Genomic DNA, 57,671 nt, shown 5'->3' on the forward strand with positions numbered 1-57,671 from the left:
TCTTCATAACTCAATTTCATAATAAAACACCCCAAAAGTTAGATTTTTTCTGTCTAACTTTTGGGGTGCAGTTCAATTTTCAGCTCTTTTGAGTTGTCTTCGTTGACATTTTATTTCAATAGTGTATAATTGATGTAATTAATAAAGTTACAACAAACAAAAGGAGACACCCTATGACTTATGCATACCAAAGCCACATTTACCTAGCAGAGGCTGTTTTAAATGTCAAGGATTTAACGAGTCAAACGGCTTTTTATCACCAGATTATTGGCTTGGAGATTTTATCCCAAACAGAGACAGAAGCGATTTTGGGACTTGGTCGAAAAGCCTTGGTTCACTTGATTCAGGCTGAAAAGTCTGGCGAAGTAAGGGAACATTATGGGCTCTACCATTTGGCGATTTTGTTGCCAACACGAAAAGCCTTGGCAGATGTCTTGAAACACCTAAGTGACTTGCGGATTCCTCTGGTTGGAGGTGCAGATCATGGATACAGTGAGGCCATTTATCTAGAGGATTTGGAAGGAAATGGCATTGAACTCTACCGTGATAAGCCAGTTTCTTCATGGGATATTCGAGAAGACGGTCGCATTATCGGTGTGACCGAAGCCCTTGCGGCACAGGACATCTATGAGTTAGGAGAAAAGGTGGATCCCTTTATCCTAGCTGAAGGGACGAGAATGGGGCATATCCATCTATCGGTGAAGGATAGCCACGCGGCGAGTCAGTTTTATCAAAAGGCGTTAGGGCTAGAGGATAAATTCAGTATTCCTAGTGCTAGTTGGATAGCGGCTGGTCAGTACCATCACCACCTGGCTGTCAACGAATGGGCTGGAAAAGGGCTAGCTCCGCGTGAGCAAGGCTTGCCAGGCTTGGCCTACTATGTCCTTGAGGTCGAAAGCAAGGAAGAACTCTTGGACATCGTTCAGCAAGCACAAGAGCTAGAGGCACCAATCAAGTGGCTAAATTCGAGTAAGTTGGATCTTGTAGACCCAGATGGGATTGTGACCCGCATTCGCTTGGCACGATGAGATGTGAAAAACACATCATATACATAGAAAAAGGCGGACAAGCTCGCATTCTGTTTTTAGAATGCGAACTTGTTTGCTTTTTTATGAAATGACGAAAGCTTTCTTGGCTCTGGCAAAGATATCTGCCGGGGATATTTTCCCTTTTCTGGGGGTTCATGCTATAATACTAATAAACTTTTCTTTCTCTGGGAAGGCAAATGCCAAAAATCAGCTAGAATACTGACAATCGTTGTCACGATGCTTTTAAGAGAAAGTAGGACTCTGTTTGAACATCCGTATTGAGTTTAGGAAATGGGAATAAGATGGACACAAGTGTAAAAAATTTAATCAGTATGGGCCTTCTGGAGGACTCTTTTATCTATTATGATTTGGGGAATCAAGTATTCTACAGTGCAAAACAAGGCATGAATTATTCAGCCATTGCAGCCCCTATTGCAATCTATTCCTTGCAACGGCTGTCAAAGTTGCTCAACCAAATCTTTGGAGATGTCTCATCCCTTTTAAATCTGATTTTCTTTATCCTGATGTCTCTGTTTTTGGTTTTCGGGACCATTCTCCTTGCCAAATCTACCCGACGCAACATGAAGACAGATAGATTTAGAAAAGTCCGGCTGACAAAAGCCAATATCAAAACACTTAGGAGAAAATCTAGGGCGTTGACAGTAGTTGGCTACATTTTTGTTTTAATAACGATTTTTTCAGCCTATCGTTATCTGACTGTTTCTGATTTTCAATTTTTACTTATGTACATGTTAGGGATTGGTATTCTTACATATATAGTCTATGATTTTCGGATGAAAACGCGCAAACGACTGTTCAAGGAGCTGATGGAGACATTACAGGACGGTAGCCGAGGGAAAGAGGGAGACATGTAAGATGAGAAAAATAATCTTTATTGGACAGAGCGGTGATAAGGCCGTTTACTATAACACGCGAACGAGAGAAGCTCTTGTAGCAGATAAGAGTGTCCTCTTAAATACAGAAGGTGCAAGGAAGTCTAATAGGGCCATTATTCCTTTGATGTTTGCTTTTGTTTTTTTGGGTATTATCGGAGGATTAGTAGCTATACCTGCATTTTCAGATTTTCGATACAACAGCGGAATGACAAAGTTTTTCATTACTGGATTAATGTTTGTGTTTTTTGGTAGCATGTGGATGTTAGAGATTGCTCTATATAAAAACGTTAAATATGTTCGAGGAGCCACTAAACAACAATTTGTAGAGGCAGTAGATTCGAACTTGTTTTGGGAAAAATTTCGACGTCAAAAAGGCTTCGATAGGAAAGTTTTTGGCCTTTTTAGCTGTTATTCTGTTATTGCTTTTTGCAACGGTAATAACATTCATTGCTTTTATTCCAGGTATTATTGATTCATTTGAAAGGAAAGCTCCATTTGAATTGCAGATAATAACTTCGCCCTTAATAGGAATACTACCAGCAGTTTTTTATCTTTTCTTATTCCAAAACAACCCTATCCGCTGGCTCTTAGCTGTGCGGAAGTATGAGCAGGGGAAAGTGATATTTAAGGAAGAAGAGGAGAAACAATAGGTTTCATACTTATGCTATTGAGACCTTATTTGGTGTATGGGTAGGAACAGTGGTTGGTGATGTTTTATCAACAACCTATGATAAAATTGAAGTTTCTGATTATAGTGATTAGTGGAAACTGTGGTGATTTTATATGAGAAAAATAATTTTTATTGGACAGAGCGGTAATAAGGCCGTTTACTATAATACGCGAACGAGAGAAGCTCTTGTAGCAGATAAGAGCGCCTTGTTAAATACAGAAGGGGCTAGGAAGACCAATAGTGCTATCATTCCTTTGATGTTTGCTTTTGTTTTTTTGGGTATTATCGGAGGATTAGTAGCTATACCTGCATTTTCAGATTTTCGATACAGCAGCTGGATGGTTCCGCCTTATATCGTTGCCCAATTCTTTGTCTGCTTTGGCTTTATATGGATGATGGAAGAGGCCTTGTATAAAGAGGTGAAACAGGTTCAAGGGGCAAGTTCTCAACAGTTTGAGAAAGCCGTTTATTCAAATCTGCTTTGGGAAAATTTCAGTAAGAAAAAAGCGACGTTTGGGAAAATGATAGTTTTTCTAATAATACAGTTAGTAATTCTATTTATAGCATTTATAGGAATCGCTACCATACTAAATATTATAAATTCATTTATAAATCAGGAGAAATTTGACGCACAAATTCTATTTTCATTATTGATAGGTCTCTTTCCTGCCTTGTTGTACCTTTTCTTATTCCAAAACAATCCAATACGCTGGCTCTTAGCTGTGAGGAAGTATGAGCAGGGGAAAGTGATATTTAAGGAAGAAAAGTGAGAGGAGGATAGGATGAGAGATAGATACTTATCTTTCTGCTTCTTCCGGCCCTAATGGTATTAGGAGATATAATGCAATGATTTGATCAAAGAAGGAGCAAACTAATATGAAAAAAACTATTCTAAGTCTCTTCGCCCTCCTTGTAGCAGTTCTCAGTGTCTTTGGTTTTCTAAGATATCGAGAATATGACTCACTAAAAAACCCAATTGATGAAGTCTATTATGCGAGTGTTCATTATAAAAATATTCTGGGCTTGCCAGATATGAGTAGGATTATAAGAAGTAATACGGCATATGTAGGTGAGCCAGCCTGGATTAATTATCATCGGGAAAAACCTAGACTAGCTAATGGAGAAAAGTTACGATTATATGTTAATTCCGATGGCCTGCTTGCTGTTCTATATAGTAAAAAGTTATCAGGAGATACTTATCTCAACATTGACTATGTATATGAGAACGGTTTCGTTAAACAAAATGTTTCCATTGCTTTCTCCAAAGTTTCAGATTTTACTGTTCAAGCATTAATTGATCAGTCTAAAAAAATGGGATATGATGAAACTGCTAGTGAAATATATCGCTTTAATGGAATGGAAGAGCCCCCGCGTAAGAGTCTAGTGTCAAAAGAGGAAATATTGGACTATCTGAAGGATTACGATATTGATCAGGCTTGGTTGGCAGAAAAATCTGATCAAATTCTCTACACCTATTTTCTAGATATTTGGTTTAAAGAGGGAAGTCAGCGTTATTCTAAAGAAAATATGGGAAATTTGAAAGTGAAATACTGGGATACCATAGGGAAAGAGTAAGTATGTCATACAGAATTTAATAAGTTTTTTTCATTAAAAAAATTTATACGTCTTTTCGATTCAAAGGTGAATTATCAAAGAGCGCTGTAACTATTGGAGGATTTCATTATGAAATTGAAATAGAAAGATTATCGCTTTATTTGAAGTCATGGAAGGTATTATATAAATGTTTAAAAAGGCTGAAATGGAGCTTTTAGCTAAAAGAAATCTTCGTTATCGTATATTAAAAACAGAGGGAAAATATTATCTTCTTGATGTAGAACGACCTTTTTTGATTGTCTATTTCTTGCCCTTGTTGATTTACTTTGTGCCTCATAGATGTTATGAGATGAGTGAGGAGGAATATGGGCAATTGTCCCAAGCAGAGGAGAAGAATGCTCGGTTAAAAGAGGCCTTTGAAAAACATGGTCTTGGCTATAGCTTAGGGGCTGGCGTAGGTGCTATGCTTCTATCAAAATTATTTGATATCAACCAATTTTTGAAATTTGATTCAAGTAGAATTAGCAATTTTTTGGCGATCTTAATTGTATTATTGGTCTTTGGTTTGCGTTTATGGCTTACAGCTTCTTATGAAGTTCCTAGTAGATTAAAAAATAGAAGCTATCATAAGATATACGTTTATCCTCGTTTTGTTAAAGAATTGTTTTTTAATATTTTTGCGTATATCATGTCGGTATTATTAACGATAGTACTTATTTCAGCTTTTTTTTCTAATCAAGTGGATAATTATATTGTTCATATAGGATTGTTAATATTTTTGTTATTTTGGTTATTTATAGGGAATATGTTTTTCATGCGGCCGACGAGGAATTACTGGATAAAAATTAAAATTGGCTAAGCAGAATATATGAAACTTCCTGTTCGTTAAATGATTAATTTATTAGATTCTTGCTTTTATATTGGAAGTAATGATTGCAAACGTAATTTATTTTTTATCATCTCGGTTTTTAGTAAAGAAATTAAATTTTTGTCATTATAAAAAAGAACAAGGGAAAGTGATATTTAGGGAAGAGAAGTAAGAAGAGGATAGTATGAAAGAAAAGTATATTGAGTTTTTGAATATGGCAGTCGTGGATACTAGTCCTATAAAGAGTTTTGATTATATAAGGGCTTTTGCAATGGAGGTTGTTTTTACTTTACTAATATTTATAGTATCTATTTTTATAAAAGGTGAGATGCATGATGTGAGTATGATTATCTTTTACATTACTATTTATCATGCAGTAGCTTTATTGTCCATGTTCTTGCTATTCCAAAAATTTTCTAAATCAAAATTCTTGCAATTGATTCCAGCTAGTTCTATTTTGATTTCTCATGTTGAGTTTCTCTTCTGGGGATCTATATTTTTAGGGAAGAACTATTGGTCTGTCTTCACGATTTTAATTGGCCTAAGCCTTATTTTTCAGTTACTAACCTTTGTTTACCAGTTGTTAATTGTCCCTAAAGCTAAGAAATTACCACAGGGTGAGTATAGGAAGAATCTTTTATTTCTTCCTTCTGTTATTTGCATATTGATTTCAGCTATTGTAGTAGTTATAGCACGTTTATTTACGTTGTCAGGAATATATGTAGTTTCTTCCCTCGTCGCAGGGAGTATAGCCTGCCTTCCCTTCTATTGGCTCGAGTATGCACGAGTATTCACAGGTTGGAGAAAGAAAAGCACGAATAACTTTATTTATAGAGGCACAATAAAATAAAATTAATTAGAATAGATATCAGCAATATTGCTTATACAGAGAAAAAAATTCCCATGGATTCTTTTCTAGATTTGATTGAAGGTTGTGAAAAGTTATTATTTGAAACAGGGATCTATAAAAATGGTCCGACAACGATTGAAACATGTTTGAGCACTTTTGGAAAGCCAGGAGAAGCCTCGTTTAAGGTCTATATTCCGACAAATATTCCAATTGAAGGAAATGATGAATTTCAATATCTAGAACATTTTACTATTAAGCAGTGTGTCTCTGATGTAACTCCATTTGATGAACATTTTCTTCCAAAAATTGAAGAAATGAAGAAGTATACTCAAGATGAGGGGTTGGAAATGCAAGGAGATACCGTTTTTCTAGCGATATTGCCAATATTTGGACAGCACTTTGTTGAAATTAATATCCCAATTAAGGAGATTTCAGATGCTATTTAAAAACGTGGGAGAATATCAAGATATACAATATAGAAATGTTATCTCAAGGTATTACACAGTATCTACAGAAGAGATGCCGGACACTTATAACGCTTTTTTAGACGAAGTAAGAAAAGCAGGATATACGCTTCGAGGACCTTTCTTTTATACGATTAATTCCAAGTTAGAAGAAAATCAAGATGTGTTGATGGAACTGTTTATCCCAGTAGAAGAAGAGTGTATTGAAGATGCTTTGCCGAAAGACTTTTTGTATCATAGTCTGTTTCAAGTTTTAAATACTGTTTCAACTAGAATTTTAGAACCAGATGATGAGTTAGTACGAGAAGGAATCGACTTCTTAGCTGGCTATATTCATTTTCGAGATTATAAAGAGTTGACCCCTCCCTTCTTTTTTACCACAATCTCTGATGGGAAAGTCTATACAGATATTAAGGTAGGAGTATTGAAGGAGTAAGTTGAATTCCATCTGATAATCTACTGCTTCCAAAAGTTAGATTTTTGTGTCTAACTTTTGGGGTGCGGTTTAATCTCTCTATCTATCTTCAATCTGAAGTGAGCTTTGCTCACTTTTTTCTTTTTCTCCCGAATAGTATAAAGGAGGGTAACCTCGGAAATTTATATTATTAAGGAGAATGAATGACGTTTTTTAAATCAGGAGTTAAGAAGAGTAGATATACTCAGTTGAGTGTAGGGCTGACTACATTGTTGGTTACGAGTGCTTTTTTGTTTGGTGGTAAATCGGTTCAGGCCGACAGTGTAGCGCGTGGCGATGACTATCCGCTTCACTATAAAAATGGTAGTGTAGAAATCGATCAGTGGCGGATGTACTCTCGCCAGTGTACCTCTTTTGCGGCCTTTCGTTTGAGTAGTGTGAATGGCTTTGAGATTCCGTCTGCTTATGGAAATGCAAATGAATGGGGGCATCGTGCTCGTCGTGAAGGCTACCGTGTGGATACTAAGCCAGAAGTTGGGGCTATTGCTTGGTCGACAGAAGGTTATTATGGGCACGTGGCTTGGGTATCAAATGTGTCAGGGGATACGATTGAGATTGAAGAGTATAACTATGGTGTTAGGGAGAAATACAATCGTCGCAGCGTAAAAGCTAGTTCTATGACAGGCTTTATCCATTTTAAGGACTTGGTAGGGAGTGGTGGTAGAACTGGAAATCCTATCAGGTCAGAGTTGGCGTCTAGTGGGACTCATACGTTTACTCAAAAGTCCGCCATTAGAAACCAGCCGTCAAGTACAGCACAAGTTATTGACTACTACTATCCTGGTGAAAATGTTAGCTACGATCAAATCGTAGAAAAGGACGGCTATAAGTGGCTTAGTTACCTATCCTATAGTGGAACGAGAAGATATGTCCAGTATACGGAAACAGGATCAGTGGAGAATGGTTGGAAGAAGCAAAACGGTATTTGGAATTACCGTGAGAATGGGAAACTCGCAACTGGTTGGAAGAAAATAAATGGCAGTTGGTATCACTTCAAAGAAAATGGAATCATGTCAACAGGCTGGGTGAAGGATGGCTCGCATTGGTACTATCTAAAGGCATCAGGGGAGATGCAGACAGGTTGGCTCAAGGAAAATGGAACATGGTATTATTTGGAGAGTTCAGGGGCTATGAAGTCTAGTCAGTGGTTCCAAGTAGGAGGAAAGTATTACTACGTTAATGCTTCAGGGGCTTTAGCAGTGAATACCACTGTGGATGGCTATCAAGTAGATAGTAACGGAGCTAGAATCTAGAAAGAATATAAAAAAGAGGACTTCATTACCATTTGCCTATTCTTTCCGATGGTATTTTTCCTTTCTTTCCTTTATAATGGGTGTATGGACAAGAAAAAATTATTATTAATTGATGGATCTTCTGTGGCTTTTCGAGCTTTTTTTGCGCTCTATCAGCAGTTGGATCGGTTTAAAAATGCTAATGGCCTTCATACCAATGCAATTTACGGCTTTCAACTTATGTTGAATCATGTCTTAGAGCGGGTTGAGCCCAGTCATGTTTTGGTAGCCTTTGATGCAGGTAAGACGACTTTCCGAACAGAGATGTATGCAGACTACAAGGGTGGCCGTGCTAAAACTCCAGATGAGTTTCGTGAGCAATTTCCCTTCATTCGTGAGTTGTTAGACCATCTTGGGATTCGCCATTATGAGTTGGCCCAGTATGAAGCGGATGATATCATCGGGACTCTAGGTCGCTTGGCTGAGAAGGATTCCTTCGATGTGACTATTGTTAGCGGAGATAAGGATTTGATCCAGTTGACGGACGAGCATACGGTGGTCGAGATTTCCAAAAAAGGTGTGGCTGAGTTTGAGGCCTTTACGCCAGACTACCTCATGGAAAAGATGGGCCTCACACCAGCTCAGTTCATTGATCTTAAGGCCCTCATGGGGGATAAGTCTGATAATATCCCTGGCGTCACTAAGATTGGTGAAAAGACAGGTATCAAACTCTTGCTAGAACACGGTTCGCTAGAGGGTATTTATGAAAATATCGACAGGATGAAGGCTTCTAAGATGAAGGAAAATCTCATCAATGACAAGGAACAAGCCTTTTTATCTAAAACACTAGCGACCATTGAGACTCAGGCACCAATTGAGATTGGCCTTGATGATTTGGTCTATAATGGCCCAGATGTGGAAAATCTCGGGAAATTCTACGATGAGATGGGCTTCAAACAACTCAAACAAGCTTTAAATATTTCGTCAACGGATGCACCTGAGAGCTTGGATTACACTATTGTTGACCACGTCAGTCAAGACATGCTGAGTGCCGACTCTATCTTCCACTTTGAACTCTTTGGGGAAAACTACCATACAGATGATTTGGTTGGTTTTGCCTGGTCCTGTGGGGATAAACTTTACACTACAGATAAACTTGAGCTCTTGCAGGAGCCGTTTTTCAAGGAATTTTTAGAAAAAACACCTCTGAAAGTGTATGACTTTAAAAAAGCGAAGGTTCTTTTAAATCGCTTGGGTTTGAATCTGCAGGCCCCTGCTTTTGACAGCCGTTTGGCAAAATACTTACTCTCAACAGTCGAGAACAATGAAATTTCAACCATTGCGAGTCTCTATGGCCAGACTTATCTGGCTGATGATGAGACTTTCTACGGTAAGGGGGTCAAGAAAGCTATCCCTGAGAGAGAGAAATTCTTGGAGCATTTGGCTCGTAAGGTTGCTGTATTGGTTGAGACTGAGCCGGTTTTACTTGAAAAACTCAGTGAACATGGGCAGTTAGATCTCCTCTATGACATGGAGCAACCTCTGGCTTTTGTCCTTGCTAAGATGGAAATCGCTGGAATTAAAGTTAAAAAAGAGACCCTACTTGAAATGCAGGCTGAAAATGAGGTCGTCATTGAGCAACTCACTCAAGAGATTTACGAACTGGCTGGTGAGGAGTTTAATATCAACTCGCCTAAGCAGTTGGGCGTCCTTCTCTTTGAAAAGCTGGGTCTTCCTCTAGAATACACTAAGAAAACCAAGACAGGTTACTCGACAGCAGTGGATGTGCTGGAGCGTCTGGCTCCTATTGCTCCGATTGTTAAGAAAATCCTCGATTACCGTCAGATTGCCAAGATTCAATCTACCTATGTGATTGGCTTGCAGGATTGGATTTTGGATGATGGCAAGATTCACACGCGCTATGTGCAGGATTTGACTCAGACTGGGCGTTTGTCTAGTGTGGATCCAAACTTGCAAAATATCCCTGTTCGTTTGGAACAAGGTCGCCTCATTCGTAAGGCTTTTGTGCCAGAGTGGGAGGATAGTGTCCTTCTTAGCTCCGACTATTCACAGATTGAGTTGCGCGTTTTGGCGCATATCTCTAAGGATGAGCACTTAATCAAGGCCTTTCAAGAGGGAGCAGATATCCATACTTCAACAGCCATGCGGGTCTTTGGCATTGAACGCCCTGAGGATGTGACTCCAAACGACCGTCGTAATGCCAAGGCAGTTAACTTTGGAGTGGTTTACGGGATTTCAGACTTTGGTTTGTCTAATAATCTGGGCATCAGCCGTAAGGAAGCAAAAGCCTACATTGACACTTACTTTGAACGCTTCCCAGGTATTAAAAACTACATGGACGAGGTGGTGCGTGAGGCGCGTGATAAGGGTTATGTAGAGACTCTCTTCAAGCGTCGTCGTGAGTTACCAGATATTAATTCGCGCAACTTCAACATTCGTGGTTTTGCAGAGCGGACTGCCATTAACTCTCCTATCCAGGGTTCGGCAGCAGATATTCTCAAAATTGCTATGATCCAGCTAGATAAAGCTCTAGTTGAAGGTGGTTATCATACCAAGATGCTGTTGCAAGTGCATGATGAAATCGTCCTTGAGGTTCCAAAGGCAGAACTAGCAGCCGTCAAAGTACTGGTGAAACAAACCATGGAAGAAGCCATCCAACTCAGTGTTCCCCTTATCGCAGATGAAAATGAAGGGGCAACCTGGTACGAGGCTAAATAAGAAAGCTAGGATAGAGTTTGAAGCATTTGACTTCAAACTCTTTTTCATGATTTTCTGTAAGCAGTTTCCTTGACTTTTCCTTGTATTTGCGTTACTATATGTCCATATAAGATATGGGAGTCTGTGTACAGTCTGAGAGGAAGTGTTAAACTTCGACCGCACCTGATCTGGGTAATGCCAGCGTAGGGAACGATACTTAGCCGAATTCTGCACCTTTTCCATATATGGCAAAGGTTTTTCTTTTTGTCAAAGGAAAGCGAGAAGAGGAGGTTTTTATGAAAGCAAACATTGCCTTGCAAGTTTTACCCCTATCACAGGGGATTGATCGAATTGCTATTATCGATCAGGTGATTGCTTATCTGCAAGCTCAGTCCGTGATCATGGTGGTGACACCATTTGAAACGGTTTTGGAAGGGGAGTTTGATGAGCTCATGCGTATTCTCAAAGAAGCGCTTGAAGTGGCTGGGCAGGAGGCAGATAATGTCTTTGCCAATGTCAAAATAAATGTAGGAGAAATTTTAAGTATTGATGAGAAACTTGAAAAGTATACTGAGACGACACATTAGTCTATTGGGTTTTCTAGGAGTCTTGTCAATCTGGCAGTTAGCAGGAATATTCAAACTTTTACCCAAGTTTATTCTGCCAACCCCTTTTGAAATTCTCCAGGCCTTTGCTCGTGACAGAGAATTTCTCTGGCACCATAGCTGGGCGACCTTGAGAGTGGCTTTACTCGGACTAGTCTTAGGAGTCTTGATTGCCTGTCTCATGGCGGTGCTTATGGACAGTCTGACTTGGCTCAATGACTTGATTTACCCTATGATGGTGGTTGTCCAGACCATTCCGACCATTGCTATAGCTCCTATCCTGGTCTTGTGGCTAGGCTATGGAATTTTGCCTAAGATTGTCTTAATAATCCTGACGACAACCTTCCCTATTATCGTCAGTATTTTGGATGGATTTAGGCATTGTGACAAGGATATGCTGACCTTATTTAGTCTGATGCGTGCAAAGCCTTGGCAAATCCTGTGGCATTTTAAAATTCCTGTCAGCCTGCCTTACTTTTATGCAGGTCTGAGGGTCAGTGTCTCCTACGCCTTTATCACAACAGTGGTATCTGAGTGGTTGGGAGGCTTTGAAGGACTAGGTGTCTACATGATTCAGTCCAAGAAACTGTTTCAGTATGATACCATGTTTGCCATTATTATTCTGGTGTCGATTATCAGCCTTTTGGGTATGAAATTGGTCGATATTAGTGAAAAATATGTGATTAAATGGAAACGTTCATAGGACAAGAACGTTTGAGAAAAAGAAAAGAGGAAATGAAAATGAAGAAAACATGGAAAGTGTTTTTAACGCTTGTAACGGCTTTTGTAGCTGTCGTGTTGGTGGCTTGTGGTCAAGGAACTGCTTCTAAGGACAACAAAGAAGCAGAAGTCAAGAAGATTGACTTTATCCTAGACTGGACACCAAATACCAACCACACAGGACTTTATGTGGCTAAGGAAAAAGGCTATTTCAAAGAAGCTGGAGTGGATGTTGACTTGAAATTGCCACCTGAAGAAAGCTCATCTGACTTGGTGATTAATGGCAAGGCACCATTTGCAGTGTATTTCCAAGACTACATGGCTAAGAAATTGGAAAAAGGGGCAGGAATCACTGCCGTTGCCGCTATCGTTGAGCACAATACATCAGGGATCATCTCACGTAAATCTGACAATGTCACCAGTCCAAAAGACTTGGTTGGGAAGAAATACGGTACTTGGAATGACCCGACTGAGCTTGCTATGTTGAAAACCTTGGTAGAATCACAAGGTGGAGACTTTGAGAAGGTCGAAAAAGTACCAAACAATGACTCAAACTCGATCACACCGATTGCCAATGGCGTCTTTGACACTGCTTGGATTTACTACGGTTGGGATGGTATCCTTGCCAAATCGCAAGGCGTAGATGCTAACTTCATGTACTTGAAAGACTATGTCAAGGAGTTTGACTACTACTCACCAGTTATCATCGCTAACAACGACTATCTCAAAGACAACAAAGAAGAAGCTCGCAAAGTCATCCAAGCTATTAAAAAAGGCTACCAATATGCCATGGAACACCCAGAAGAAGCTGCCGATATCCTCATCAAGAATGCACCTGAACTCAAGGAAAAACGTGATTTTGTCATCGAATCTCAAAAATACTTGTCAAAAGAATACGCAAGCGATAAGGAAAAATGGGGACAATTTGACGCTGACCGCTGGAATGCCTTCTACAAATGGGATAAAGAACATGGTATCCTAAAAGAAGACTTGACTGACAAGGGCTTCACTAACGAATTTGTAAAATAATGACAGAAATTAGACTAGAACACGTAAGCTATGCCTATGGCGATGAAAAGATTTTAGAGGATATTAACCTGCAGGTGACTTCGGGTGAAGTGGTTTCTATCCTAGGCCCAAGTGGTGTAGGCAAGACTACCCTCTTTAACCTGATTGCAGGAATTTTAGAAGTCCAGTCGGGAAGAATTGTCCTTGATGGCGAGGAAAATCCTAAGGGGCGCGTGAGTTATATGCTGCAAAAGGATCTCCTCTTGGAGCACAAAACGGTGCTTGGCAATATCATCCTGCCTCTCTTGATTCAAAAGGTGGATAAGGCGGAGGCCATTGCCCGAACGGATGACATCCTTGCGACCTTCCAGCTGACTGCTATACGAGATAAGTATCCCCATGAACTCAGTGGTGGGATGCGCCAGCGTGTAGCCTTGCTTCGTACCTACCTTTTCGGGCACAAGCTCTTTCTCTTGGATGAGGCATTTAGCGCCTTGGATGAGATGACCAAGATGGAACTCCACGCTTGGTATCTGGAGATTCATAAGCAGCTGCAGCTGACGACCCTCATCATCACGCATAGTATCGAAGAGGCCCTCAATCTCAGCGACCGCATCTATATCTTGAAAAATCGTCCTGGGCAAATTGTTTCAGAAATTAAACTAGATTGGTCTGAAGACGAGGACAAGGAAGTCCAAAAAATTGCCTACAAACGTCAAATCTTAGCGGAATTGGGATTAGATAAGTAGAAAAATAGGGAGTTGGTGAAGATTATCCTTTACCAGCGCCCTTTTTCTTTAAAAAAATCAAAAATTTCGGTATAATAGTCAAAGATAGTCAAGGTTCAAAGAAGGAGTTTGATTTACTATGAGATTTAAAAATACATCAGATCATATCGAAGCCTATATCAAGGCGATTTTAGACCAATCTGGTATCGTGGAATTGCAACGGAGCCAGTTGGCAGATACCTTTCAGGTAGTACCGAGTCAGATCAACTATGTCATTAAGACCCGCTTTACTGAAAGCAGAGGTTACTTGGTTGAGAGCAAGCGTGGTGGTGGAGGCTACATTCGCATAGGGCGTATTGAGTTTTCCAGTCATCATGAGATGCTCCGCGATTTGCTTTACTCGATTGGTGAGCGAGTTAGTCAGGAGATTTATGAGGATATTCTCCAACTTTTGGTGGAGCAGGACTTGATGACTAAACAGGAGATGACCTTGCTGACTTCAGTAGCAACAGATCGTGTCCTAGGGGAAGAATCCTCAGTTGTCCGTGCCAATATGCTCCGACAGCTATTACAAGAGGTAGATAGAAAAGAGAAGTAAGATGAACTATTCAAAAGCATTGAATGAATGTATCGAAAGTGCCTACATGGTTGCGAGCCATTTTGGAGCTCGTTATCTAGAGTCTTGGCATTTATTGATTGCCATGTCCAATCACAGTTACAGTGTGGCAGGTGCGACTCTAAATGATTATCCTTATGAAATGGACCGTTTAGAAGAGGTTGCGTTGGAACTGACTGAAACCGACTATAGCGAAGATGAAACCTTTACGGAATTGCCCTTTTCCCATCGTTTAGAAGTTCTCTTTGCAGAAGCAGAGTATGTAGCCTCAGTGGTCCACGCAAAGGTGCTAGGGACAGAACATGTCCTCTATGCGATCTTGCATGACGGCAATGCCTTGGCAACTCGTATCTTGGAGAGAGCGGGCTTTTCTTATGAAGACCAGAAAGATCAGGTTAGAATTGCTGCTCTTCGTCGCAATCTAGAAGAGCGTGCTGGCTGGACTAGAGAAGATCTTAAGGCTTTGCGTCAACGCCATCGCACAGTAACTGACAAGCAAAATTCTATGGCCAATATGATGGGCATGCCTCAAGCTCAAAGTGGTGGTTTAGAGGATTATACTCATGACCTGACGGAGCAAGCGCGTTCTGGCAAGTTAGAGCCAGTTATCGGTCGAGACAAGGAAATCTCACGTATGATTCAAATCTTGAGCCGTAAAACCAAGAACAATCCGGTCTTGGTTGGAGATGCGGGTGTCGGGAAAACAGCTTTAGCACTTGGGCTTGCCCAGCGTATTGCTAGTGGGGACGTACCAGCTGAAATGGCAAAGATGCGCGTTCTAGAGCTTGATTTGATGAATGTCGTTGCGGGGACACGTTTCCGTGGTGACTTTGAAGAGCGTATGAACAACATCATCAAGGATATCGAGGAAGATGGCAAAGTGATCCTCTTTATCGATGAACTCCACACCATCATGGGTTCTGGTAGCGGTATTGACTCGACTCTGGATGCGGCCAATATCTTGAAACCAGCCTTGGCTCGCGGAACTCTGAGAACAGTTGGTGCAACCACTCAGGAAGAATACCAAAAACACATTGAAAAAGACGCAGCTCTTTCTCGTCGTTTTGCAAAAGTGACGATTGAAGAGCCAAGTCTAGCTGACAGTATGATCATTTTGCAAGGTTTGAAGGCTACCTATGAGAAACACCATCGTGTGCAAATCACAGATGAAGCTGTTGAAACAGCTGTTAAGATGGCGCATCGTTACTTGACTAGTCGTCACTTGCCAGACTCTGCTATCGACCTCTTAGATGAAGCAGCAGCAACAGTGCAAAACAAATCCAAGCATGTGAAAGCAGACGAATCTGACTTGAGTCCAGCTGACAAGGCCCTGATGGATGGCAAGTGGAAACAAGCTGCCCAGCTAATCGCAAAGGAGCAGGAAGTCCCTGTCTATAAAGACTTGGTAACAGAATCTGAAATTTTAACCACCTTGAGTCGTTTGTCAGGAATTCCAGTTCAAAAACTGACTCAGACTGATGCCAAGAAATACCTGAACTTGGAAGCGGAGTTGCACAAACGTGTCATCGGTCAAGATAAAGCTGTTTCAAGTATTAGCCGTGCGATTCGTCGCAATCAGTCAGGTATTCGCAGTCACAAGCGTCCAATTGGTTCCTTTATGTTCCTAGGGCCGACAGGAGTCGGTAAGACCGAATTGGCAAAGGCTCTGGCAGAAGTCCTCTTTGATGACGAATCAGCCCTTATCCGCTTTGATATGAGCGAGTATATGGAGAAATTTGCGGCTAGCCGTCTCAATGGAGCTCCTCCGGGCTATGTGGGCTACGAAGAAGGTGGGGAGTTGACTGAGAAGGTTCGCAACAAACCATACTCCGTTCTTCTATTTGACGAGGTAGAAAAGGCCCACCCAGATATCTTTAATGTCCTCTTGCAGGTTCTGGACGACGGTGTCTTGACAGATAGCAAGGGACGCAAGGTGGACTTTTCAAATACCATTATCATCATGACGTCAAACCTTGGTGCGACGGCCCTTCGTGATGATAAGACTGTTGGTTTTGGGGCCAAGGATATTCGTTTTGATCAGGAAAATATGGAAAAACGAATCTTTGAAGAGTTGAAAAAAACTTATCGACCAGAGTTTATCAACCGTATTGATGAAAAGGTGGTCTTCCATAGCTTAGATAGCAAACACATGCAAGAAATCGTTAAGATCATGGTGAAACCATTGATTGCTAGCCTCGCTGAGAAGGGCATCGACTTGAAACTGCAAGCTTCGGCACTGAAGTTGCTAGCTAGTCACGGTTACAATCCAGAAATGGGAGCTCGCCCACTTCGCAGAACACTGCAAACAGAGGTGGAAGACAAGCTAGCTGAGCTCCTCCTCAAGGGAGAACTGGTAGCAGGCAAGACTCTCAAGATTGGTGTCAAAGCTGGTCAATTAAAATTTGATATTGCTTAAAAATGGAGAATCAGGAGCAATCCTGATTCTTTTTTACTACTTTTTTATAAAAAATGATAAAAAACTATTGACAAAACAAAAATATAGTATATAATAAAAACATAGAAAATAAAAATATTAAAAATTATAAAAAGGTAAAATATTTATGAAAAAGAAAACAGCAGTGGTATTTGGGACCTTTGCCCCTCTCCATCAAGGGCATATCGATCTGATACAGCGAGCCAAGCGTCGGTGTGACCAGGTCTGGGTAGTCGTTTCAGGCTACGAGGGAGACCGAGGAGAGCAGGTAGGTTTAAGTCTTCAAAAACGATTTCGCTATATCCGAGAAGCTTTTCGTGATGACGAGTTGACCTCTGTCTGCAAGCTGGATGAGACCAACCTTCCCCGTTACCCTATGGGCTGGCAGGAGTGGTTGGACCAGATGTTAGCGGAGATTTCCTATGATGAAACCCAGCAAGAACTGACTTTTTTTGTGGGAGAAGAAGACTACCAGCAAGAGCTATCTAAGCGTGGATTTGGCACTGTCTTGCAAGAAAGAAAGTTTGGTATCTCAGCGACTATGATTCGAGAAAATCCAAGCAAATATTGGAAATATATCGCTCAGCCCTTCCGTCGTCAGTTTACAAAGAAAGTGTTGATTATGGGAAGTGCAAGTAATGGGAAGACTACTTTAGCAAAAGATTTGGCAAGGTATTATGATGCGCCCGTCAGTCTGGAATACGCGCGTGAGTACCAGATTAAAAACAATGTCCGCGACGATGAATTGACTCCAAAGGATTATTATTATCTCCTTTTAGGGCAGTATGACCAGACCTCCAAGTTAATCGATAGCAATGCCAATAGAGGCCTAGTGATAGCCGATACCAACTCCTTGGTAACCAAGGGTTACTATGACTATTACATGGAGACTGAGGATCAGGGGGACTTATCAGGAGAAACCTTTGACAATCTCTTTGTCTCTATCTTGGCCAAGGAAAAATGGGACTTGATTCTCTTTGTGCAACCTGTTGGCTCCTATGTCAATGACGGATTTAGAGATATGACCATGGCAGAAGACCACATTCGCTACAGTTTTTCCCAGCATTTGGATCAGATGAGAGAGCGATATTTAACGAATATTCCTTTAGTTTATCTAGCGGAGGATTATCTAGGCAATTATGAAGCAGCCAAAGTGGCTATTGATGCCATTTACCAAGCAGATTAGGAGAAAATTATGAAAAAGCTAACTGAAAAAATCACACAATTTATCGAAAACTTTAAAAATGTCCATGCAGAAGCCCGCAAGATCGGTTTTGCAGGAATCATGCGCCTGCTCTGGAAAGATCTCTTTGTCGGCCGTAGCCTTGTCCAGTGGTTGTATTTCATCGCCCTGTCAAGTGTTCCCTTGATCTTGGAATTCACTCAAAATACGGAAAGTCATGACTGGCTGAGCTTGTTTGCATCCTGGACTGGTATTGTCTGTGTTATCTTGGTAGCAGAAGGGCGTGCGAGCAATTATCTCTTTGGGGCCATTAACTCGGCTATCTACTTGATCTTGGCCATGAATGCGACTTTTTATGGCGAAGTTTTGACGACTGTTTACTTCTTTGTCATGCAGCCAATTGGTCTCTATGCTTGGCTGTCCAATCGTATCAATGAACAGGAAAAACCAGAAGAATCCCACTTTGAAGCTAAGAAATTATCTGTTCTTGACTGGCTCAAGTACTTGGCCTTGACTGCCATTATCTGGATTGGTATGGGCTTGGCTTACCAAAGTATCAATAGCGCTCGCCCTTTCCGTGATAGTGTTACCGATGCGACCAATGGTGTTGGTCAGCTCTTGATGACACGTCTCTACCGTGAACAATGGATTTTCTGGATTGCAACAAATCTCTTTAGTATTTATCTCTGGTGGGGTGAAAATATCCACATCCAAGGGATGTACTGGGTATACACGCTCAATAGTCTAGTGGGTTGGTACCAATGGACTAAGGCAGTTCGAAAGGAGGCATAAGATGGCAGACATAAAGATTCCAGCCGGGATGACGGAAAAAGAATATTATGAAATCCATGCCAGTCAGGAGGAGTTTTTAGACTGGTACTACAAGCAGGAACTCCCTCAATATGAAAAACCAAGTGTGACAGTGGATATGGTAGCCTACTGCTTTGTCGAAGGAAAGATCAAGCTCCTGCTGATCCGTCGCAAGGCTCACCCCTATCAGAACTGTTTAGCCTTAGTTGGAGGCTTTATGGACAAGGGAGAAGATGCTGCACATGCCTGTCAACGCGAGGTGAGAGAAGAAGTCAATCTCGATCTTCCTTTGGAGAAAATCGAGCAATTGATGACGGTATCGACCCCCGGGCGTGACCCCCGGGGCTGGACAGTGACCATTGCCCACTTAGTGTACCTACCTAGTCGTGCCTTAGACCTCGTTCAGGCAGGAGATGATGCCAAGGATGTCGTTTTCGTAGATGTCGATTTTCAGACAGGCAAATGTTTCCTAGAGGGAGTCGAGTTGAAGGAGCAAGCCTTCGCCTTTGACCATTATGCCATTATCCAAGAATCCATCAAACGAATCCAAGGTCGTCTTGACTGGAATCCAACCTTCCTCTATCTGCTAGAGGAGGAGTTCACTGTCTATGAAGGGACTGAACTGGTCAATCTCATCAATCCCGGTCGGCCCATCGTCAGCAATAACTTTCTCGTAAAATACGGAGAATATGTAGAAGAAGTCGGACTCAAACGAGTGCCCAAAAAGAAACCAAGAAAAACCTATCGATTGAAATAAAAAGTGAGGTCGGGAACTTTTCCTGACCTCTTTATGTACCATCATGAGATGGCTTTCTGTTACAACTGTATTAGGGGTGGCTATCTTTCTTAGGATTACTCAATATGTGAGTAAAGAAGTCTTTGTATCGATACTTGAGATAGTTCTCATGTAAAAATAACAAAGCGATATAAACAATCATAAAGATTGTAGTCAGATAGAAGACATCAAATGCAGTTCGCGCATAGTAAGTGGCTGATTGATAAGAGCCAATAGCTCCCAAAATCAACCAAGGAAGATACTTGTAATACTTATTTAACATGAGAGTGCACCTCCTATATTCTATTTCAATGTTATTATATTCCTTTATCTAATGCAATGCAAGCGATTACACAAGAGCGATGCAAAAAATAGGACTCTAATCTAAGAAATTTTCTATTTTTTCGTTTCAATTACGAATAGAAATAGTAGAGAGAAATTTTTTAAAATAGTTTCTCTAAATAGTTGACAGATTCAAAACCCAATGTTACAATTATATTACAAAAAGATTTCTTAACATTTCAAAAATGTTACAAAGGAGTAAAAATGAAAAAGAAAACCTATATCAAATTGATGGCGGCGACTGTATTGGCTTCTACCTTGCTACTAGGAGCTTGTGGAAATAAAAACGAAACCACTCAAACCAGCAGCTCTGCCAAGACAAGTCAATCATCAAGTTCTAAAGCAGCTTCTTCTAGCAAAGAAAGCAAGACCCAAAAATCTTCAAGCTCAGCTTCATCTGAAAAGGCTCAGGCATCTTCTGGTCAGTCTTCTACAACGGCAGATCAGTCACAAGCGAAACCAGCACCTGAAACAAGACAAGAACAAGTAGCTCCTAGTCAACAAGCTCCATCTCAGGCACCTTCAACTCAGCAAGGTTCTCAAGCCCAGTCTAACCAGTCAGGCTATGATCCAACAACTGACCGCAAACTTCAAGACAAGCAAGCAGAACACAACAAACGCTACAAGGGTGTTTTAACCATGGTCGATGGTGACTTCTCAGCAGCTGCAGGCAACTGGAAGGGAGCGAATGGCGAAACTATTACAGTTTCATCAGGAGGCCAATTTACAGTAGAAACTGCAGATGGAAAGAAAGAAAACTATTCTATCAGAGGCTACTCTTACACCCTTGATGATGGCAAGTATAATGCCAAAATCGGTGGAGGAAAAATCATCCAAATTACAACAGGTGCGGATGGTAAAGTTTCAAGTGTTGCCTTGATTCAATAATAGTATCTAGGATTTCCTAGGATAAAAAAACCGTAAACTCAAGCGAGTTACGGTTTTTTGTGTATTAAGCTTTATCTAATTGCAATAGAGCTTCAATCTCTGCCAGGGTGCTAGCTTGGGAAATGGCTCCACGAAGTTTGGCAGCGCCAGATGTTCCTCGGAGATAGTGAGGAGCGAGGCCGCGGAATTCACGAACGGCTACGTTTTCTCCTTTGAGGTTAATCAAGCGTTTCAAATGTTCGTAGGCGATTTTCATCTTGTCTTCAAATGTCAGGTCAGGGAGAATTTCTCCAGTTTCAAAGTAGTGGTTGATCTGGTTGAAGAGGTAGGGATTTCCCATGGCTGCGCGGCCAATCATAACAGCGTCAGCACCAACTTCTTCGATACGTTGTTTGGCTTCTTGGACAGTGCGGATGTCACCGTTAGCGATGAATGGAATCTTTGTCAGAGCTTGGGCAACCTTGTGAAGGGTCTCAAGGTCCGCATGGCCAGTATACATTTGCTCGCGTGTACGACCGTGCATAGCAAGGGCAGAAACACCTGCAGCCTCAGCAGCGAGGGCATTCTCCACGGCTAGGGATGGATCAGACCAGCCTGTACGCATTTTGACAGTGAGGGGGATATCAAGGACAGATTGGACCTTGTTGATAATAGAGTAGATCTTGTCTGGATCCTTGAGCCACATAGCGCCAGCTTCATTCTTCACGATTTTGTTAACTGGGCAACCCATGTTGATATCGACGATATCAGTCTTGGTGTTTTCTTGGATGAATTCTGCTGCGCGTGCGAGGCTGTCTTCATCGCTACCAAAAAGTTGGATAGAAACAGGGTTCTCTCCTTCATCGATATGAAGCATATGTAGGGTTTTTTCGTTGTTGTATTGGATTCCCTTGTCAGAGACCATTTCCATGACAACGAGTCCAGCTCCGAGCTCTTTTGCGATGGTACGAAAGGCTGAGTTGGTGACACCAGCCATGGGTGCTAAAACAGTACGATTGGGAATCTCAACATTGCCAATCATAAAGGGTGTATTAAGATTTGTCACGAATGAGTTCCTCCAGGTCGTTTTCATCAAAGTTGTAAGTTGTTTGGCAGAATTGGCAAGTGATTTCTGCCCCGTGGTCTTCCTCTTTCATTTCCTCAAGGTCTGAGCGTGGAAGGCTGGCAAGAGCGTTCATAAAACGGTCTTTGCTGCAGTCACATTGGAAACGGATTTCTTCTTCAGATAGACGTTTGTAGGATTCGTCACCATAAATAGCCTTGAGGAGAGCTTCGATATGGTCATCACTTTCCAGAAGGGTTGAGATGGCAGGCATTTCTTGGATGCGTTTTTCAAAGCGGGCAATCTCTTCTTCCTTGGCCTCTGGCAATACTTGGAGAAGGAAGCCACCAGCGACTTTGACCTTGTCGTCTTTATCCAAAAGAACATTGAGGCCGACTGCTGAAGGTGTTTGTTGACTTTCTGTCAGGTAGTAGGCCAAGTCTTCACCGATCTCCCCAGAGATGAGAGGAGTCATGGAGTTGTAAGGATTTCCAGTACCGTAGTCTGTAATAACGAGGAATTGACCGTTTCCAACAAAAGGTCCAACAAGGACTTCACCAGTTGCAGTCTTTTTGATGTCAACGCCAGGATTTTGCACATAGCCTTTGACATTTCCCTTGGTATCTGCGACTGTGATGATGGCACCGAGAGAGCTCGTTCCAAGAACTTTAACCGTTAACTTGGTATTTCCTTTTTCATTGGCTGCGAGAATTTGGCTAGCGATAAGGGTACGGCCAAGTGCAACAGTTGAACTGGCTTGAGTTTGATGTTTTTCTTGAGCAGTGCGGACGGTTTCAGTGCTATCAAGGACAAAAGCACGAAAGGCTCCGCTTTCTGATATAGTTTTAATAATTTTATCCATAGCTACTATTTTAGCATAAAAATGCCCAAAGGGGGAGTCGTGTGTTTGCTGTCAATTTTTAATCGTTTAATGTGTGATAATAGGTGTTAGGATTTCGAGGGAAAGGAATAGATTTTATTCATCTTTTACCTTAGCTTAAAATAAGCTAAAATGAATCTTGAAGTGACGGTAAACAGTTGAAAATTAGGAGGATAAAGTGGTAAAATGTTAGGAAGATAAGATGCTAACAATACATACTGATAGTTAATGGAAATAATATATTAATGGATAGCTTATGAAAAAACAACGAAATTTACATGTGTTTTTAGGCCGGACGGCTCTATATTTTGTAATCTTACTTGGTTTGCTTTATTTTTTTAGTTACCTTGGTCAGAGCCAAGGCACCTTTATTTATAATGAGTTCTAGTTTAAAGGAGAAGAGGAACAGTGTCTAATAAACCGATAAAAGATATGATTGAAACGATTGAGCACTTTGCTCAAACACAACCAACATATCCTGTCTACAATGTTCTAGGTCAAGAACATACTTATGGTGATCTGAAGGCTGATTCGGATAGTTTGGCTGCAGCTATCGACCAACTAGGCTTGCCTGAGAAATCTCCAGTCGTCGTTTTTGGTGGTCAGGAATATGAGATGTTGGCTACCTTTGTAGCGCTAACTAAGTCAGGTCATGCCTACATTCCAATTGACAGCCATTCGGCCTTGGAACGAGTTTCTGCTATCGTAGAAGTTGCAGAGCCAAGCTTGATCATTGCTATCTCGGATTTTCCATTAGAGCAAACTAGCGTACCGATGCTGAATTTAGAGCAAGTCCATGAAGCTTTTGCTCAAGCTTCTAGCTACGAGATGACGCATCCAGTCAAGGGAGATGATAATTACTACATCATCTTTACTTCTGGTACGACTGGTAAGCCAAAGGGAGTGCAGATTTCCCATGACAATCTCCTCAGTTTTACCAACTGGATGATTACAGATAAAGAGTTTGCGACGCCAAGTCGTCCACAAATGCTGGCCCAACCACCTTATTCTTTTGACCTATCTGTCATGTACTGGGCACCAACCTTGGCATTAGGTGGTACGCTTTTCGCTCTTCCATCTGCCATCACACAGGATTTTAAGCAACTCTTTGCGACCATCTTTTCATTGCCAATCGCTATCTGGACCTCAACGCCTTCCTTTGCGGATATGGCCATGTTGTCAGAAGATTTTAATAGTGAGAAAATGCCAGGAATTACGCATTTCTACTTTGATGGTGAAGAATTGACGGTCAAAACAGCTCAAAAACTACGCGAGCGATTCCCAAATGCCCGTATTATCAATGCTTACGGTCCAACAGAAGCAACAGTGGCTCTGTCAGCAGTTGCTGTAACAGACGAGATGTTGGCGACTCTCAAACGCCTGCCAATCGGCTATACCAAGGCCGATTCTCCGACCTTTATCATTGATGAGGAAGGCAATAAGCTGCCAAATGGTGAACAGGGAGAAATCATTGTTTCTGGGCCAGCTGTTTCAAAAGGCTATATGAATAATCCTGAAAAAACGGCAGAAGCTTTCTTTGAATTTGAAGGACTGCCAGCCTATCACACCGGAGATGTGGGAACCATGACGGATGAAGGCTTGCTTCTCTACGGCGGACGCATGGACTTCCAGATTAAGTTTAACGGTTACCGCATTGAGCTAGAAGATGTCTCTCAAAATCTTAACAAGTCTCGCTATATTGAGTCTGCTGTTGCTGTTCCACGTTATAACAAGGATCACAAGGTGCAAAATCTACTGGCCTACGTTATTTTGAAGGACGGTGTTCGTGAGCAGTTTGAACGCGATATCGATATTACCAAGGCTATCAAGGAAGACCTAGCAGATATCATAATGTCTTATATGATGCCATCGAAATTCCTCTATCGAGATAGTTTACCACTAACGCCTAATGGTAAAATTGATATTAAGGGCTTGATTAATGAGGTAAACAGTAGATGATGGAGCTTTACAAACAGCTGCCTCATTTGGAACCTTATGGTGATCTTTATTATTTTTTGTATGTGATTGCTGCGACCCTACCGATATTTATCGGGCTCTTTTTCAAGAAACGTTTTGCCTGGTATGAGGTGCTGGTTAGTCTCTTCTTTATCGTCACCATGTTGGTCGGTGGAAAGACGAATCAAATAAGCGCTCTTATCCTTTATGTTATCTGGCAAGTACTGCTTGTATCTTTCTACAAAAGGTACAGGAAAAAGCAGGATAGTAAATGGATATTTTATCTAGTTAGCTTTTTATCCCTATTGCCTATCGTCTTTGTGAAAGTATCTCCTGCTATTCATGGACCTCAATCTTTGTTTGGCTTTTTAGGGATTTCTTACTTGACCTTTCGTGCAGTTGGGGTTATCGTTGAGTTGAGAGACGGTGTCATCAAGGATTTAAAGATTTGGCAATTCTTACGTTTTCTTCTCTTTATGCCGACTTTCTCAAGTGGTCCTATTGATCGTTTTAAACGTTTCAATGAAAATTACGAGACCATTCCTGAGCGGGATGAGCTGATGGATATGCTAGAAGAGGCTGTCAAATATATCATGCTTGGCTTCCTTTATAAGTTTATCTTGGCTCACATTTTGGGAGAAACATTATTGCCTCCGCTGAAAAATTTGGCCTTGCAGACAGGTGGATTCTTTAACCATTATGCTCTTGCAGTCATGTATACCTTCGGTCTGGAGCTCTTCTTTGACTTTGCGGGCTACTCTATGTTTGCCTTAGCAATTTCAAACTTGATGGGGATTCATAGTCCCATCAATTTTAACAAGCCCTTTTTGTCAAGGGATTTAAAAGAGTTTTGGAATCGCTGGCACATGAGTCTGTCTTTTTGGTTCCGTGACTTTGTCTTTATGCGGATGGTTATGGTGTTGACCAGAAAGAAGGTCTTTAAAAATCGCAATGTGACTTCAAGTGTAGCCTACATTCTCAATATGCTGATTATGGGATTTTGGCATGGTGTGACCTGGTACTACATCGCCTATGGACTTTTTCATGGGATTGGGCTAGTCATCAATGACGCTTGGGTTCGTAAGAAAAAAGCGCTCAATAAAGAACGGAAAAAAGCTGGAAAGGGTTCCTTACCTGAGAATCGCTGGATTCAGTTGCTTGGCATGGTTGTCACCTTCCATGTCGTGATGGTTTCATTCTTAATCTTTTCTGGATTTTTGAATGATTTATGGTTTAAAAAATAAAAGGATATAAAAAATGGATATCAAATCAGAAGTTATTGAAATTATTGATGAGTTGTTTATGGAAGATGTTTCTGACATGATGGATGAAGATCTTTTTGATGCTGGTGTCTTGGATAGCATGGGCACTGTTGAATTGATTGTTGAGATTGAAAACCGTTTTGACATTCGTGTTCCAGTGACGGAGTTCGGTCGTGATGACTGGAATACGGCTAATAAAATCGTGGAAGGTATCACGGAGTTAAAGAATGCTTAAACGCTTGTGGCTGATCTTTGGGCCCATCTTCATTGCTGGATTTTTGGTTCTTCTACTCATCTTTTTTTATCCAAGTACAACAAGCCATAATCTGACGGAGGAGAAGTACTCTGCAGCTTCCATCAGTAGGGAAAGTTTTAAAGAGAGAAGTCAAAAAGTGAGGGCGTTAACGGATCCCAATATGCGTTTTGTCCCTTTTCTAGGGTCAAGTGAATGGATTCGATTTGATAGTGTCCATCCAGCTGTTTTAGCAGAAAAATACAATCGTCCCTATCGCCCGTACTTTATGGGTCAGGCAGGAGCGGCCTCGCTTAATCAATATTTCGGTTTGCAGCAGATTCTGCCAGAAATCGAGGAAAAGCAGGCGGTGTTTGTCATCTCTCCTCAGTGGTTTACAGAGACGGATTACGAGCCAGCGGCGTTTCAGAGATTCTTTAATAGCGACCAGTTGACAGCTTTTTTGGAAAATCAATCTGGGGACATCTCGGCTAAGCATGCTGCGACGCGTTTGTTGAAGCAGAACCCGAGTGTGGCATTGAAAGGCATCCTTCAAAAGCTTTCAAAAGGAGAGGACTTGTCAGATGCTGATCGACTTATCATCAACGTCTTTGCACGATTCAATGAAAAGCAGTCCTCTCTTTTTGGTCAATTTTCCATTCAGGGGAAACTCAAGTACAAAGAACATGTAGAAAACTATTTAAAAGATCTTCCTGATCAGTTTTCCTATGACACTTTAGAAGAAATTGCCCGTAAGGATGCAGAGGCAAATACGACCAATAACGATATGGGGATGGAGAATCATTTCTACACGTATGAGGTCAAAAAAGACTTAAAAAAATGGGAAGGGTATCAAAAAAATTATAACTTCCTAAAGTCCTCTGAATACAATGATTTGCAGCTGGTTCTCAATCAATTTGCCAAATCAAAAGTCAATGTACTCTTTGTTATCCAGCCCGTCAACAAGAAATGGATGGAATACACAGAACTCAGTGAAGAAATGTACCAACATGCAGTGGAGAAAATTCGTTACCAGCTAGAAAGTCAAGGCTTTACCAACATTGCTGACTTTTCAAAAAACGGAGGAGAACCTTACTTTATCAAGGATACTATCCACTTAGGTTGGTTGGGCTGGTTGGCTTTTGATAAGGTTGTGAATCCCTTCTTGACGGATCCAAAACCAGCCCCAGACTACAAGATGAATGACCGTTTCTTTAGTAAGGACTGGGCGACCTATGATGGAAATATCAAAGATTTCCAATAAATCGATTAAAAAAACTTGAACTTTTTTGTTCAGGTTTTTTGGTTAAATAACGAATGTTTTATATAAAAACCAGTCAAAAGTTTTATTTTTTCTAGAAATATCGTATAATATAAAGGAAAAAAGAAAAGAAAAGGATTTCAAAATGAATAAACGTTCTTTGTTACCTGTCTTGTCGACAGCCCTGTTAGCTCCAGCCTTCTTAGCTGGACAAGTATACGCTGAAGAAGCAACAACTCCTGCAGAAAGTTCAGCTGTTATAGCGACTCCAGCTCCTGTTGAGAGCCCTGCGGTACCGGAAACTTCGGCAACTTCAGAAGCAGTTGCACCTGCAGAAGCTCCGTCAGCTCCTGTTGAATCTACTAAAAACGAAGAAAAGGATACCGTTATCTTACACACCAATGATGTCCATGGTCGTATTGTAGAGGAAAAGGGAGTAATTGGAGATGCCAAGTTAGCGACTGTCATTGAGCAGGAGCGTGCGAAATCAAATCAAAATACTCTAGTTGTTGACGCGGGAGACGCTTTCCAAGGTTTACCGATTTCCAACTCTACGAAGGGTGAAGCGCGTGCTGAAATTCTCAATCAGATGCAGTATGATGCCATGGCAGTAGGAAACCATGAGTTTGACTTTGGTCTTGATGAAGTAAAAAAATACAAGGAAATCTTGAAATTCCCATTACTTAGCTCAAATACTTATGTCAATGGAGCTCGTCTTTTTGAGGCTTCTACAATCGTTGATAAAGATAAGACTGTGGAAGGTGATGAGTTTGTTGTAATCGGTGTGACGACACCTGAAACTGCTACAAAAACCCACCCTAAAAACATTAAAGGGGTAACTTTTACAGATCCAATCTCTGAAGTCAATAAGGTCATCGAAGAAGTTCAAGCCAAGGCTCGTGCAGAAGGTAAGGACTACAAACACTATGTTGTGCTCGCTCACTTGGGTGTAGATACCACAACTCCAGTCGAGTGGCGTGGTTCAACCTTGGCGGAAGCTCTCTCTAAAAATCCTCGTCTTAAAGGCAAACGTGTGACAGTTATTGATGGGCATTCTCATACGGTAGCTTCCACAACTTATGGCGACAATGTTACCTATAACCAGACGGGAAGTTACCTTCATAATGTTGGGAAGGTTATCTACAAATCACGTCAGCTTTTGGGGAATCCTACGTTGATTGCAGCTGCTGATGCCAAGAAATTGACTGCCAATCCAAAAGTTGAAAAACTAGTCAAAGACATTAAACAAAAATACGATGCTGAAAATGCGGTTGAGATTGTCTCAAACAGCCCTGTAGAACTAAACGGTGATCGTGAAAATGTTCGGGTCCGTGAAACCAACCTCGGAAACGTCGTGGCAGACTCGCTCTATCAGTATGGTCAAACAGGATTTAGCTATCCGACAGACATCGCTGTGACAAATGGTGGTGGCTTGCGTGAAACCATTGCAAAAGGCAAACCAATCACTAAAGGAAATGTCATTGCCGTTCTTCCATTTGGGAATACTATCTCACAAATTCAAGTGACTGGGCAACAAGTTTTGGATATGTTTGAAAAATCACTCGGATCTATCTTGCAGGTCGATAAGGATGGCAAGAAGGTCTTGGATGAGAACGGGCAACCATTGTTAGAGCCAAGTGGTGGTTTCTTGCAAGTTTCGGGTGTGAAGGTCTACTATGATACCAACCTACCATCAGGCAAACGTGTCTTGGCTATCCAGGTTAAAAACCGTGCAACAGGTCGTTATGAGCTACTGGACCTCGCAAAAACTTACTATCTTGCAACCAATGATTTCTTAGCTGCGGGTGGTGATGGCTATACTATGTTGGGTGGTGCGCGAGAAGAAGGTCCTTCTATGGATGCAGCCTTTGAAGAGTATCTTAAAACCGCTGATTTGACCCAGTATGAAAAGATCAATCCGAACTCACGGACGATTTCTGTGGATTCTACAACTTTTAGTCTGCCGGTAGAAACACCTCAAACGAATGCGGCTGCTAACGATGCGACTACAAATGTACCACTTATTTATGAGGTGGCAGGTCAATTTAGCAAGAAGGCAGTTGTCTCAGAAAAGGCCCTCCCAAATACAGGAAGTGAACAGTCCATCTTCTTGCTCTTGATGGGAATGGTAGCTGGTTTGGCAGGTATCTTATCGAGTCGAAAACCAAAGCAAAAATAGGTTAAATTTTACATCTAGAAGAGTCTAGGGAAACGTTTTTACGCCTTTTTCCCTTGACTCTTTTTTGGTTTATGATATAATTAACCAGTAAAGAATCGGTGGCTATCTATGTTTTTTACGAAAAAGATAGCTAGGGAAGGAGTAACACATGAGACAGCTTGCACAGGAAATCGATAACTTTTTAAACGAGGTGATCTTGAGATCTGAGAACCAGCATGAAATTCTGATCGGGCATTGCACAAGTGACGTAGCCTTGACCAATACTCAGGAACACATCCTCATGCTCTTGTCAGAAGAATCCCTAACCAACTCGGAGTTGGCCCGTCGCCTTAATGTCAGTCAGGCGGCAGTGACCAAGGCTATCAAATCTTTGGTCAAAGAGGGCATGTTAGAGACATCCAGAGATCCAAAAGATGCGCGTGTGATTTTTTACCAACTGACAGAGCTAGCTCGACCAGTGGCAGAGGAACACCACCATCATCATGAACACACGCTCTCAGCCTATGAACAAGTAGCAAGTCAGTTTACTCCAAATGAACAAGAAGTTATCCAGCGGTTTTTAACTGCTTTAGTAGGAGAAATCAAATAATGCGGTATATTACAGTAGAGGACTTGTCTTTCTATTATGACAAGGAACCTGTCCTCGAGCACATCAACTATAGTGTTGATAGTGGGGAGTTTGTCACCCTGACTGGTGAAAATGGAGCTGCCAAGACAACGCTTATCAAGGCGAGCCTAGGCATCTTGCAGCCAAGATTTGGCAAGGTAACCATCTCAAAGACAAATACTCATGGGAAAAAGCTTAGGATCGCTTATCTTCCCCAGCAGATTGCCAGTTTTAATGCTGGTTTTCCGAGTACGGTTTATGAATTTGTCAAGTCGGGTCGCTATCCTCGAAAGGGCTGGTTCCGTCGCTTGAATGCTCATGATGAGGAACATATCAAGGCCAGTCTAGACTCGGTTGGTATGTGGGAACATCGTGACAAACGAATTGGTTCCCTCTCTGGTGGGCAAAAGCAACGGGCGGTTATTGCACGGATGTTTGCTTCTGACCCAGATATCTTTGTCCTAGATGAGCCGACGACAGGGATGGATGCTGGAAGCAAAACTGAATTTTACGAACTCATGCACCATAGTGCCCACCATCATGGCAAGGCCGTTTTGATGATTACCCATGATCCTGAGGAGGTCAAGGACTATGCGGATCGCAATATTCATCTAGTTCGTAACCAAGATTCGCCATGGCGTTGTTTTAACGTTCACGAAAGCGACCAGGAGGTGGATCATGCTTAGTTTGTTATCTTATGATTTCATGCAGCGTGCCTTCTTGGCGGTCATTGCCATGAGTCTCTTTTCACCAGTTCTTGGGACCTTCCTTATCTTACGTCGTCAGAGTCTCATGAGCGATACCCTCAGTCACGTTTCCTTGTCAGGGGTAGCCTTTGGTCTGGTTTTGGGAATTTCTCCAACCATTTCAACCATTGCTATTGTCTTAATCGCTGCGGTCTTTCTAGAATATCTCCGGACAGTCTATAAGAACTTTATGGAAATCGGGACTGCCATCCTCATGTCAACAGGGCTTGCAGTCTCCCTTATCGTGATGAGTAAGGGGAAAAGTTCGAGTTCCATGAGTCTGGATCAATACCTCTTTGGTTCGATTGTTACTATCAGTGAGGAGCAGGTCATTGCCCTCTTTATCATTGCTGCAGTCGTTTTATTCTTGACTTTCTTGTTCTTACGTCCCATGTACATCCTGACCTTTGATGAGGACACGGCTTTTGTAGATGGGCTTCCAGTGCGAACCATGTCTATCCTCTTTAACATGGTGACAGGGGTGGCCATTGCCCTTATGATTCCAGCTGCAGGAGCTTTGTTGGTGTCAACCATTATGGTCTTGCCAGCTAGTATTGCCCTTCGTCTGGGGAAAAACTTTAAATCTGTTATGTTACTGGCTAGTGCGATTGGCTTTTTGGGAATGGTAGCGGGGCTTTACATCTCCTATTATGCGGAGACTCCTGCTAGTGCAAGTATCACCATTATCTTTGTAGTTGTCTTTTTATTAGTCAGTCTACTCAAGCGTTATATCAAATAGGAGACGAAAATGAAAAAACTGACCTTCCTTTTGGCAAGTCTTGTGACAGTATTCTTAGTGGCTTGTTCCAATCAAAAACAAGCAGATGGGAAATTAAATATCGTGACAACCTTTTACCCTGTCTACGAATTTACCAAGCAAGTCGCGGGAGATACCGCAAATGTAGAACTCCTAATCGGTGCTGGGACAGAACCTCACGACTATGAACCATCCGCCAAGGCAGTTGCCAAAATCCAAGATGCAGATACCTTTGTCTATGAAAATGAAAACATGGAGACCTGGGTTCCCAAATTGCTAGAGTCTTTGGATAAGAAAAAAGTCAAGACTATTAAGGCGACAGGCAATATGCTGCTCTTACCAGGAGCTGAGGAAGAAGAGGAAGGTCATGATCACGGTGATGAAGGTCACCATCATGACTACGATCCCCATGTATGGCTCTCACCAGCACGTGCTATCAAACTGGTAGAGCATATTCGTGACAGCTTATCAGCAGATTATCCTGATAAAAAGGATACCTTTGAGAAGAATGCCGCTGCCTATATTGAAAAGTTACAAGCCTTGGACAAGTCCTATACAGATGGCTTGTCTCAAGCCAAACAAAAAAGTTTCGTGACCCAGCACGCAGCCTTCCGATACTTGGCTTTGGACTACGGTCTCAAGCAAGTATCAATCTCAGGTCTTTCACCAGACGCAGAACCATCAGCAGCTCGTTTAGCAGAGTTGACAGAGTATATCAAGAAAAACAAGATTTCCTATATCTACTTTGAAGAGAATGCCTCTCAAGCCCTTGCCAATACCCTCTCAAAAGAAACAGGTGTCAAACTAGATGTGCTTAATCCGCTAGAAAGTCTGACAGAAGAAGCAACCAAGGCTGGTGAGGACTATATCTCTATCATGGAGAAAAACCTCAAGGCTCTCAAGCAGACAACAGATCAAGAAGGACCGGAAATTGAGCCAGAGAAGGAAGAAAACACTAAGACAGTTCATAATGGTTACTTTGAGGACGCAGATGTCAAAGACCGCACCTTGAGTGACTATGCAGGTAACTGGCAATCAGTTTATCCTTTCCTTGAGGATGGGACCTTCGATCAAGTTTTTGATTACAAGGCTAAATTGACTGGCAAGATGACCAAAGACGAGTACAAGGCCTACTATCAAAAAGGTTATCAGACAGATGTGACTAAGATTAATATCACGGACAATACCATGGAGTTTGTTCAAGGTGGACAAAGTAAGAAATTTACGTATAAGTATGTAGGCAAGAAAATCTTGACTTATAAGAAAGGCAATCGTGGGGTGCGCTTCCTCTTTGAAGCGACAGATGCAGATGCTGGACAATTCAAGTATGTTCAGTTTAGCGACCACAATATCGCCCCAGTCAAGGCAGAACATTTCCATATCTTCTTTGGGGGCACCAGTCAAGAAGCCCTCTTTGAGGAGATGGATAACTGGCCAACCTACTATCCAGATAAGCTATCTGGTCAAGAAATCGCCCAAGAAATGTTGGCGCATTGATGTAAGAAAAAATCCCGCAAATCTGCGGGATTTTTTGGTAGAAACGATTATCTGAGTAGGTTGCGGGCGGTATAGTACTACAGCTGTGCTGTTCGCAATGTGATAAAGCTGTCATTCATTACTTAGTAGACTTTGGGTGATTCTAACTAACTGGCGAATGCAAAAGTTACGATTGTACAAATTATAGAATCTTTTCAGGGGATTTAGGAAGGAATCTTAGTCATATTGACGCTGCTATTACTTTTTGTTATAGTCAAGGAGAGGGCAGTCTAGAACAATAGTTTATTCACAAGCTGTGGATAAGTCGGAGGAAGAATGATATACAACTCTGAGTGTTGAAGTATCCTGCTAATAGTCTCCTATACTAGTGACTTTTTAGAAAGGTAGTAGAAACCCTAGCGCAGAGCTATTTAAAAAAGGCATGTCTAGGGTGAAACCTTCCAAGTCCAAGAGTTGGCTTCTGTAAAAGCTAGTTTTTAGGCATGTTTTCCTATCCACAACTTGTGGATAACTTTGTGAACAAGAGAAAGAGATATGAGATGATGACGAACATAAAACCACATGGGCCATTACCAAGTCAGGCGCAGCTGTCTTATTTAGAGGATGAACTAGCTGCCTTTATCCATTTTGGCCCCAATGCCTTTTATGACCAAGAATGGGGGACAGGTCAGGAGGAGCCTGAACGCTTTAATCCGACTCAGTTGGATGCGCGTGAGTGGGTTCGAGTACTCAAAGAAACAGGTTTTAAAAAGCTAATTTTGGTGGTCAAGCACCACGATGGTTTTGTCCTCTATCCGACAGCCTATACAGACTATTCGGTCAAGGCTAGCCCTTGGAGGGAAGGAAAGGGGGACTTGCTCCTTGAAGTTTCCCAAGCTGCAACTGAGTTTGACATGGATATGGGAGTTTATTTATCTCCTTGGGATGCCCATAGTCCCCTCTATCATGTGGATCGAGAAGCGGACTACAATGCTTACTATCTGGCTCAGTTGAAGGAAATCTTATCAAATCCTGACTATGGCAATGCCGGCAAGTTCGCCGAGGTTTGGATGGATGGTGCCAGAGGGGAAGGGGCCCAGCAGGTCAACTATGAGTTTGAGACTTGGTTTGAAACTATTCATGACCTACAAGGGGATTGCTTGATATTCTCAACAGAGGGAACTAGTATTCGTTGGATTGGCAATGAACGGGGCTATGCAGGGGATCCCTTGTGGCAAAAAGTCAAGCCCGACCAGTTGGGGACAGAGGCGGAATTAGATTATCTACAGCACGGAGATCCCTCTGGGACACTGTTTTCAATCGGCGAGGCAGATGTTTCTCTTCGGCCAGGCTGGTTTTACCATGAGGATCAGGATCCCAAGTCTCTCGAGGAGTTGGTCGAAATCTACTTTCACTCAGTGGGGCGGGGAACGCCTCTCCTGCTCAATATTCCGCCAAACCAAGATGGTCTCTTTGATGAAAGAGATATCCGGCGACTTTATGAATTTAGAGCCTACCGTGACGCACTCTATAGCGAAGATTTGGCTCTGGGAGCCAAGGTATCTGGTCCGGCTCTATCAGCAGACTTTGCCTGTCATCATCTGACAGATGGACTGGAGACCAGTTCTTGGGCTAGTGATGCAGAACTGCCAATTCAGTTAGAGATTGATTTAGGAATTCCTAAAACTTTTGATGTGATTGAGTTGAGGGAAGATTTGAAGCTAGGGCAACGCATCGCTGCTTTCCATGTTCAGGTAGAGTTGGATGGTGTCTGGCAGGAGTCTGGTTCGGGTCATACTGTTGGTTACAAACGTCTCTTACGAGGAGCAGCTGTTGAGGTACAGAAGATACGTGTAGTCATTACAGAATCACAGGCTTTGCCTTTGTTGACCAAGATTTCACTCTATAAAACTCCTAAACTCTCAAAAAGAGAAGCTGTTCAGCAACTAGAGTTTTCAGAAAAAAGTCTAGCTGTGACCAAGGGAGAAAATGCCCATTTTACAGTTAAGCGGAGAGAATGTAGTGGTCCTTTAGAAGCTAAGATTTCGATTCAACCAGGGACAGGTGTGCATGGTGTCGCTTATCGGGACGAGATTCAAGTCCTTGCGTTTCAAGTTGGCGAGACTGAAAAAAAGCTAACACTACCAACCTTGTATTTTTCAGGAGATAAAAGCTTAGATTTTTATCTGAATCTGACGGTAGATGGGCAGCTGGTTGACCAGCTTCAGGTCCAAGTTTCATGAAAGAAGAACCTTTGCGCGGTGCAAAGGTTCTTTTGGTTATGAGTGATTTGGTAGCCAGCTGAGGGTGAAGGTCAGTTGCTCAGCTTTCAAGAGGTCTTGGTGTTGGATGCTAGATACAGGGGTCTGGTCCAATCGACATTCCTTGACAAAGTTAAAATGGCTGTGGTTTTGTTCAGCATGGATATCCAACCACTTATTTTCTTTGGCAAGGTAGACACGGAGATGATCAAAGAGGGGAATTCCGAGGTCGTAGCTTGGTTTTCCTGGACAGGTTGGATAGAATCCAAGAGCCGACCAGATGTACCAAGCAGAGAGACTGCCATTATCCTCATCGCCAGGATAGGCTTCCCAGCTTGGGTGAAAGGCTTTTTGACGTATCGTCTTAATGAGAAGAGCCGTGTATTCAGGATAGTTACTGTAACGGAAGAGATAAGGAATGTGGAAGCTCGGTTGATTGGAAATGGCAATTTGCCCAAAAGGAGCTGTAGCCATCTCGCTCATTTCATGAATCTCGTAACCATAGCCAGTCGTTTCAAAGAGAGGAGCCTCCTGACAGGCTTTCAAAAGGTAGCGGCTAAAGGCTTCATTTCCACCCATAAGCTGGATTAAGCCTGGTATGTCGTGGAGGACGCCTAAAGTCGCTTGAATGGCAGAGCATTCGGCGTAGTCGCGTCCCCAACTATAAGGGGAGAAGTCAGGACGGAAGTTTCCTTGGCTGTCTCGGGCTCGCATGTAACCTGTCTCAACGTCAAATAGATACTTGTAATTTTGTGATGCTGTCCGATAAGTCTCGGCGATGTCATTCTGATCAAGTTTTTCGGCACAGCTGGCGATACAAAAGTCACTATAGGCGTAGTCTAGGGTATGGCTAACGCTTTCGTGGTGGTCGGTAGAGAGGTAGCCAAGCTCTTGGTATTGGGCTAGTCCGTGGCGACCATTGATGCCGAGAGGGTCGGACTTGCTGGCTGTTTCAAGCATGGCTTGAAGGAGTTCTTCTTCCAAGTCGGGAGCCATGTCCTTGCAGGCGCTATCTGCGATAATGCCATCTAAAAGGGTACCAGGCATCATACCACGCTCGTCTGGAGCCAGCCACTTTGGAAGGTAACCAGTATCGCGGTAGCTATTGAGAAAGCCTTCTAAAAAGAGACGATAATGTTCCGGTATGACAAGGGCAAAGAGGGGGAAGGTGGTGCGGAAGGTATCCCAGAAACCATTGTTGCTAAAGAGGACGCCAGGTTTGACAGTACCAGTAGAGAAATCCACGTGAATGGCTTGCCCTGATTCATCTACTTCGTAAAAAGTCTGCGGGAAGAGGAAGAGTCTGTAAAGGCAGTGGTCAAAGAAGGTTCGGTCAGCCTCTCCTGTATCCATAATATCAAAACGATGGAGAAGATTTTCCCATTCCGCTTGGGCACTTGTTTTACAGCTGTCAAAGCCCTTTTGAGGTAGATTAAGCAGAGCTTGAGAAGGCGATATGAAAGAAGTTGCTAGTTGGATCTCAGCATAGCTGTTTGCTAAGTCAATTCGCCAGTCTCCGCCTTCTTGATTGACAGCAAGAATATCTATATTCATTTGCAGGGCAGTAAACAGTATCAGAGGATTTTTATTGGTCTCTGTTTTTCCTTCTTGTCGTAGGGAAAGAGTTCGCTTATCTACTTGCTTGACTGTCAGTTCATCTGCTGCGTGAAGATAGAGGGAGAGGGCTTTGCCTTGCTTTTGCTTGAAACGAATAGAAGCGCCGTAGCAATTCGGAGTAAGCTGGGTTTCAATCTGATAGCGCAGGGAGAAAATCTTCAGATAATGAGGTTGGAAAGAGGCCTTATCCCTATCATAGGAAGATTGGCGATGAAAGAGACTGTCTCCACCTAGCTGGCCTATGACAGGTGTCAAAAGTAGCCAAGAATAGTCCCCAATCCAAGGACTGGGCTGGTGGGTTAATCGAATTCCCTGAAAGATGGGCAGATGCGGATCGAAAAACCAAGCACCCTCCTGATCGCTGGTCTGGGGAACAAAATAATTCATCCCGAAAGGGACGCCTGTGTAGGGCAGGGTATTTCCCCGAGAAAAGGCATGCTTGCTAGCAGTCCCAAAGCGGGTATCAATGGTTTCAAGTAGTGGTTTCATAGTCTTTCCTTTAGCTGTTTTTCTACATTATATCAGAAAAATGGGGCCTTTAGATATGGGGTTCGAAAGTAAGCAATTTTGTAGAAAAATGACTATCATTTGTGTATGTATTTTCTGTCTCAAAAACTATATACTGAACATGAAACTTGTTTGAAAGAGGAAATTGCACGATGATTTATTCGAAAGAGATTGTCAGAGAGTGGCTTGATGAAGTAGCAGAGCGTGCCAAGGACCATCCGGAGTGGGTGGATGTCTTTGAGCGTTGCTATACAGACACCTTGGATAATACGGTCGAGATTCTAGAAGATGGCTCAACCTTTGTCTTGACTGGGGATATTCCTGCCATGTGGCTTCGGGACTCGACAGCCCAACTCAGACCTTACCTTCATGTGGCTAAAAGAGATCCTCTCTTGCGCCAGACCATTGCAGGTTTGGTTAAGCGTCAGATGACCTTGATTCTCAAGGATCCTTATGCCAACTCCTTTAACATAGAGGAAAACTGGAAGGGCCACCATGAGACTGACCACACAGAGCTTAATGGCTGGATTTGGGAACGCAAGTATGAGGTGGACTCGCTTTGCTATCCTTTGCAGTTGGCTTATCTCCTTTGGAAAGAGACTGGCGAGACCAGTCAGTTTGATGATACTTTTGTCACAGCAACTAAGGAAATCCTTCATCTTTGGGCAGTGGAACAAGACCACAAGAATTCACCTTATCGTTTTGTCCGTGATACAGACCGCAAGGAAGACACCTTAGTAAATGATGGCTTTGGTCCTGACTTTGCCGTGACAGGAATGACCTGGTCAGCCTTCCGACCAAGTGATGACTGCTGTCAGTATAGCTATTTGATTCCGTCCAATATGTTTGCCGTAGTCGTATTGGGCTATGTGCAAGAAATCTTTGCAGAACTAGACCTAGCTGATAGCCAAAACATCATGGCAGACGCTAAACGTCTCCAAGCAGAGATCCAAGAAGGAATCGAAAACTATGCTTACACCACTAATAGCAAGGGCGAAAAGATTTACGCCTTTGAAGTGGATGGTCTAGGAAATGCTAGCATCATGGATGATCCAAACGTACCAAGTCTACTGGCTGCTCCATATCTTGGTTACTGTGCGATTGACGATGAGGTTTACCAAGCCACACGTCGTACCATTCTAAGCCCTGAAAATCCATATTTCTACCAAGGTGAATATGCTAGTGGTCTCGGAAGCTCCCATACCTTCTATCGATATATCTGGCCGATTGCCCTTTCTATCCAAGGCTTGACAACAAGAGATAAGGCGGAGAAGAAATTCTTGCTCGATCAGCTCGTTGCCTGCGATGGAGGCACAGGTGTCATGCACGAAAGCTTCCACGTAGATGATCCAACGCTCTACTCTCGCGAATGGTTCTCATGGGCCAATATGATGTTCTGTGAGTTGGTCTTGGATTACTTGGATATCCGTTAAGGAGCACGCTTTCGCTCAACCGATTCTTGTCAGAATCACAAATTCACATTTAAAACGTTAAAAATAAAAATTTAAGTTAGAATGAGGTTTTACTTCATGGAAAATGTTGTTGTACATATTATCTCACATAGTCACTGGGACCGTGAGTGGTACTTGCCTTTTGAAAGCCACCGGATGCAGTTGGTGGAGTTATTTGACAATCTTTTTGATCTCTTTGAAAATGACCCTGAGTTCAAGAGTTTCCACTTGGACGGCCAAACCATTGTCCTGGATGACTACTTGGAAATTCGTCCTGAAAATCGCGACAAAGTCCAAGGTTACATCGACCAAGGTAAACTCAAAATTGGTCCTTTTTACATCTTGCAGGATGACTACTTGATTTCAAGTGAAGCAAACGTCCGCAACACCTTGATTGGTCAAGCAGAATGTGCAAAATGGGGCAAATCAACCCAGATTGGTTACTTCCCAGATACCTTTGGAAATATGGGACAAGCTCCTCAAATCCTTCAAAAATCAGGCATTCACGTGGCAGCCTTTGGTCGTGGTGTCAAGCCGATTGGATTTGACAACCAAGTCCTCGAAGATGAGCAGTTCACTTCCCAGTTTTCAGAAATGTACTGGCAAGGCGCTGATGGAAGTCGTGTCCTCGGTATCCTCTTTGCCAACTGGTACAGTAATGGAAATGAAATTCCAGTTGATAAGGATGAAGCCCTGGCCTTTTGGAAACAAAAATTGTCAGACGTGCGTGACTATGCTTCGACCAACCAATGGTTGATGATGAACGGCTGTGATCACCAGCCTGTACAGCGCAATCTGAGCGAAGCCATTCGTGTGGCAAATGAACTCTTCCCAGATGTGACCTTTGTGCATAGTTCATTTGATGACTATGTCCATGCAGTAGAAAGTGCTCTACCAGAGCAACTATCTACCGTTACGGGTGAGTTGACCAGTCAGGAAACAGATGGCTGGTACACACTTGCCAACACTTCTTCATCACGGATTTACCTTAAACAAGCCTTCCAAGAAAATAGCAACCTCCTAGAACAAGTGGTGGAGCCATTGACTGTCATCACTGGTGGGCACAACCATAAGGACCAGTTGACCTATGCTTGGAAAGTCCTTCTACAAAATGCGCCCCATGACAGTATCTGTGGCTGTAGCGTGGACGAAGTTCACCGTGAGATGGAAACACGTTTTGCCAAGGTCAACCAAGTCGGAAACTTTGTTAAGACCAATCTTCTCAACGAGTGGAAGGGTAAAATTGCAACCCACGAAGCCCAAAGCGACCATCTCTTTACGGTCATCAACACAGGCTTGCATGACAAGGTTGACACTGTCAGCACAGTGATTGATGTGGCGACTTGTGATTTCAAAGAATTGCACCCAACAGAAGGCTACAAGAAAATGGCAGCCTTGACCTTGCCAAGCTACCGTGTCGAAGACTTGGAAGGGCATGCTGTAGAAGCGAAAATCGAAGATCTGGGAGCTAATTTTGAGTATGATTTACCAAAAGACAAGTTCCGCCAGGCTCGTATCGCTCGACAAGTGCGCGTGACAGTGCCTGTTCATCTGGCACCACTTTCTTGGACAACCTTCCAATTGCTCGAAGGTGAACAAGAACACCGTGACGGTATTTACCAAAATGGAGTGATTGATACGCCATTTGTAACGGTAAGTATGGATGAAAACATCACGGTCTACGACAAGACAACTCATGAAGCTTATGAAGATGTTATTCGCTTTGAAGACCGTGGTGACATCGGAAATGAGTACATCTACTTCCAACCAAAAGGAACAGAACCTATCTACGCCGAGCTGAAAGGCTATGAGGCCTTGGAAAATACAGCTCGTTTTGCCAAGATCTTGCTCAAGCATGAATTGACAATTCCAGTAAGTGCAGACGAAAAACTGGATGCGGAACAAAGAGGTATCATCGAGTTTATGACGCGTGAAGCTGGACGCTCAGATGAACTGACAAGCATTCTTCTTGAAACAGAGATGACCGTCTTTGTTGACAATCCACAAATCCGCTTTAAGACTCGCTTTACCAACACTGCCAAGGACCACCGTATCCGTCTCTTGGTCAAGACTCATAATATGCGTCCAAGCAATGATTCGGAAAGCATTTATGAGGTGGTGACACGATCAAATAAACCAGCGGCTTCATGGGAAAATCCTGAAAATCCACAACACCAACAAGCCTTTGTCAGTCTGTATGATGATGAAAAAGGGGTGACGGTGGCAAATAAAGGATTGCACGAGTATGAAATCCTTGGAGACGACACTATTGCAGTGACCATTTTGCGTGCCTCAGGTGAGTTAGGTGACTGGGGTTACTTCCCAACACCAGAGGCTCAGTGCTTGCGCGAGTTTGAAGTCGAGTATACACTTGAGTGCCACCAAGCCCAAGAACGCTTCTCAGCCTTCCGTCGTGCCAAAGCCTTCCAAACACCATTTACTAGTCTTCAGCTTGCTAAACAAGAAGGAAGTGTTGCAGCGACTGGCAACCTCTTGAGCCATGCGGCGCTTAGCTTGCCACAAGTCTGCCCAACAGCCTTTAAGGTAGCTGAAAATGAAGAAGGGTATGTACTTCGTTACTACAATATGAGTCAAGAAAATGTGCGTATATCAGAACAGCAACAAACCATTCTTGACTTGCTTGAGCGACCATATCCAGTTCATTCAGGACTCTTAGCACCACAAGAAATTCGCACAGAATTGATCAAAAAAGAAGACATTTAACAGTTTTAAAGTGTTTGATAACTAATACTATGAGATAGAAAGGAGGGGCGAAAGAGTAAGGACTAACTACTGCTTCGCCCCTTTTTATGGGAAGAACAATGACCATTGCAACCATTGATATCGGAGGGACTGGGATTAAGTTTGCCAGTCTGACTCCTGATGGAAAAATACTAGATAAGACAAGTACTCCGACGCCAGAAAACTTGGAGTCTTTACTGGCGTGGCTAGACCAACGCTTGTCAGAGCAAGATTATAGTGGGATCGCCATGAGCGTTCCAGGCGCGGTCAATCAAGAAACAGGTGTGATTGAGGGAATCAGTGCCGTACCTTATATTCACGGCTTTTCTTGGTATGAGGCCCTTGCTCATCATCAACTCCCTGTCCATCTAGAAAATGATGCCAACTGTGTTGGACTTAGTGAACTGCTGGCTCATCCAGAGATTGAAAATGCAGCCTGTGTCGTGATTGGGACAGGAATCGGCGGTGCCATGATTATCAATGGCAAGCTTCACCGAGGTCGACACGGCTTGGGAGGAGAGTTTGGCTACATGACAACTATCGAGCCTGCGGAAAAGCTCAACAACTGGTCGCAACTAGCGTCAACTGGAAATATGGTGCGCTACGTAATTAAGAAGTCTGGTCAGACTGACTGGGACGGACGCAAGATTTACCAAGAGGCCGCAGCTGGCAATGCTCTTTGTCAAGAAGCTATTTTGCGCATGAATCGTAATCTGGCGCAAGGTTTGCTCAATATTCAGTATCTCATCGACCCAGATGTCATTAGTCTGGGAGGCTCCATCAGTCAGAACCCAGACTTTATCCGAGGTGTCAAGAAGGCTGTCGATAACTTTGTCGAGACCTACGAAGAATACACGGTCGCACCTGTTATCCAGGCCTGCACCTATCACGCAGATGCCAATCTCTACGGTGCCCTTGTCAACTGGCTACAGGAGGAAAACCAATGGTAATTTTTACAGGACTTAGTCCCAAACAAACTCAGGCAATCGACTTGCTGACAAAGCATATCTCTTTACCAGATGTGGAAGTGGCAGTCGCTCAGTCTGATCAATCCTCTATTTCTATCAAGGGTGAAAGTGGACACTATCAACTAACCTATGACAAACCTCACCAACTCTACCGCGCCTTGTCCTTATTGACAACAGCTCTAGCAGAAGGTGATAAAGTAGACCTTGAAGAACAAGCTGCTTATGAAGATTTGGCTTACATGGCAGACTGTTCCCGAAATGCAGTGCTGAATGTGGCTTCTGCCAAGCAGATGATTGAGGTCTTGGCTCTCATGGGCTACTCAACCTTCGAGCTCTACATGGAAGACACCTACCAGATTGAGGGGCAGCCATACTTTGGTTACTTCCGTGGCGCTTATTCGGCTGAAGAGTTACGGGAAATCGAAGCCTATGCCCAGCAGTTTGATATGACCTTTGTGCCTTGCATCCAGACCTTGGCCCACTTGTCGGCCTTCGTCAAATGGGGTGTTAAGGAAGTGCAAGAACTCCGTGATGTGGAGGATATTCTCCTTATCGGCGAAGAAAAGGTTTATGATTTGATTGATGGTATGTTTGCCACTCTGTCTAAATTGCAAACCCGTAAGGTCAATATCGGTATGGACGAGGCCCACTTGGTTGGCTTGGGACGCTACCTCATCTTGAACGGTGTTGTGGACCGTAGTCTCCTTATGTGCCAACACTTGGAGCGCGTGCTGGATATTGCTGACAAGTATGGTTTCCACTGCCAGATGTGGAGTGATATGTTCTTTAAACTCATGTCAGCGGATGGTCAGTACGACCGTGATGTGGAAATTCCTGAGGAAACTCGTGTCTACCTAGATCGTCTCAAAGACCGTGTAACCTTGGTTTACTGGGACTATTATCAGGATAGCGAGGAAAAATACAACCGTAATTTCCGCAATCACCACAAGATTAGCCATGACCTTGCCTTTGCAGGTGGAGCTTGGAAGTGGATTGGTTTTACACCCAACAACCATTTCAGCCATCTCATCGCTATGGAGGCCAACAAAGCCTGTCGTGCCAATGATATCAAAGAAGTTATCGTGACAGGTTGGGGGGACAATGGTGGTGAAACAGCTCAATTTTCTATCCTACCAAGTTTGCAAATCTGGGCAGAACTCAGCTACCGCAATGACCTAGACCGTTTGTCTGCTCACTTCAAGACCAATACAGGTCTATCAGTTGAGGAATTTATGCAGATTGACCTTGCCAACCTCTTGCCAGACCTGCCAGGTAATCTCAGTGGTATCAATCCTAACCGCTATGTCTTTTATCAGGATATTCTCTGTCCGATTCTTGACAGACACATGACACCTGAACAGGACAAACCGCACTTCGCTCAGGCAGCTGAGACGCTTGCTGAAATCAAAGAAAAAGCTGGTGCCTACTCTTACCTCTTTGAAACACAGGCTCAGTTGAACCAGATTTTAAGTAGCAAAGTGGATGTGGGACGACGCATTCGTCAGGCCTACCAAGTAAACGACAAAGAAAGTCTAAAAGCAATCGCTAGACAAGAATTACCAGAACTCAGAAACGAGATTGAGAACTTCCATGCTCTCTTTAGCCACCAATGGTTGAAAGAAAATAAGATCTTTGGCTTGGATACAGTCGATATCCGTATGGGTGGACTCTTGCAACGTATCAAACGAGCAGAAAGTCGTATCGAGGCTTATCTGGCAGGGCAGATTGACCGCATCGACGAGCTAGAAGTTGAAATCCTACCATTTACTGACTTCTACGCAGACCAGGACTTAGCAGCAACTACAGCTAATCAGTGGCATACCATTGCGACAGCTTCGACGATTTATACGACTTAGGCATTTGTCACAAACAGATAAACATCTCCTTTTAAACATATGGAGATGTTTTTTGATTTGGAGATAGGGAAGGAGTATAATGAAAGTATAAGGATAGTTTGGAGGTATGACCATGAAAAAGTTACTACTGGTCCTAGGTGCTAGTATGCTAGTCTTATCTGCCTGCCACAGAGCGACAGAGGACGGCGTAACTAGTCCGTCAATACCAAGGGAGCAACAAACCAAGGAAACAACCAACTATTTTCACTATTTAGCAGATTCCTATCAAAAGGCTCTTTCGCACGAAAAAGAAGTCAAGGCTGCAACTGTTCAATCACCGATGGCTGCCACAGTTGCAGCCATGGAAGAACTACAGTTATCTAGTCCGACTGATCAAGCCTTGATTATGAAGAACTACTCAGATTTTCAGAAGCTAATCCAATACAACACCGAAAAGTGGGAAGAAGAGTTTGCAAGTTGGGCTTCTTCTATGGGGCAGTCCTATCATAGACTAGAGCATAGAAACTTTGATGAAAAGAATGATCTCATCAAAAAATTAGAAGCAACAACTGTCTCTCAGAAAAGTGTCAAATGGAATGTTTTTGGAGTATCGAGTGACAATGCTTATGACTACTTGATTTTGGATGCCTACTATGACAAGCAGAACAAACATTTCTACTTGTTTACACTGAAAGATGGGCAAGTACAAATCTTGCATACTGATAAGACACTGGAAACTATCCCTACTGCAAATTTTGAAGAGACTGAAAACACAGATTTAGCGCAACGTTTTAAGGAATTTCTATTAAAAACAAGTGTAACTACAGAGAGCGAGCCAGATACAGATAATAGTTCTTTAATAGACAAGATAAAAACAGCCATGGAATCCTATTCGGATAGTAAAGGTGAAAGATTTAAGTCAACTAACTTAGCAACATATGGTCACTACTATGGACTAGCAGTGCCAGACCAGATAATGCAATTTGAACAAGTAGATGGGGTGAATTATACTTTTAAATGGTATGGGTATATTGCAGGTTCAGGTTTTGGGCGGTTTGAAATCCTAGCTTGCTATGTGAATGAAGCAGAGACAGAGGTGATTCTCTTTGGCTACAAGGATGGTAATCCTGCTCTTTTACACACAGAAGGAAGATCGGAGATTGAGGAAAACGAATCAGGGGCTATCATAAATGCCCGTGTTCATTTTGTCGAGTTTCATCACCCAATATTAGAACAAGTTTTCGATTAGCAAAGCGGAAATACATTTATCGTATGCAAAGTGTTTCTCGTGAAACCTATTTCTTATAAAAAACTTCTCCACATAAAATAATTTGTGGAGTTTTTTCTATAATTAGTAGTTTAAACTGACCTTCAAATAGGAGTATACTAATAATGTAATCGTTATCAAACCTAAAAATTCGATAGAATCAGTTTTTAGGAATAAAAAGGGAGGAAATTATGAAAAAGTTTTCAAAGACCTTGAGAGATAACTGGATCTTTCTCTTGATGGTTTTACCAGGGGCTCTCTGGCTGATTCTATTCTTTTACATTCCAGTATTTGGGAATGTGGTTGCCTTTAAAGACTACCATATGACCAGTAATGGTTTCATAGATAGTATTGTGAATAGTAAATGGGTCGGGTTAGATAATTTCAGATTCTTGTTTAGTTCAAAAGATGCCTTTATCATCACTCGAAATACTGTTCTTTACAATCTCGGCTTCATCTTTATCGGTTTGATTGTATCAGTAGGGATTGCCATTATCCTCAGTGAGCTTCGCTCTAAGAGAATGGTTAAGATTTTTCAAACGTCTATGCTGTTCCCTTACTTCCTGTCATGGGTTATCATCAGTTTCTTTACAGATGCCTTCCTAAACATTGACAAAGGGGTCTTCAACCATTTCCTAACATCCATTGGCATGAAGGAAGTCAACTTCTACGCTGACTTAGGCATTTGGCCATATCTTCTCCTTTTCCTAGGAATTTGGAAAGGCTTTGGATATAGCAGTGTCATGTACTATGCGACGATCATGGGAATTGACCCAACTTATTACGAAGCAGCAACAGTGGACGGGGCTAGCAAGTGGCAACGCATTCGCAACGTAACCATTCCTCAGTTGACTCCGCTTGTAACAGTCTTGACCATCCTTGCAGTCGGAAATATCTTCCGTGCAGACTTTGGTCTCTTCTATCAAATCCCACACAATGCTGGTCAGCTTTACAATGTAACCAACGTTTTGGACGTATATGTCTTTAATGGTTTGACTCAGACAGCAGATATCGGTATGGCTTCAGCAGCCGGTCTCTACCAATCCGTAGTCGGTTTGATACTGGTTATCCTATCAAACTTGCTTGCAAGACGAGTCGATCCAAACTCAGCTTTATTCTAGAAAGGAGGAGAATATGGCAGAAAAGAAAATTAAAAAAGAAAAAATCGATAATGTCGGCATTCACTCCTTTAGTAAGAAGGCAGATATCTTCTTTAGTATCATCTCTGGTTTGATTGCTCTTTCTTGTATCTTGCCCTTTATCTTCGTTATCATCATTTCGGTGACAGACGAAAAGAGCATCCTCCAGTATGGATATAGCTTTTTCCCATCACAGTTTGGATTAGATGGTTTTGAGTTCTTGGCTCAGTTTAAAGATAAGATTCTCCAAGCACTCTTTATCTCAGTCTTTGTAACAGTAGTCGGGACAGTGACCAACGTCTTCATCACGACAACTTATGCCTACGCCATCTCACGAACAACCTTTAAGTATCGCAGATTCTTTACTATCTTTGCCCTTCTTAGTATGTTGTTCAACGCTGGTTTGGTGCCAGGCTATATCGTGGTGACTCGTTTGCTTCAACTTGGTGATACGGTTTGGGCCTTGATTGTTCCAATGCTTCTCTCACCATTCAACATCATCTTGATGCGTTCCTTCTTCAAGAAGACCATTCCAGAAGCCATTCTTGAATCCGCTCGTATCGATGGTGCCAGTGAAGCTCGGATCTTCTTCCAGATCTGTTTGCCATTGTCACTTCCAGGTATCGCAACCATCACGCTTTTGACAGCTCTTGGTTTCTGGAACGACTGGTTCAACGCCCTTCTTTACATCAAGAGTGATAACTTGTATCCATTGCAATATTTGCTCATGCAAATCCAGCAAAATATGGACTACATTGCAAAAGCAGTCGGCTTATCTGGTCAACTGGGAGTCGCTCTTCCAAAAGAAACAGGTCGTATGGCCATGGTTGTTGTTGCAACCCTTCCAATCGCGATTCTGTATCCATTCTTCCAACGCTACTTTGTTAAAGGTTTGACTATCGGTGGTGTGAAAGAATAGCACTTGCTGAGAAACACCGTTTCTCCCTTCCCAACTTCATCTTAGTGGCTGAAGTTAAAATCATTAAATCGTTTATAAGTTTAAAAATAAAAAAGGAGTTTTTATCATGAAAAACTGGAAAAAATATGCTTTTGCATCTGCTAGCGTAGTCGCTTTGGCTGCAAGCCTTGCCGCTTGTGGAAACCTTTCAGGTAACAACAAAAAAGCTGCTGACTCAGCTTCAGGTGACAAACCTGTTCTTAAAATGTACCAAATCGGTGACAAACCAGATAACTTGGATGAATTGCTAGAAAATGCCAACAAAATCATCGAAGAAAAAGTTGGTGCTAAATTGGATATCCAATACCTTGGATGGGGTGACTACGGTAAGAAAATGTCAGTTATCACATCATCAGGTGAAAACTACGATATCGCTTTTGCAGATAACTATGTTGTAAATGCTCAAAAAGGTGCTTACGCTGACTTGACTGATTTGTACAAGAAAGAAGGAGCAGAGCTTTACAAAGCACTTGACCCAGCTTACATCAAAGGGAACACTGTAAACGGTAAGATTTACGCTGTTCCAGTTGCAGCCAACGTTGCATCATCTCAAAATTTTGCCTTTAACGGAACACTTCTTGCTAAATACGGTATCGATATTTCAGGTGTCACTTCATACGAAACACTTGAACCAGTCTTGAAACAAATCAAAGAAAAAGCTCCAGACGTAGTACCATTTGCGGTTACGAAGAACTTTATCCCATCTGATAACTTTGACTACCCAGTACCAAATGGACTTCCATTTGTTATCGACCTTGAAGGAGACACTACTAAGATCGTAAACCGTTACGAAGTACCTCGTTTCAAAGAACACTTGAAGACTCTTCACAAATTCTATGAAGCAGGATACATTCCAAAAGACGTAGCAACAAGCGACACTTCATTTGACCTTCAACAAGATACTTGGTTCGTTCGTGAAGAAACAGTAGGACCAGCTGACTATGGTAACAGCTTGCTCTCACGTGTTGCTAATAAAGATATCCAAATCAAACCAATCACTAACTTTATCAAGAAAAACCAAACAACACAAGTTGCTAACTTTGTCATCTCAAACAACTCTAAGAACAAAGAAAAATCAATGGAAGTGTTGAATCTCTTGAACACGAACCCAGAACTCTTGAACGGTCTTGTTTACGGTCCAGAAGGCAAGAACTGGGAAAAAGTTGAAGGTAAAGAAAACCGTGTCCGCGTCCTTGATGGATATAAAGGAAACACTCACATGTCAGGTTGGAACACTGGTAACAACTGGATTCTTTACATCAACGAAAACGTTACAGACCAACAAATTGCAGATTCTAAGAAACAATTGGCTGAAGCTAAAGAATCTCCAGCACTTGGATTTATCTTTAACACTGATAGTGTGAAATCTGAAATTTCAGCAATTTCTAACACAATGCAACAATTCGATACAGCTATCAACACTGGTACTTTAGACCCAGAAAAAGCAATCCCAGAATTAATGGAAAAATTGAAATCTGAAGGTGCCTACGAAAAAGTATTGAACGAAATGCAAAAACAATACGACGAATTCTTGAAAAACAAAAAATCATAAAATCGATTGATTTCGTGTATTCATTCCTAATTCCTAAAAATGTGATCACTGCCTTCCTTAGTTCTCTAGGGGAGGTAGTGATTTTTAGGATGTAAACATGAAAAGAGTGGTTCTGAGGGTTTATGCGATGTGATACACATATATCTATAGGGAATTTATTATGAAAAAATATCGTCTTCTTTTCAAAATGAGTGCTGTCTTCTCTTACCTATTTTTCGTATTTGGCCTTTCTCAGCTGACGCTTATTGTCCAAAACTATTGGCAATTTTCTTCCCAGATTGGCAATTTCTTCTGGATTCAAAATATCTTGAGTTTGCTATTTAGCGGAGTCATGATTTGGATTCTGGTTAAGACAGGCCATGGTTATCTCTTTCGCATTCCAAGAAAAAAATGGCTTTGGTATTCGATTTTGACAGTATTAGTGGTAGTGCTCCAGATCTCTTTTAATGTTCAGACAGCTAAACATGTCCAGTCAACTGCGGAAGGTTGGGCTGTATTGATTGGTTATAGTGGGACTAACTTTGCAGAGCTAGGTATTTATATAGCCCTGTTCTTTCTGGTTCCACTGATGGAAGAGTTGCTCTATAGAGGATTACTGCAAAACGCTTTCTTTAAGCATTCGCGATTTGGTCTTGATTTGCTTCTTCCTTCTATTTTATTTGCTCTCCCTCATTTTTCAAGCCTGCCTAGTCTGTTAGATATCTTCGTCTTTGCAACACTTGGAATCATCTTTGCTGGTTTGACCCGCTATACCAAGAGCATCTATCCTTCCTATGCGGTGCATGTGATTAATAATATTTTCGCAACATTGCCATTTTTGCTGACTTTTTTACATAGGGTGTTTGGGTAAAATATTAGCATGAGAGTTAGGAATTATAGTTTTTAAATTTATAAGCGAATTTCAGGAGTGAAATGAGTATGACACCATTAAAATGGTTTGCTGGAGGTAGAGAAAGGCGTTGTGAAGCGATGGCTATTATAGATCATCTATTGGAAGATATAAAGGCTGCGTCTCAACTTACTCCCTTGAAAAATCAGTTAGTGATTTATCAAAAACGATTAAAGGACGATGGGACTTCTACTCCATTTATTCTAAGCCAAATGAATATTGACCTTGCGCGTGTATTGATTGACAATAAGATGATTTTGTCAGAAAGTCAAGCTGAGCAGATAAAAAAATTGAGAGAATTATCTGCGATTCGCTATGGTTACTGATGAAGTGCAGGGGTAGGACTCTTTCTACAATTTCCGGTCAAATAAATTGCATTCGTTTTCCCAAGTGGGTATACTAGTATAGTTGAATGAAAAATTCTGAAAATTTAAGAATAGAAAAGAGAACAAATCTTATGGCAAAAGATATTCGCGTCTTACTTTACTACCTCTATACTCCAATTGAAAATGCAGAGCAATTTGCGGCAGATCACTTGGCTTTCTGTAAATCAATCGGTCTCAAAGGCCGTATCCTAGTCGCTGACGAGGGGATTAACGGGACTGTTTCAGGTGACTACGAAACAACTCAAAAATACATGGACTACGTTCACAGCCTCCCAGGTATGGAAGACCTCTGGTTCAAGATTGACGAAGAAAATGAACAAGCCTTCAAGAAGATGTTTGTTCGCTACAAGAAAGAAATTGTCCACCTTGGTTTGGAAGACAACGACTTTGATAATGACATCAACCCACTTGAAACAACAGGTGCTTACTTGTCTCCAAAAGAGTTCAAAGAAGCCCTTCTTGACGAAGATACCGTTGTCCTTGACACACGTAACGATTATGAGTACGACCTAGGACACTTCCGTGGAGCTATTCGCCCAGACATCCGCAACTTCCGTGAGTTGCCACAATGGGTCCGTGACAACAAGGAAAAATTCATGGACAAGCGTGTTGTGGTTTACTGTACAGGTGGCGTTCGCTGTGAGAAATTCTCAGGCTGGATGGTTCGTGAAGGCTACAAAGATGTTGGCCAATTGCACGGAGGAATCGCAACTTACGGTAAAGACCCAGAAGTTCAAGGTGAACTTTGGGATGGGAAAATGTACGTCTTTGACGAGCGTATCGCAGTTGATGTTAACCATGTCAACCCTACCATCGTAGGGAAAGACTGGTTTGATGGAACACCATGTGAACGCTATGTCAATTGTGGCAATCCCTTCTGTAACCGTCGTATCCTAACATCAGAAGAAAATGAAGACAAGTACCTTCGTGGATGCTCACACGAGTGTCGTGTTCACCCACGCAACCGCTATGTTTCAGAAAATGAATTGACACAAGCAGAAGTTGTTGAGCGCCTAGCAGCTATCGGTGAAAGCTTGGATCAAGTCGCTACTGTATAACATCAAACAGCTCCTCAGGGGCTGTTTTTCTATGCTTTTTATCTAAAAATCTAAAATTTGTTTCTGTATCTTTCAGGAAAATAGGTTATACTATATGTAAACGATTTCAAAGGAGGCCAGTTATGGCGAAAACATTTTTTATCCCAAATAAAGAAAGCATTCTAGGACAACAGGAGATCTTGACTGCCAAGTCTATCTTGGCCTTGGTGGAGGGCTTGGAGTCACATAGCTATGATGCAGTCTATCTCCGTCAACCTCTCAATCGTCTCGAATATATGGAGTGTGGGGTTGTTGGTAAGTCGCAATTTCTCTTCAAAGTGAACTATGCGGATAGTCGAAAAGGCTATCAAGTGGTGATTCCAGATTTCCTTACTAGAGTGGACTGGGAGATTGTAGAGGCTCTCCTCCAGGCCCTATCGAGCAAGTTGGGACAAGTGGTAGAAGGGCTAGAAGGATTTGACTTTGAAGCTTATTTCCGACAAACAGTTCAGAAGTATCTAGCGGATAAGACGGCTCGTCTGGTATACTGCCAAGGTCTCTTGTCCCCTATCTATCTCAACAAGGAATACCTCGAGAGTTTTTTGACTGAGGATGGATTGGCACGTTTTGAAGAGCTGGTCAAGAAAGTTCAAGGTTCTGATGCCTATCTTGCCAGTGTGAAATTTTACCCAGACGCCCAAGGCAAGGTGCACGGTATCTATCACCTAGCCCAAGGAGTCAAGACAATTTTGCCAAAGGAACCCTTTGTACCAGCATCCTATACTGAGCAGCTAGCAGGCAAGGAACTTGTTTGGGAGATTGACATAGTGACGATTTCTGGTGATGGCTCAAAAGCAGAAGCCTATGAAGCCATCGCTCGCTTGGATTATGCAAGATTCCTAGAGTCGCTACCAGAAGTATTTTACCAGCAATTAGATGCTAATCAATTAGAGGTACAAGCCATTTTGGGAAAAGATTTTGAAGGATTGGCAACCATCAAGTAGACATTGTCCAAAAAAGAGTAAGCATAAAAATCCCTGTCATTAATAAATGGCAGGGATTTTGGTTAAAAGAAGGTCAGGATGCGAAGGTATTCCACTGTCAGCGCGAGCTCTGCAATGAAGAAGGGTAAGAGAATAGCACCATCAAGTAAGACAGCTAGCAAGAAACGATAAAATGGGTCAAGGCTACTGGTCTTGCTTGGCTTGCTAATCACAAAGAGATTGCCAAGGGCAAAGATGGTCATGCTTAGAAGAGTGAGGATACCAGCAAATCGTAAGCCACCAAAGAGTGCAAAGAAACTTGCTAGAGCCGTTAGGATAAGCGGGATAGCAAAGAGTCTGCTATAACGGTCAAAGGCTTCTTGGAATGTGAAGTCGTTCTCCTGATCCAGCACACGTCGGACAGTAAAGCCTCCCAAAATGATGGAAAAGTAAAATAGAGCGCTAGCGACCAAGATAGAGAGTCCAGCAAAGAGATCTAAAGGAGGGAGCTGGTTAGGTAGATTATTGGCAATAGAGGCCATATAGCCATAGTAGAGGTGCTTGATATGATAGATACTAAAGAAAAGGTTGATTGACGACAGCAAGGTGAGTAGGCCAAAGACACTGTAACGATGCTTTTGGTCTCTAGTCTTGCTAGCAGTTGGTTCTTGGATAGCATCCAGCAGCCAAGTCCAAAGCAGTGCGATTTCTTCTTTTAATCGGGCAGTTTTACGAGGGTCAATATCTGGGATATAGGGGCTTTCTAAAGCCTTGCTGAGGATGCTTTTCTCTTTTACAGAGTCTTCTTGGCTGCGTTCCTCTTCAGCTTTCCCTTCTTCCTCTTCCTCGGTTTGGGCTTCCTCAATTACTTCGGGAGTTTCCTCCTCATGCGTTTCCAGCTCTTTAGGTGAGACAGAAGTTTCTTCATTTACTTGTAGTTCGGTCTCCACAGTTTCTGAAGTCTCAGGCTCGTTGGGCTGGTTTTCCGATTTCGTCTGAGGTGATTTTTTCTCAAGATCGGCACTTTCAAACCATTCTTGTGTCATGGTGGAACCTCCTTTTTTATGGTTGTTTTCTATCTTTAGACTAGCAGATGAAAGCGTTTTTGTCAATGATTTCTAGGTGGAGCAGAGTATTCTTCTTCCTTGGGTAGGTAGATATCCCGATTGGCTTTTATAATGAGCATATCCTTAACATCTGCTTTGTCTGTCTTGTAAGGGTTGGCAAGTTCATTCTCTTTTTGTCTAGGGTGTTCTCTTTGTGCTTTACGATAAATACCGCCATGCTGAGAAGAAAGATCTAGATTGATACGATCGAATTCTGTCTTAGAAAGAAAGAGTGTTAAGTCATTGTGAGAGTCTAGTTCAACCTTGCCGTGAACCTGGATATTTTCAGCATAGATATGTCCCCCCTCCGTCTTGACCTGGCTATCTGTCAATTCGGCATCAAAAATATTGATAATACTAGGTGTCGTTAGTGTACTGTTCTTGATGGAGCTTTCTGTTATTCTTAAGTGGTAGCCTTTTGTTTTGATTGTCGCATTTTCAAGTTTGGCTTGACGGATATTAGTTTGTCCACGATTGGCTGAGACGGTAATAGCTTTCAGAGTTCTTCCTTTAGGGAGGGAGAGAACGACTTCGTCAAAACGGTGAGAATAACTGCTGGCGATACGAAGTAGGCCTTCGATCCCTGAGCCGAGAAAACGATGTTGGGAGGATTGTTTATCAGTGACGGTCAGTGTTTTGTCACTCATACCAGTAGTTAGATCGTGACGACCAGACACTGATGGATGATAGGTGATGTGGATCTTGTCATCTATAGACTCTGTGATAGTCAGACTGTGTTCCTCAAGAGTTAAATCAAGTTTTTCCACTTCGCTTCCAAAGGTCACTTCTTCGATACGATTGTCATAGACGGGGTCTTTTGACATGGCCAGCAAACTTTGAATACCATTGGACTGTGCACCTGCAACTATCATGATAAAACCAAGGATTGTAGAAATCACACCAAAGATGAGAAATCCTTTTGTCAATTTACGCATGTCTGTCACCTCTCTTTCCTTTTTTAAGAATCCATTGCACCAAGCGGACGATCAGGAGCCCAAAGAAACGAGCTACATAGGAGATGCCTAATAGAACAAGAGAAGAAGCACCGAGAGCAAGCAAACCAGCCCCGAAAATCAAAATAAAGGCAGATTTGGCTTCGACCAGAACACTAAAGCTCTCTATGATAAAGAGTCCGCCCAGCAGGATACCCGTCACAGAGACGGTAAAGAAGGCTAGAATGACAGCGGCCGCTGCGATAAAAAGTCCGATAATGGTTAAGATAATTGCAATTCCAACAGGAATGCCGATAGGGGCTGCTAGTAAGGCCAAGAGGGCAATGTGTAGGAGTTGGCGATCATTCTTTTGAGCGGGTGCCTCATTGACTTTCTTGTCGAGGAGGTTAGAGAGGACATCATGAGCTGCTTCTTTTGGAGTTCCCAGACTGGCGATGAGTTCCTCTTCGCCCTCTGGACCTGCATCGTCAAATAGTTCCTTAAAGTAGTCCATGGCTTCGATGCGGTCAGCTTCAGGCAGTTTATGGAGATAGGTTTCTAACTGAGTCAGATAGTCAGTTCTTGTCATGGCGGATACTCCCTTCTATGATGCCGTTGACGGTGTCGGTATAGAGCGTCCACTCTTCCTTTAGAGTAACGAGCTGCTCTACGCCCTGATTGGTCAAGGAGTAGTATTTGCGCATACGCCCCTGAAACTCTCTAGAGTAGGTGGTCAGAAAGCCACTGGCTTCCAATTTTTTGAGAATGGGATAGAGCGTAGATTCTTTGATATTGGCGATGAGCTTAATGGTTTGGCTAATCTCATAACCATAAGAATCCCCCTGCTCCAGCACAGCCAAGATGAGAAACTCGATCAAGGCAGAGGATGTTGGGAAGTACATGGGAAACCTCCTTTATATTATATAAAAATTTTATATATACTCTTTTCAAATATATTGTATCTCAAGTTGAAAGCCCTGTCAAGAAATATGTGTAAAAATTTTATATATAAAAAACTCCTAGTAAAAACTAGAAGTTTAGAGGATTTTTTCAGCCTTTATCTAAATTTTATTGTAGATTTCTTATAGTTAATTTTCTTATCCAAAAGTTTCAATAAAGGAGTCACGTATTCGGGATTTGGAAACTTAGGACCGAAAATGACTTCATCGATTTGGATTGAATTTTCACGTTCTACATAAAGTTTGCCTATCCCAGAAGTTTTATCAATTTTGATTTTATCATTACTTGGGTCTAGATTAGCATAGCGTAAGATACGCAGTTCGTTTTCATATTTATAATCTACAGATTTAAACAAGTAACGAATTTCTTCGATACAACTGGAGATAGCTTCTTTATAAAAGTCATCATTATCATTCACTCTCTCATGCAATTTTTGTTTTAAATTATTCACAGCTTCTTTTAATTTTGTGATTTCATTGCCATCAAAGAGTTCTGTTTTTTCTAGTTCAAAGTTTTCACCTGTATTTTTAACATAGGCTATTCTATAGAGATAATCAATATTCCCTTTAGCTACCTTATCTTTTTTTTCAGGTTTAGGCTGTGCCTCTTCAACATTAGCAGAAAAAGTTGACTCCTTTTTCTTGGATTCGTTTGCTGAGACTTTTAAATCACTGCTTAATTCCGACATAGACAAATCAATCTTATTAATGAACTCTAGGGATGTAGTTTCTCGACGCCATGAAACATCATTGAAAGAAGTAAATCTTGAGAAATCATCTTCCTTAAGTACCAGACAAACACCCTGTGCATCATCGCCGTATTGGGACCACATAGTCAAGTCATCTGTTTTACTGGTGAAGCTCATTAAAAACCATGGACTAGGATCTAAAATATTTCGCTTTTCGAAGTAGGATGTTCTTTTCCCATCTTTGTTAGGTTCTAATATTTCTTCGATAACTACACCCTCTTCGGGGTCGTTCATATAATTGGCATTATACAAACGAGTTTTTCCAGATACGGAAAACTTTGTATCATCTGTATTTCCTGTATCCTGATTTAATAAATTTTGGAGAGTTTTTCCTTTGGTATAATGACCAAATTTAAGATTCGAATTTTTATCTTTTGCTTTCAAGCCAAGTTGATACTTGATATCTTGAACAATTCTGTAGATATCTATTAACTGATTGAGCTTATTCTCATCATCTTTATAGTGTTTTATCCAATCCTTTAAAATATCGTATTTTGTATTTATAACAAGGTTAAGATTTAAAGCCTGAATTAGTAGTTTTCTGTCCACATCTTCATTGGAATAAAAACATAGTTTATCTAAAATCTTTGTTAGACTAGAGGATGGAGTATCATTTGTATCTAATGGAGTATCAGGATTTTTTTCTAATATTTCCACTACAATTTTAAATATTTCAACGCTAGAGAGATTTGTTAAAATAGCTAGTATTTGTTTAACTGTATCGCCTACGTCATCTCTTTCATTTTGAAGGTTTGCTAGATTAAATAAAACCCTAGCATATTGTAAAGCAATGTCTTCAGAATCCGTAAACCGTTCAAAAATTTCTTTGACTAAATTAGTGGTACTTCCCCTCTCTTCTACATTTCTTTGTTTAGCTGACAAATTGACTAAAGCCATAGCATATTGTAAAGCAATGTCTTCAGAATGTTGAAACTTTAGGGTTAAAGTTTCTATTTTTGATATGGTTTCTTTACGCTCCTCGACATCATTTTGTCTGTTTGAAAGATTGTATAAAGCCATAGCATATCGTAATGCAATATTTTCAGACTGCTCAAACTGCTCAAAAATTTC

The 57,671-nt window shown here is 42.0% G+C and carries 52 protein-coding genes and 1 pseudogene (1 of these 53 running past the window's edge); 44 read left to right on the forward strand and 9 right to left on the reverse strand.

Annotated elements, in window-relative coordinates:
* The first annotated feature begins 173 nt into the window (after positions 1-173).
* The 20 genes and pseudogenes from K1I97_RS09305 (at position 174) to K1I97_RS09400 (ending at position 19,616) form a co-directional block, all read left to right on the forward strand.
* Positions 174-1,028 (forward strand): VOC family protein, encoded by an 855-nt coding sequence (locus tag K1I97_RS09305; RefSeq protein WP_223331777.1) that lies wholly within the window; start codon positions 174-176, stop codon positions 1,026-1,028.
* A 302-nt stretch (positions 1,029-1,330) separates the two neighbouring features.
* Entirely contained in the window at positions 1,331-1,903 is a 573-nt protein-coding gene (locus K1I97_RS09310) for a hypothetical protein (protein ID WP_223331778.1), read from the forward strand.
* 1 nt (position 1,904) lies between these two features.
* Positions 1,905-2,574 (forward strand): annotated as a pseudogene (locus K1I97_RS09315) (hypothetical protein).
* A gap of 133 nt (positions 2,575-2,707) precedes the next feature.
* Positions 2,708-3,364: a hypothetical protein gene (locus K1I97_RS09320; protein WP_223331779.1), complete on the forward strand. Its 657-nt coding sequence runs from the start codon at positions 2,708-2,710 to the stop codon at positions 3,362-3,364.
* A 106-nt stretch (positions 3,365-3,470) separates the two neighbouring features.
* Entirely contained in the window at positions 3,471-4,169 is a 699-nt protein-coding gene (locus K1I97_RS09325; RefSeq protein ID WP_223331780.1) for a TipC family immunity protein, read from the forward strand.
* 166 nt (positions 4,170-4,335) lie between these two features.
* The gene (locus K1I97_RS09330) at positions 4,336-5,007 is read left to right on the forward strand and encodes a DUF443 family protein (protein WP_223331781.1); all 672 of its coding nucleotides are present in this window, start codon (positions 4,336-4,338) and stop codon (positions 5,005-5,007) included.
* A gap of 193 nt (positions 5,008-5,200) precedes the next feature.
* Positions 5,201-5,866 carry a lantibiotic ABC transporter permease gene (locus tag K1I97_RS09335; RefSeq protein ID WP_223331782.1) on the forward strand — a complete coding sequence of 222 codons (666 nt, stop codon included), beginning with the start codon at positions 5,201-5,203 and terminating at the stop codon, positions 5,864-5,866.
* Between the two features lie 53 nt (positions 5,867-5,919).
* Entirely contained in the window at positions 5,920-6,312 is a 393-nt protein-coding gene (locus K1I97_RS09340; RefSeq protein WP_223331783.1) for a hypothetical protein, read from the forward strand.
* On the forward strand, positions 6,302-6,766 hold the full coding sequence (locus K1I97_RS09345) for a DUF5085 family protein (RefSeq protein WP_223331784.1): 465 nt from the start codon (positions 6,302-6,304) through the stop codon (positions 6,764-6,766). Before K1I97_RS09340 ends, K1I97_RS09345 begins: the two co-directional genes overlap by 11 nt.
* Positions 6,767-6,948: 182 nt before the next feature.
* Positions 6,949-8,058: an SH3 domain-containing protein gene (locus K1I97_RS09350; protein WP_223331785.1), complete on the forward strand. Its 1,110-nt coding sequence runs from the start codon at positions 6,949-6,951 to the stop codon at positions 8,056-8,058.
* 84 nt (positions 8,059-8,142) lie between these two features.
* Positions 8,143-10,776, forward strand: coding sequence for a DNA polymerase I (polA, locus tag K1I97_RS09355; RefSeq protein WP_223331786.1), 2,634 nt, complete (start codon positions 8,143-8,145; stop codon positions 10,774-10,776).
* A gap of 275 nt (positions 10,777-11,051) precedes the next feature.
* Positions 11,052-11,342, forward strand: coding sequence for a thiamine-binding protein (locus K1I97_RS09360; RefSeq protein WP_223331787.1), 291 nt, complete (start codon positions 11,052-11,054; stop codon positions 11,340-11,342).
* A complete protein-coding gene (locus K1I97_RS09365; protein ID WP_223331788.1) occupies positions 11,305-12,063 on the forward strand; it encodes an ABC transporter permease in 759 nt (252 codons plus the stop codon). The genes K1I97_RS09360 and K1I97_RS09365 overlap by 38 nt, the downstream gene beginning before the upstream one ends.
* A gap of 38 nt (positions 12,064-12,101) precedes the next feature.
* The gene (locus tag K1I97_RS09370) at positions 12,102-13,109 is read left to right on the forward strand and encodes an ABC transporter substrate-binding protein (protein ID WP_223331789.1); all 1,008 of its coding nucleotides are present in this window, start codon (positions 12,102-12,104) and stop codon (positions 13,107-13,109) included.
* Entirely contained in the window at positions 13,109-13,837 is a 729-nt protein-coding gene (locus K1I97_RS09375) for an ABC transporter ATP-binding protein (protein ID WP_223331790.1), read from the forward strand. Before K1I97_RS09370 ends, K1I97_RS09375 begins: the two co-directional genes overlap by 1 nt.
* A 118-nt stretch (positions 13,838-13,955) precedes the next feature.
* Complete coding sequence (locus tag K1I97_RS09380) at positions 13,956-14,414, forward strand: CtsR family transcriptional regulator (RefSeq protein WP_001211263.1); 459 nt, start codon at positions 13,956-13,958, stop codon at positions 14,412-14,414.
* Between the two features lies 1 nt (position 14,415).
* A complete protein-coding gene (locus tag K1I97_RS09385; RefSeq protein ID WP_223331791.1) occupies positions 14,416-16,848 on the forward strand; it encodes an ATP-dependent Clp protease ATP-binding subunit in 2,433 nt (810 codons plus the stop codon).
* A 145-nt stretch (positions 16,849-16,993) separates the two neighbouring features.
* Positions 16,994-18,052, forward strand: coding sequence for an AAA family ATPase (locus tag K1I97_RS09390; protein WP_223331792.1), 1,059 nt, complete (start codon positions 16,994-16,996; stop codon positions 18,050-18,052).
* A 9-nt stretch (positions 18,053-18,061) separates the two neighbouring features.
* Positions 18,062-18,841: a nicotinamide riboside transporter PnuC gene (pnuC, locus tag K1I97_RS09395; RefSeq protein WP_223331793.1), complete on the forward strand. Its 780-nt coding sequence runs from the start codon at positions 18,062-18,064 to the stop codon at positions 18,839-18,841.
* A 1-nt stretch (position 18,842) separates the two neighbouring features.
* Entirely contained in the window at positions 18,843-19,616 is a 774-nt protein-coding gene (locus tag K1I97_RS09400) for an NUDIX domain-containing protein (protein ID WP_223331794.1), read from the forward strand.
* Positions 19,617-19,686: 70 nt separating this feature from the next.
* Here K1I97_RS09400 and K1I97_RS09405 read toward each other — a convergent pair whose 3' ends face one another.
* Positions 19,687-19,917: a hypothetical protein gene (locus tag K1I97_RS09405; RefSeq protein ID WP_223331795.1), complete on the reverse strand. Its 231-nt coding sequence runs from the start codon at positions 19,915-19,917 to the stop codon at positions 19,687-19,689.
* A gap of 263 nt (positions 19,918-20,180) precedes the next feature.
* On the opposite strand from K1I97_RS09405, the gene K1I97_RS09410 reads away from it, so the two are divergent.
* Complete coding sequence (locus K1I97_RS09410; protein WP_223331796.1) at positions 20,181-20,864, forward strand: hypothetical protein; 684 nt, start codon at positions 20,181-20,183, stop codon at positions 20,862-20,864.
* Between the two features lie 64 nt (positions 20,865-20,928).
* On the opposite strand, the gene dusB is transcribed toward K1I97_RS09410, so the two are convergent.
* On the reverse strand, positions 20,929-21,909 hold the full coding sequence (gene dusB / locus K1I97_RS09415) for a tRNA dihydrouridine synthase DusB (protein WP_000183317.1): 981 nt from the start codon (positions 21,907-21,909) through the stop codon (positions 20,929-20,931).
* Complete coding sequence (gene hslO, locus K1I97_RS09420; protein ID WP_223331797.1) at positions 21,896-22,768, reverse strand: Hsp33 family molecular chaperone HslO; 873 nt, start codon at positions 22,766-22,768, stop codon at positions 21,896-21,898. Before hslO ends, dusB begins: the two co-directional genes overlap by 14 nt.
* Before the next feature lie 274 nt (positions 22,769-23,042).
* Here hslO and K1I97_RS09425 point away from each other — a divergent pair, with 274 nt between their 5' ends.
* The 11 genes from K1I97_RS09425 to K1I97_RS09475 all read left to right on the forward strand — a co-directional run bounded on the left by K1I97_RS09425 (position 23,043) and on the right by K1I97_RS09475 (position 35,505).
* A complete protein-coding gene (locus K1I97_RS09425; protein WP_008276434.1) occupies positions 23,043-23,174 on the forward strand; it encodes a teichoic acid D-Ala incorporation-associated protein DltX in 132 nt (43 codons plus the stop codon).
* A 20-nt stretch (positions 23,175-23,194) separates the two neighbouring features.
* On the forward strand, positions 23,195-24,745 hold the full coding sequence (gene dltA, locus K1I97_RS09430; protein WP_223331798.1) for a D-alanine--poly(phosphoribitol) ligase subunit DltA: 1,551 nt from the start codon (positions 23,195-23,197) through the stop codon (positions 24,743-24,745).
* Complete coding sequence (dltB, locus tag K1I97_RS09435) at positions 24,742-25,986, forward strand: D-alanyl-lipoteichoic acid biosynthesis protein DltB (protein WP_223331799.1); 1,245 nt, start codon at positions 24,742-24,744, stop codon at positions 25,984-25,986. Before dltA ends, dltB begins: the two co-directional genes overlap by 4 nt.
* A 13-nt stretch (positions 25,987-25,999) precedes the next feature.
* Positions 26,000-26,239, forward strand: a complete 240-nt coding sequence (dltC, locus tag K1I97_RS09440) for a D-alanine--poly(phosphoribitol) ligase subunit DltC (RefSeq protein ID WP_000351972.1) — start codon at positions 26,000-26,002, stop codon at positions 26,237-26,239.
* Complete coding sequence (dltD, locus tag K1I97_RS09445) at positions 26,232-27,500, forward strand: D-alanyl-lipoteichoic acid biosynthesis protein DltD (protein ID WP_173259270.1); 1,269 nt, start codon at positions 26,232-26,234, stop codon at positions 27,498-27,500. Before dltC ends, dltD begins: the two co-directional genes overlap by 8 nt.
* Positions 27,501-27,642: 142 nt before the next feature.
* Positions 27,643-29,676: a cell surface ecto-5'-nucleotidase Nt5e gene (nt5e, locus tag K1I97_RS09450; RefSeq protein ID WP_223331800.1), complete on the forward strand. Its 2,034-nt coding sequence runs from the start codon at positions 27,643-27,645 to the stop codon at positions 29,674-29,676.
* Positions 29,677-29,824: 148 nt separating this feature from the next.
* Positions 29,825-30,265: a zinc-dependent transcriptional regulator AdcR gene (gene adcR / locus K1I97_RS09455; protein ID WP_223331801.1), complete on the forward strand. Its 441-nt coding sequence runs from the start codon at positions 29,825-29,827 to the stop codon at positions 30,263-30,265.
* A complete protein-coding gene (locus K1I97_RS09460) occupies positions 30,265-30,969 on the forward strand; it encodes a metal ABC transporter ATP-binding protein (RefSeq protein ID WP_223331802.1) in 705 nt (234 codons plus the stop codon). The genes adcR and K1I97_RS09460 overlap by 1 nt, the downstream gene beginning before the upstream one ends.
* Entirely contained in the window at positions 30,962-31,768 is an 807-nt protein-coding gene (locus K1I97_RS09465) for a metal ABC transporter permease (RefSeq protein WP_223331803.1), read from the forward strand. The genes K1I97_RS09460 and K1I97_RS09465 overlap by 8 nt, the downstream gene beginning before the upstream one ends.
* Positions 31,769-31,777: 9 nt before the next feature.
* Positions 31,778-33,283: a zinc ABC transporter substrate-binding protein AdcA gene (locus tag K1I97_RS09470; protein WP_223331804.1), complete on the forward strand. Its 1,506-nt coding sequence runs from the start codon at positions 31,778-31,780 to the stop codon at positions 33,281-33,283.
* Positions 33,284-33,825: 542 nt separating this feature from the next.
* Positions 33,826-35,505, forward strand: coding sequence for an alpha-L-fucosidase (locus K1I97_RS09475; RefSeq protein WP_223331846.1), 1,680 nt, complete (start codon positions 33,826-33,828; stop codon positions 35,503-35,505).
* A 36-nt stretch (positions 35,506-35,541) separates the two neighbouring features.
* On the opposite strand, the gene K1I97_RS09480 is transcribed toward K1I97_RS09475, so the two are convergent.
* Positions 35,542-37,629: a GH92 family glycosyl hydrolase gene (locus K1I97_RS09480; RefSeq protein ID WP_223331805.1), complete on the reverse strand. Its 2,088-nt coding sequence runs from the start codon at positions 37,627-37,629 to the stop codon at positions 35,542-35,544.
* Positions 37,630-37,799: 170 nt separating this feature from the next.
* On the opposite strand from K1I97_RS09480, the gene K1I97_RS09485 reads away from it, so the two are divergent.
* From K1I97_RS09485 to K1I97_RS09540, 12 genes are all read left to right on the forward strand, one after another.
* Positions 37,800-39,080 (forward strand): glycoside hydrolase family 125 protein, encoded by a 1,281-nt coding sequence (locus K1I97_RS09485; protein ID WP_223331806.1) that lies wholly within the window; start codon positions 37,800-37,802, stop codon positions 39,078-39,080.
* Positions 39,081-39,176: 96 nt separating this feature from the next.
* The gene (locus K1I97_RS09490; RefSeq protein ID WP_223331807.1) at positions 39,177-41,822 is read left to right on the forward strand and encodes an alpha-mannosidase; all 2,646 of its coding nucleotides are present in this window, start codon (positions 39,177-39,179) and stop codon (positions 41,820-41,822) included.
* Between the two features lie 98 nt (positions 41,823-41,920).
* Complete coding sequence (locus K1I97_RS09495) at positions 41,921-42,790, forward strand: ROK family protein (RefSeq protein ID WP_038805896.1); 870 nt, start codon at positions 41,921-41,923, stop codon at positions 42,788-42,790.
* Complete coding sequence (locus K1I97_RS09500) at positions 42,784-44,664, forward strand: beta-N-acetylhexosaminidase (RefSeq protein ID WP_223331808.1); 1,881 nt, start codon at positions 42,784-42,786, stop codon at positions 44,662-44,664. The genes K1I97_RS09495 and K1I97_RS09500 overlap by 7 nt, the downstream gene beginning before the upstream one ends.
* Before the next feature lie 112 nt (positions 44,665-44,776).
* Positions 44,777-45,892 carry a DUF4767 domain-containing protein gene (locus K1I97_RS09505; RefSeq protein ID WP_223331809.1) on the forward strand — a complete coding sequence of 372 codons (1,116 nt, stop codon included), beginning with the start codon at positions 44,777-44,779 and terminating at the stop codon, positions 45,890-45,892.
* Positions 45,893-46,101: 209 nt separating this feature from the next.
* The gene (locus tag K1I97_RS09510; RefSeq protein WP_000714584.1) at positions 46,102-47,031 is read left to right on the forward strand and encodes an ABC transporter permease; all 930 of its coding nucleotides are present in this window, start codon (positions 46,102-46,104) and stop codon (positions 47,029-47,031) included.
* A 13-nt stretch (positions 47,032-47,044) separates the two neighbouring features.
* On the forward strand, positions 47,045-47,968 hold the full coding sequence (locus K1I97_RS09515) for a carbohydrate ABC transporter permease (RefSeq protein ID WP_000818345.1): 924 nt from the start codon (positions 47,045-47,047) through the stop codon (positions 47,966-47,968).
* Between the two features lie 106 nt (positions 47,969-48,074).
* Positions 48,075-49,559, forward strand: a complete 1,485-nt coding sequence (locus tag K1I97_RS09520) for an ABC transporter substrate-binding protein (protein WP_223331810.1) — start codon at positions 48,075-48,077, stop codon at positions 49,557-49,559.
* A 160-nt stretch (positions 49,560-49,719) separates the two neighbouring features.
* On the forward strand, positions 49,720-50,409 hold the full coding sequence (locus K1I97_RS09525) for a CPBP family intramembrane glutamic endopeptidase (RefSeq protein ID WP_223331811.1): 690 nt from the start codon (positions 49,720-49,722) through the stop codon (positions 50,407-50,409).
* A gap of 68 nt (positions 50,410-50,477) precedes the next feature.
* Positions 50,478-50,774, forward strand: a complete 297-nt coding sequence (locus tag K1I97_RS09530; RefSeq protein WP_223331812.1) for a bacteriocin immunity protein — start codon at positions 50,478-50,480, stop codon at positions 50,772-50,774.
* A gap of 131 nt (positions 50,775-50,905) precedes the next feature.
* Positions 50,906-51,892 (forward strand): oxygen-dependent tRNA uridine(34) hydroxylase TrhO, encoded by a 987-nt coding sequence (gene trhO, locus K1I97_RS09535; protein WP_001030013.1) that lies wholly within the window; start codon positions 50,906-50,908, stop codon positions 51,890-51,892.
* Positions 51,893-52,014: 122 nt separating this feature from the next.
* The gene (locus K1I97_RS09540) at positions 52,015-52,875 is read left to right on the forward strand and encodes a DUF4299 family protein (RefSeq protein WP_223331813.1); all 861 of its coding nucleotides are present in this window, start codon (positions 52,015-52,017) and stop codon (positions 52,873-52,875) included.
* A gap of 62 nt (positions 52,876-52,937) precedes the next feature.
* Here the strand turns inward: K1I97_RS09540 and K1I97_RS09545 are convergent, their stop codons facing one another.
* From K1I97_RS09545 to K1I97_RS09565, 5 genes are all read right to left on the reverse strand, one after another.
* The gene (locus K1I97_RS09545; protein ID WP_223331814.1) at positions 52,938-53,900 is read right to left on the reverse strand and encodes a DUF6574 domain-containing protein; all 963 of its coding nucleotides are present in this window, start codon (positions 53,898-53,900) and stop codon (positions 52,938-52,940) included.
* 62 nt (positions 53,901-53,962) lie between these two features.
* A complete protein-coding gene (locus K1I97_RS09550; protein WP_223331815.1) occupies positions 53,963-54,895 on the reverse strand; it encodes a DUF4097 family beta strand repeat-containing protein in 933 nt (310 codons plus the stop codon).
* The gene (locus tag K1I97_RS09555; protein WP_223331816.1) at positions 54,888-55,481 is read right to left on the reverse strand and encodes a DUF1700 domain-containing protein; all 594 of its coding nucleotides are present in this window, start codon (positions 55,479-55,481) and stop codon (positions 54,888-54,890) included. The genes K1I97_RS09550 and K1I97_RS09555 overlap by 8 nt, the downstream gene beginning before the upstream one ends.
* The gene (locus K1I97_RS09560) at positions 55,468-55,794 is read right to left on the reverse strand and encodes a PadR family transcriptional regulator (protein WP_223331817.1); all 327 of its coding nucleotides are present in this window, start codon (positions 55,792-55,794) and stop codon (positions 55,468-55,470) included. The genes K1I97_RS09555 and K1I97_RS09560 overlap by 14 nt, the downstream gene beginning before the upstream one ends.
* Before the next feature lie 155 nt (positions 55,795-55,949).
* Positions 55,950-57,671 carry part of the coding region annotated (locus K1I97_RS09565) for a DUF2971 domain-containing protein (RefSeq protein WP_369074958.1) on the reverse strand (this coding region is incomplete at its 5' end). 101 nt of the annotated region lie beyond the right edge of the window, so 1,722 of the 1,823 annotated nt are shown.

Source organism: Streptococcus oralis (assembly GCF_019929345.1).
Classification (GTDB): domain Bacteria; phylum Bacillota; class Bacilli; order Lactobacillales; family Streptococcaceae; genus Streptococcus.

Bases quoted from the DNA above. Each gene is read 5' to 3' on its own strand.
- K1I97_RS09305 (WP_223331777.1), top strand. From the start codon at position 174: ATGACTTATGCATACCAAAGCCACATTTACCTAGCAGAGGCTGTTTTA.
- K1I97_RS09310 (WP_223331778.1), top strand. From the start codon at position 1,331: ATGGACACAAGTGTAAAAAATTTAATCAGTATGGGCCTTCTGGAGGAC.
- K1I97_RS09320 (WP_223331779.1), top strand. From the start codon at position 2,708: ATGAGAAAAATAATTTTTATTGGACAGAGCGGTAATAAGGCCGTTTAC.
- K1I97_RS09325 (WP_223331780.1), top strand. From the start codon at position 3,471: ATGAAAAAAACTATTCTAAGTCTCTTCGCCCTCCTTGTAGCAGTTCTC.
- K1I97_RS09330 (WP_223331781.1), top strand. From the start codon at position 4,336: ATGTTTAAAAAGGCTGAAATGGAGCTTTTAGCTAAAAGAAATCTTCGT.
- K1I97_RS09335 (WP_223331782.1), top strand. From the start codon at position 5,201: ATGAAAGAAAAGTATATTGAGTTTTTGAATATGGCAGTCGTGGATACT.
- K1I97_RS09340 (WP_223331783.1), top strand. From the start codon at position 5,920: ATGGATTCTTTTCTAGATTTGATTGAAGGTTGTGAAAAGTTATTATTT.
- K1I97_RS09345 (WP_223331784.1), top strand. From the start codon at position 6,302: ATGCTATTTAAAAACGTGGGAGAATATCAAGATATACAATATAGAAAT.
- K1I97_RS09350 (WP_223331785.1), top strand. From the start codon at position 6,949: ATGACGTTTTTTAAATCAGGAGTTAAGAAGAGTAGATATACTCAGTTG.
- polA (WP_223331786.1), top strand. From the start codon at position 8,143: ATGGACAAGAAAAAATTATTATTAATTGATGGATCTTCTGTGGCTTTT.
- K1I97_RS09360 (WP_223331787.1), top strand. From the start codon at position 11,052: ATGAAAGCAAACATTGCCTTGCAAGTTTTACCCCTATCACAGGGGATT.
- K1I97_RS09365 (WP_223331788.1), top strand. From the start codon at position 11,305: ATGAGAAACTTGAAAAGTATACTGAGACGACACATTAGTCTATTGGGT.
- K1I97_RS09370 (WP_223331789.1), top strand. From the start codon at position 12,102: ATGAAGAAAACATGGAAAGTGTTTTTAACGCTTGTAACGGCTTTTGTA.
- K1I97_RS09375 (WP_223331790.1), top strand. From the start codon at position 13,109: ATGACAGAAATTAGACTAGAACACGTAAGCTATGCCTATGGCGATGAA.
- K1I97_RS09380 (WP_001211263.1), top strand. From the start codon at position 13,956: ATGAGATTTAAAAATACATCAGATCATATCGAAGCCTATATCAAGGCG.
- K1I97_RS09385 (WP_223331791.1), top strand. From the start codon at position 14,416: ATGAACTATTCAAAAGCATTGAATGAATGTATCGAAAGTGCCTACATG.
- K1I97_RS09390 (WP_223331792.1), top strand. From the start codon at position 16,994: ATGAAAAAGAAAACAGCAGTGGTATTTGGGACCTTTGCCCCTCTCCAT.
- pnuC (WP_223331793.1), top strand. From the start codon at position 18,062: ATGAAAAAGCTAACTGAAAAAATCACACAATTTATCGAAAACTTTAAA.
- K1I97_RS09400 (WP_223331794.1), top strand. From the start codon at position 18,843: ATGGCAGACATAAAGATTCCAGCCGGGATGACGGAAAAAGAATATTAT.
- K1I97_RS09405 (WP_223331795.1), bottom strand. From the start codon at position 19,917: ATGTTAAATAAGTATTACAAGTATCTTCCTTGGTTGATTTTGGGAGCT.
- K1I97_RS09410 (WP_223331796.1), top strand. From the start codon at position 20,181: ATGAAAAAGAAAACCTATATCAAATTGATGGCGGCGACTGTATTGGCT.
- hslO (WP_223331797.1), bottom strand. From the start codon at position 22,768: ATGGATAAAATTATTAAAACTATATCAGAAAGCGGAGCCTTTCGTGCT.
- K1I97_RS09425 (WP_008276434.1), top strand. From the start codon at position 23,043: ATGAAAAAACAACGAAATTTACATGTGTTTTTAGGCCGGACGGCTCTA.
- dltB (WP_223331799.1), top strand. From the start codon at position 24,742: ATGATGGAGCTTTACAAACAGCTGCCTCATTTGGAACCTTATGGTGAT.
- dltC (WP_000351972.1), top strand. From the start codon at position 26,000: ATGGATATCAAATCAGAAGTTATTGAAATTATTGATGAGTTGTTTATG.
- dltD (WP_173259270.1), top strand. From the start codon at position 26,232: ATGCTTAAACGCTTGTGGCTGATCTTTGGGCCCATCTTCATTGCTGGA.
- nt5e (WP_223331800.1), top strand. From the start codon at position 27,643: ATGAATAAACGTTCTTTGTTACCTGTCTTGTCGACAGCCCTGTTAGCT.
- adcR (WP_223331801.1), top strand. From the start codon at position 29,825: ATGAGACAGCTTGCACAGGAAATCGATAACTTTTTAAACGAGGTGATC.
- K1I97_RS09460 (WP_223331802.1), top strand. From the start codon at position 30,265: ATGCGGTATATTACAGTAGAGGACTTGTCTTTCTATTATGACAAGGAA.
- K1I97_RS09465 (WP_223331803.1), top strand. From the start codon at position 30,962: ATGCTTAGTTTGTTATCTTATGATTTCATGCAGCGTGCCTTCTTGGCG.
- K1I97_RS09470 (WP_223331804.1), top strand. From the start codon at position 31,778: ATGAAAAAACTGACCTTCCTTTTGGCAAGTCTTGTGACAGTATTCTTA.
- K1I97_RS09475 (WP_223331846.1), top strand. From the start codon at position 33,826: ATGACGAACATAAAACCACATGGGCCATTACCAAGTCAGGCGCAGCTG.
- K1I97_RS09480 (WP_223331805.1), bottom strand. From the start codon at position 37,629: ATGAAACCACTACTTGAAACCATTGATACCCGCTTTGGGACTGCTAGC.
- K1I97_RS09485 (WP_223331806.1), top strand. From the start codon at position 37,800: ATGATTTATTCGAAAGAGATTGTCAGAGAGTGGCTTGATGAAGTAGCA.
- K1I97_RS09490 (WP_223331807.1), top strand. From the start codon at position 39,177: ATGGAAAATGTTGTTGTACATATTATCTCACATAGTCACTGGGACCGT.
- K1I97_RS09495 (WP_038805896.1), top strand. From the start codon at position 41,921: ATGACCATTGCAACCATTGATATCGGAGGGACTGGGATTAAGTTTGCC.
- K1I97_RS09500 (WP_223331808.1), top strand. From the start codon at position 42,784: ATGGTAATTTTTACAGGACTTAGTCCCAAACAAACTCAGGCAATCGAC.
- K1I97_RS09505 (WP_223331809.1), top strand. From the start codon at position 44,777: ATGAAAAAGTTACTACTGGTCCTAGGTGCTAGTATGCTAGTCTTATCT.
- K1I97_RS09510 (WP_000714584.1), top strand. From the start codon at position 46,102: ATGAAAAAGTTTTCAAAGACCTTGAGAGATAACTGGATCTTTCTCTTG.
- K1I97_RS09515 (WP_000818345.1), top strand. From the start codon at position 47,045: ATGGCAGAAAAGAAAATTAAAAAAGAAAAAATCGATAATGTCGGCATT.
- K1I97_RS09520 (WP_223331810.1), top strand. From the start codon at position 48,075: ATGAAAAACTGGAAAAAATATGCTTTTGCATCTGCTAGCGTAGTCGCT.
- K1I97_RS09525 (WP_223331811.1), top strand. From the start codon at position 49,720: ATGAAAAAATATCGTCTTCTTTTCAAAATGAGTGCTGTCTTCTCTTAC.
- K1I97_RS09530 (WP_223331812.1), top strand. From the start codon at position 50,478: ATGACACCATTAAAATGGTTTGCTGGAGGTAGAGAAAGGCGTTGTGAA.
- trhO (WP_001030013.1), top strand. From the start codon at position 50,906: ATGGCAAAAGATATTCGCGTCTTACTTTACTACCTCTATACTCCAATT.
- K1I97_RS09540 (WP_223331813.1), top strand. From the start codon at position 52,015: ATGGCGAAAACATTTTTTATCCCAAATAAAGAAAGCATTCTAGGACAA.
- K1I97_RS09545 (WP_223331814.1), bottom strand. From the start codon at position 53,900: ATGACACAAGAATGGTTTGAAAGTGCCGATCTTGAGAAAAAATCACCT.
- K1I97_RS09550 (WP_223331815.1), bottom strand. From the start codon at position 54,895: ATGCGTAAATTGACAAAAGGATTTCTCATCTTTGGTGTGATTTCTACA.
- K1I97_RS09555 (WP_223331816.1), bottom strand. From the start codon at position 55,481: ATGACAAGAACTGACTATCTGACTCAGTTAGAAACCTATCTCCATAAA.
- K1I97_RS09560 (WP_223331817.1), bottom strand. From the start codon at position 55,794: ATGTACTTCCCAACATCCTCTGCCTTGATCGAGTTTCTCATCTTGGCT.